This window comes from Leisingera sp. XS_AS12 (genome assembly GCF_041224635.1).
Lineage (GTDB): Bacteria > Pseudomonadota > Alphaproteobacteria > Rhodobacterales > Rhodobacteraceae > Leisingera.
In genome coordinates, this window is record NZ_JBGFGM010000126.1 from 169895 (window position 1) to 225063 (window position 55169).

Consider the following 55169-nt stretch of genomic DNA (forward strand, 5'->3'; position numbering starts at 1 on the left):
GGACCTCGAAATAGCGGCCATAGTTGGTTTCCCGGACGAAACCGAACATCGCGGCACAGTCCAGTAGCGCGCCTTCGCGCGCCGGACCGCCAGTCAGCTTGGCAAAACCCAATCGTGCCACGGCGTCAAGCCAGTCGCGCTTGGCCTTGGCGTCAGTCTGCACTTGCTGCCAGTCGAACGTCGGGGCCGCGCGGGAGCCGTCCCAGGTCTCGCAATTCTGCGGAAGACGTCCGAAGGCCGCCTTGTCGGACCGGTCATAACGATGGTCCTGCAGCCATTGCAGCGGGAAGGTGACAGTCTTCTCCTCGGGGGCAAAGCAGACTTCGAGATGATCCTCCTTCAGCGCGGCGTCGCGAATATGGCTGTTCTGCGGAATGTCGCCGAGGGTGATCAACCGCTGACCGTTGCCGGGGGCGCGTGTCTCTGCATCCAGCGCGTTGTCGCGCAGCCATATGGCATGGAAACGGCTTTGGCTTCCGTCCGCGAAGGTCAGGGTCAGGAATTTGCCTGAAGTGTCAGTGCTCAGGGTGGCGGGCATCGGGGCCTCCGGTTGTCAGGTTCCTGCTTGCTTGACTAGCCCGGTACAGTCATCAAGAGAACGACGTATTTGAGGGTGTAAGGCTAAGGAAATCTTATGTCAGACAAAGCCAAACGACCTGGGCTGCCACCGCTGGACTGGCTGCGGGTGTTCGAGGCGGCGGGGCGCCACGGGAATTTCACTGCTGCGGCGGAGGAGCTGGGCACCAGTCAGGCGGCGGTCAGTCAGCGCATCCGTAATCTGGAGACATGGCTGGGCCGCCCCTTGTTCCTGCGCATGGCGCGGGGGGTTACCCTGACGGTGGAGGGGGAAAGCTATCTGCCGCTGGTGCAGGACACGTTGCTTGCCCTGGCGCAGGGCACCCGAAATCTCTTCGACCACAGCTTCCGTGAGTTGCGCATCGCGGCGCTGCCTGGCCATCTCGAGTTGCTGGTAATGCCCCGGTTGCGGGAGCTCTCGACCGTCGATCCAGGCGTGCGGCTGGTGACCGAAACCGTGCCCAAACGTCTGGAATTCGATGCGGCGGAGGATGCCGTGCACATCCGCTATGGTCGCGGAAAATGGGAACGCCGCGACGCGGCCTTGTTGGGAAATGAAGTCCTGCGCCCGATGGTTGCGCCGCAGGTTCTGGCGGACTGGAAAGACCTCCCCGTGATCGAACTGCGGGGGGAGCGACCGGGCTGGGCGGAATGGGCCCGCGTCACAGGGGAGGATGAGCCTGCGGCTGCGAGTATTTCGGTGGACTCGATGTCCCACGCGCTGGAGCTTGCGCGGCTGGGGCAGGGCGTGGTGTTGGGGTCTTGCGTCCTGGCGTGGAAATTGTTGCAGGCCGAACAGCTGTGTTGCGTGCCAGCGCCGCAGCTTGCAGTGGTGGATGGGTATTGGCTGACCTGGCCGCCGAGCCTTGCGACGTCGCGCAGGCAATCCCGTCTTCTGGAAGCACTAGTCGCTGCCCTGACGCCGTGATCCAATGTCCGGATCCGGACAGCATCCGCGTCTTAGTCCGGGTAACGCCCGATTTGCGCAAAATAGGCATCCAGCAAGGGCCGGACGGTGCGTTTGTTGGTGAAGGAAAATCCGATGGACCCCGCCTTCCGCCAGCGGGCCAGAACCAGGAATTCGCCGATGGCGGGCACCAGGATTCCGGTCAGCGTCTTCAGGTCAAAGGTGTTCTTTTCCGCCTCCAGCCGAACCGCCAAGCCCCTGTAGCTGATGTTGTAAACGTCTGCCGAGAGCGGTCCGCCATCCAGGTGAAGGAGGCAAGGAAGGTCAATGGGGAGCCGGGGTTCCGTTGGTTCGGCCCGCCGAAAGATCGAGTTAGATTTCACCATGCTGCCGCACCACTTGTTATCACTGATCCACCTTCAGCCTATGATGGTAAGGTTAACAAAACCTTTTCGGGGCAACCGCCAACGGCTGGCGTGGACCTCCAACAGGGAAGGCGACCGAAACCGGTTTGGCATGCCCGGATGCGCAGCCTGACCGCCACGGGCCACGGCCTCCGAACTTAGGGGCAGTTGCTGCGCCGACTGTTGCTGAATTACTGCTGTAAAGATTTCATTTCGCAACTCCGGCAGGCGCGAAGGGGTTGCGCCGGGTGCATGGCTGATATGTTTTATCGTTTTAATTCAGTGTGATGAAGATCACATAGGACGCGAAATTCAGGCAAGTATTGGCCGATCGTGTAGAGCTATAGGCGTAAATCCGCCGATGAAATCACCACGGCAGGTTTGAGCGGTTTTCAACCCCTCAAACCTCAAATCCGCGCACATTACCTCTAGCAGCAACCAGCGGCTCCAGGGATGGAGGGGCCAGCTGGCCAATGGAACAGGAGACTCAGATCATGAGCACCAAATTCAAGGCACGGGCGGGCGCGGCGTCCCTGGCTGCAGCAGCCCTCGCAGCGCCGGCATTTGCCGGACCGACTTACACCAACGACACCGGCGGCAGCTTTAGCTGGTACGGTCACTTCAACCCGTCCTTCCAGTCGTTCGACGACGGTGTGGAGGACTACAACCGTCTGGTAGACAACTCCGGCTCCAGCTCGCGCATCGGCTTCTGGCTGAACCAGGAGTTCGGCGAGAACACCCTGCGTTTCCGGTTTGAAACCTCCTTTGGTTTCCGCAGCAGCGATGGCGTGAACCAGGTCACCACCGGCGACAATGTCAGCTGGGACCGCACCAACATCCGCCACGTCGACCTGCAGTTCGACACCGCGAATTACGGCCGCTTCTCGGCTGGTCAGGGTTCGATGGCCAGTGACGGAATCACCGGCGCAGATTTCTCGGGCACCGGTCTGGGCGCAAGCGTCGCGGTTGCCGACCCGGCTGGCGGCTATGCATTCCGTACCGGCACCGGCGCTCTGAGCACGGTTTCGATCGGCGATGTCTTCAATGACTACGACGGCAGCCGTCTTGGCCGCGTGCGCTATGACTCGCCGGAACTGGCCGGTTTCACCCTGTCGACCTCCTACGGTACCGACATCCTGAACGAGGACAACGATCGCGAAACCTATGACGTGGCCGTCCGATACTCCAACGATCAGGTCGGCGCTTTCGCGATTGATGCGGGTATCGGCGCCGCCTGGACCGAGCGGACCGGCGAGGAAGATCGCCGCGACATCTCCGGCTCCTTCGGCGTTCTGCACAAGGACACCGGTCTGTCGCTGAACGTCGCCGCCGGTGAGCGCGACATCGCAGGCAGCTACGCCTACGCCAAGCTGGGCTATGAAGCGAACCTGATCTCGGCCGGCTCCACCGCCTTCTCCGTGGATTACTATGACGGCTCCGATATGGTCACCAACGGTGACAGCGCGGAATCCTGGGGCGTTGCCGCGGTTCAGAAGATCGACGCCTATAACGTCGAGGCTTACCTGGGCTACCGCAACTACTCCTACGCGGATAACAGCGCGACCAGCTACCAGGATGCCGACGTGATCCTGGCGGGTGCCCGCTGGAAATTCTGATCGTCTCCTCCCTCGCGGTCAGAACGGAAACACGCCCCCTCGTGGGGCGTGTTTTTGCGTTTGCGGCAGGGAAAACAGCTGGGCGGGGAGCAAAAACCGCCATTTCGCGTCTCTGGCGGGCAATGCCCCTTGCGCCGCCGCCTCTGGGGAAATAGAAGACCGCAAATTGTCTGGGGGCGCCTGCGCGCACGCGCCCCGAATCTCTATGGGGTATAGGATGCAGGTCACCGAGACGCTGAACGAAGGTCTGAAACGCGGCTACGCCATCACCGTCACAGCTGCCGAGCTGGAGGCGAAAGTCAACGAGAAGCTGGCCGAAGCCCAGCCGGAAGTTGAAATGAAGGGCTTCCGCAAGGGCAAGGTGCCGATGGCACTGCTGAAAAAGCAGTTTGGCCAGCGCCTGATGGGCGAAGCCATGCAGGAAGCCGTCGATGGTGCGATGAACAAGCACTTCGAAGACAGCGGCGACCGCCCGGCGATGCAGCCGGAAGTCAAGATGACCAACGAGGACTGGAAAGAGGGCGACGACATCAACGTCGAGATGTCCTATGAAGCGCTGCCGGAAATCCCGGACGTCGACTTCTCCGGTATCGAGCTGGAAAAGCTGGTGGTCAAGGCGGACGAAGATGCCGTGAACGAGGCGCTGAACAACCTGGCGGAAACCGCCCAGGAATTCGAAGCCCGCGAAGAGGGCGCAGCAGCCGAAGACGGCGACCAGGTGGTCATCGACTTCGTCGGCAAGGTCGACGGCGAAGCCTTTGAAGGCGGCGCAGGCGACGACTATCCGCTGGTTCTGGGCTCCAACTCCTTCATCCCCGGCTTCGAAAAGCAGCTGGTCGGCACCAAGGCCGGTGAAGAAAAAGACGTGACCGTGACCTTCCCCGAGGAATACGGCGCCGAGCACCTGGCCGGCAAGGAAGCCGTCTTCACCTGCAAGGTGAAAGAGGTCAAAGCCCCGAAAGCGGCCGAGATCAACGACGAGCTGGCGAAGAAATTCGGCTCGGAAGACCTGGAAGGTCTGAAGGCACAGATCGCCGAACGCCTGGAAGCCGAATACGCCGGTGCCGCTCGCGCCGTGATGAAGCGCGCCCTGCTGGACAAGCTGGACGGCCTGGTCTCCTTCGACCTGCCGCCGTCGCTGGTCGAAGCCGAAGCCAAGCAGATCGCGCATCAGCTGTGGCACGAGGAAAACCCGGAAGTGCAGGGCCACGACCACGGTGAGATCGAGCCGACCGAGGAGCACACCAAGCTGGCAGAGCGCCGCGTGCGTCTGGGCCTGCTGCTGGCCGAACTGGGCCAGAAAGCCGAGGTCGAAGTGACCGACGCCGAAATGACCCAGGCAATCATGCAGCAAGCCCGTCAGTACCCGGGCCAGGAGCGCCAGTTCTTCGAATTCATCCAGAAGAACGCTCAGATGCAGCAGCAGCTGCGCGCACCGCTGTTCGAAGACAAGGTCGTTGACCACATTGTCGAGCAGGCCAAAGTCGAGGAGAAAGAAATCTCCAAGGACGACCTGCAAAAAGCGGTTGAGGCTCTGGAAGACGAGTAATCGTCCTCTTCTCATAGATTTCGGAAAGGCCGCCCCCAGGGCGGCCTTTTTCGTTGTCAGGCAGGCATGTGGCGCTCAGGCGCGCAAGGTGCAAAGGAAAAGGCCGCGTAGCAACTGCCACGCGGCCTTTGGGGTGCGGGGTGCAGAGAGCCCTTACAGCTCTATGCGGAAGCGCGCGAAACCATCCGGGCCTTCGCCTGCCGGGGTGATGTTGACGCCGGGCACCGCATCTGCGTATTGCGCGGCCTTGGGGCCGGTGTCGAACAGCACGGTGGTGCCGGGCAGGGGGGCAAAGCGCCAGTTGCCGTCCGCCTTGGGGCTGACGGTGCCTTGCTCGACGATGTAGCGCACCAGCACGTCGCGGTTGGTATCCGGGCCTTCAAAGATCACGGTGTCGCCCTTGGCACCGGGAAAATCACCACCTCCTTCAGCACGGTAGTTGTTGGTGGCGATGATGAACTCCTGCTCGGGGTCCAGTGGCTTGCCGTTGTAGGACAGGTTCACGATGCGGTTGGCATCCGGGTTGGCCAGCTCGCCCTTGGGGGTGAACATCGACGGTTGGCTCAGGTCGATTTCATAGGAAACGCCGTCGATCACATCGAAGTTATACGACGGAAACGCCGGGTTCAGCAGAACCTGATCGGGCTGGCCCGGTTCGATCTGGTTGAACATGCCGGCCGACCGTTCCAGCCAGCCTTTGACCTCGGCGCCGGTCACCTTCACCGCGCGCACGGTGTTGGGGTAAAGATACAGATCGGCGACATTCTTGATCGCCACATCGCCGACCGGCACGTCGGTGTAATACTCCGGGCCACCCCGGCCACCGGCCTTGAACGGGGCCGCGGCTGACAGGATGGGCAAGCCTTCAAACGCGCTGCCTTGCAACATCTGTTCTATATACCAGGTCTGCGCCTGCGAGACGATCTGCACCGAGGGGTCATCCGCCACCAGCGCAAAATAGCTGTGCAGCGGCGCGTCGGTTTTGCCCACGGCCCGGCGCACATAGGCGAGCGTGGCGTCATGCTCGGCCTGCACCGCGTCCAGCACCTTTTGCTGGCTGGCGACCAGTGCGGTGACGGACCGGTCCTCGTTGCGCTTGGAGATGGGGCGTGCCTCGGACGCGTGACCGACCACGCGCCAGCCCGCGCCGTCGCGTTCCAGCATCAGGTCGATCAGCCCCATGTGGCTGCCCCAAAAGCCGCCCATCACCGCGGGTTTTCCGTGGATCGTGCCCTTGTCGGCATCGACCGCGGCAAAATCCGCATAGTTGGAGGAGGGGAACACGAGGTGGCTGTGCCCTGTCATGATGGCGTCGATACCCTCCACCTCCGCCAGCGGCACCGAGGCGTTTTCCATATCCTCACCGCCGGTGGCGGCGCCGATGCCGGAATGCGACAGCGCGAGGATGATGTCGGCACCTTTCTCCTTCATCTCAGGCACATAGGCGCGGGCGCATTCGACAATGCCGCGGGCCTGCACGTTGCCTTGCAGATGGCGGCGGTCCCAGTTCATCACCTGCGGCGGAACAAAGCCGATGATGCCGATGCGAATGGGATGCGCGTTTCCGGCCCCATCGGTGACGGTGTGCTCAAGGATCTGGTAGGGCGGCAGCAGGGTCTCGTCGTCGCGCGGGGTGGCGCCCGCCTTCTTCACCACGTTTGCGCAGACCACCGGGAAGTTGGCCCCGGCCAGGGATTTCTCCAGAAAGGACAGGCCATAGTTGAACTCATGGTTGCCCAGGGTCGATGCATCAAAGCCGACAGTGTTCATCGCCGCGATCACCGGGTGCAGATCGCCCTCCTTCATGCCGCGCTCATAGGCGATGTAATCGCCCATCGGGTTCCCTTGCAGGAAATCGCCATTGTCCAGCAGCAGCGCGTTGGTGGCTTCGGCGCGGATGTCCTCGATCAGGCTGGCGGTGCGCGCCAGCCCGACCGTGTCAACCTCGCGGTCGCCGTAATAGTCATAGGGAAACACATGCACATGCAGGTCGGTGGTTTCCATCAGGCGCAGGTGGACCTGCCCTGCGGCGGCCTGAACGGAAAACGGGTGCAGGGCTATCAATCCGGCACTCCCGGCCAGAAATGAGCGGCGGTCTAGGGTGATGGGCATGGACGTCTCCTTGTCAATAATTGGATCCGCAGGGCAAAATCCTAGCCCCTGCGGTAGTCGACAGATGTAACACCTGCGTTGCGCTCGAGGGGGAGACGGCATTCCAATCGCCGTTTTCCCCGCCTCAGCCCAGACCGGTTTCCTCCAGCATTCCGCGCCGTTTGGCTTCGTAATAGTAGCCGCGCGAATAGTGCTTCACCGCTTGCGCCTCGCTGCCGTCCGCCAGCAACCAGGCCCCGCGCAGGTATTTGCCAGCGTATTTGAGGTTGGTGTCCGCATCCAGAAGATCTTTGGGCTGGCCCTTGAAGCCCATCGAGCGGGCGGTCGCGGGCAGGATCTGCAGCAGCCCGTAATAAGGGCGGTTCACGGCCCAGGGGCGATGGGTGCTCTCGCGGACGGCCAGGCGGTGGACGAGGCTGCGCGGCAGCTCGTAGTGATCTGCCCAGCGGTTGATCTTGCGTCGCAGCTCTGGCGTTTCATTGGGATAGAGCGGCGGATCATACACCGCCGGCTCCGGGGTGGCGGCAGTGCTGCCGCAGGCGGAAAGGGTTGCGGTTGCAAAAATGGAAATAAGGCAGGTCCGGCGGTTCATGCGGCCTCCGATGTTGTGGAATATCGGGGCGAGCCTAGCCAGATTGCCCGGCGTCGCAATCCGCGTGATGCAGGGCTCGCAGGCGCGGGCGACGAACCGCCCACGGCCTGCAAAAATCCGCCAAACCCGGTTTATCAAAATTTAACAATTCAACGTTTGTTAAATATGTCCAACCCCTACATATTGAGGTTGCGCATTGAGGCAATACGACCCTCAGGCAGCAAACCCCGAACGCCTGTGGGGTTGGCTGACCAGATCGGGCAGTGGGGGCCGCGGCTGTTTCCCAAATTTCGCGGTCCCCGATTTGCGTTGATCCCGGCCCTAGCTGCGGGCCGAGGGGCGGCTGTTCGGGCGGTCGGCTGAAGCGCCGAACAGGCCGAGGCCGGGCGCGATCATGCCGCTGCGCACGGTCTCCGAAATCGCTTCAGTGCGGAACTTCGGCTGGTCGAACTGATGGCCGCGCAGCAGGCGGAACAGCAGTCTGCGCCGCAGGGCCAGCTCTTCGCGTTCCAGGTTTCTGTTTCTCATGGGCTCCCCCTTCTTTCGTCTCCCGCAGCCATGCTGGCAGAGACAGGCAAAGGGAGGGTTAGGGGGAGCTGCGGAAAATGACGCGCATTTATCCCTTAGTTGCAAGCTATTGGGCCAAAAAGAAAAGGCCGCCCGGTCAGGCGGCCTTTCCAGATGTCACCGATCCGGGAAGGATCAGTTGTTTTCGTCTTCGCCAGCGGCTTCGGCGGCCGGTGCCATGTCGTCATCGTCCGACGCAGCGGAACCGATGTCGTCGAACAGTTCGGAGATCTCGAACTCGGCAGCGGCTTCCTCTTCGGCGGCCAGCTCCTGGATCGATTTGCCCGACGCCTGCAGCTCGGCCTCTTCGGCGGAACGTGCAACGTTCAGTTTGACAACGGCCATGACTTCCGGGTGCAGGTGCACTTCGGCTTCATGCAGGCCCAGGACCTTGATCGGCTCACGGATGATGACCTGCTTGCGGTCAACCGAGAAGCCGGCTTCGGTGGCCACTTCGGCGGTGTCACGCGGGGTGACCGAGCCGTAGAGGTTGCCGCCATCGGAGGCCTGGCGAATCACGACGAACTGCTGTCCGTCCAGTTTCTCTGCCAGAGCCTCGGCTTCTTTCTTGGTCTCCAGGTTGCGCGCTTCCAGCTGCGCTTTCTGGGCTTCGAAGGAAGCGATGTTGGCTTCGGAAGCGGTCTTTGCCTTGCCCTGCGGCAGCAGGAAGTTGCGGGCGAACCCGGGCTTCACGTCAACGACGTCGCCCATTTGGCCCAGCTTCGCAACGCGCTCAAGAAGGATAACTTGCATCTGCTTATCTCCTTACTTCACGGCGTAGGGCAGCAGGGCGAGGAAGCGGGCGCGCTTGATTGCACGGGCCAGCTCACGCTGCTTCTTTGCCGAAACGGCGGTGATGCGCGAAGGCACGATCTTGCCGCGCTCAGAGATGTAGCGCTGCAGCAGACGGGTGTCCTTGTAGTCGATCTTCGGCGCGTTGTCGCCCGAGAACGGGCACACCTTGCGGCGGCGGAAAAACGGTTTGGCTGCCATGATTTAGCGTCCTTTTCTCAAGCTTCGATCAGCGGCGCTCGCGACGGTTGTCGCGTTCGTCACGTTTCTGCATCTGGACCGAGGGGCCCTCGGCGTGCTCGTCGACCTTGATGGTCAGAACGCGCATCACGTCGTCATGCAGGCGCATCAGGCGCTCCATTTCCTGGATCGCCGACGACGGAGCATCGGTGCGCAGGAAGGCGTAGTGGCCCTTGCGGTTCTTGTTGATCTTGTAGGCCATGGTCTTGACGCCCCAGTACTCCTGGTCGACCAGCTTACCGCCGTTGTCGGACAGAACAGCACCGAAGTGTTCGATGAGGCCTTCAGCTTGCGAGTTGGACAGGTCCTGACGCGCAATCATGACATGCTCATAGAGTGGCATGCGAACTCCTGTTTGTGTCTAGGCGCATTTCATAGACCTGGCATCTGCTGCTTCCGCTGCCGGGTCACGAGAGGCTGCGCGGATCGAATAAAGTGCGAAAGCAGGGCCTCCTATACAGGCTGGGGCCGAAAGAGCAAGGCAAAAGGGCCGCGGCTGCCGGAGGTCGCGCGCCACGGCGCGGTCGCGGTCCAGCGCCGCAAGGGCGCTGGGAGGCACGGTCCGGGCAGCCGCAGCAAAACCCCGTCGCGGACACAATCCTGCCCGAATGTGCCGTTCATCTTGGTTAACGAAACATTAACCACCCGTCAGGCCGCCTCGGCCAGGCGGTTGGGTGGCAGAACGGGAGAGGGCAGCGCTATGGCATTGACGGATCAATTTCAGGGCTACGGCGCCGCCATGCCTCGCCGCGTCGGTTTGGGCGGTCGGGGCGGCCTGCCGGAGACGGTCTCGTTGAGCTTGCGCCTCGACGCCAACTGGACCCTCGGGCTGGTGCTCAAGCGGTTCATCGGGGCTGCGATGATGCTCAGCGCGGTTGGGCTGTGGCTCATGCCCGAGGCCGGAGAGCGCTATGACCTGACGCTGGTGCGCCTGGGGATCTCGGTCTCGCTGGTGCTGGTCGGGCTCGCTCTGCTGAGCGTGCGGGAGGCTGCCAGCCGCCCGGAGGCCTGTTTTGACCCGACCCGAAAGGAGCTGCGGCTTCTGCGTTGCGACGCCTACCGCCGCCCGCGCACGATCCTGCGACGCAGCTACGACAGGCTGGGCGGCGCGCGCTTCACCGCGGCCACGGTGCAAATCTACGAAGCCGACGGCAGCCTGCTGATGGAACTGCCGATCTGTTCGACCGCCCTGCGCAGCCAGCTGCGTGATCAGCTCAGCGGGTTGGTTCACATCCTGTCCTGATTTTCATCACGTTTTCGCGAGTTTAGGCCCGGCGCACAACTCGCCGGGTTTCGTGTTCGTGCGCTCACAGATACTGTTGGTTTTTGTGGGCTTCCCTTTGCAGGGGGGCATGCGCCACATCTGGTGGCACAAGAATTCATGAAACGGAGCCTTACGATGAAAAAGACCCTGTTTGCCGCCGCACTGGCCGCAATCGCCGCAACCGGCGCCGCCGCTGCACCGGAGAAATACGTCCTCGATTCCGGCCACAGCCAGGTCATCTTCGACTACAACCACCTCGGCTATTCGACCACTTACGGCATGTTCTCGGGCTTCGAGGGCGAGATCATGTTCGACCAGGAAGATCCGGCGGCCTCCAGCGTGTCTGTGTCCATGCCGCTGAGCAGCATGCTCACGGGCTGGCAAAAGCGCTTTGACCATTTCATGAGCAAGGATTTCTTCGACGCCACCGAGGATGAGACCATCACGTTCACCTCTACCTCGATCGAGGTGACGGGCGAGAACACCGCCAAGATCACCGGTGATCTGACCCTGAACGGCGTGACCAAGTCGGTCGTGCTGGACGCCAAGCTGAACAAGGCGGGCGAACACCCGATGGCGAAAAAGCCGTGGGCCGGCTTTGACGCCACCACCACGCTGGTGCGCTCCGAGTACAACCTCGGCCAGTTCGCGCCCTTCGTCAGCGACGAGGTCAATGTGAAGATCTCGATCGAGGCGATGAAAGCCGAAGAGTAATCGCGGCGCGTCTGATCGCATCAGATCGGTAAACACTGCACCGCCGGTTCCGTCTGGAACCGGCGGTTTCCTTTTGTCAGGATTCTCTTGTCAGGCCCCCCCCGCCGAATTCTGTTCCGCGCCGCTGTCGGCCTCCGCGCGGCCCATCCGTCCGGGGGGCGTGCAGGGCGCAGCGGCGGGGAGCAAAAAAAATCCCCCGGCCGAGGGCCGGGGGCAATCTCTGATGATTGGGATTTCGCTTACGGTTTGCGCGTCGCCTCCAGGTCGACGGATACCTCGACGGCAAAACCGAGCGAGCTTTCGTCCGGCAGGCTTTGACCGATGCCGAAGTCCATCCGGTTCAGGGTCAGCCCGCCCTGCATCCGGGCGGTGTCGCCGTCCAGGTCCAGCGTAAAGGGCAGGGTGACCGGCACCTCCTGGCCTTTCAATGTCAGCGTGCCGCGTGCCTCGTACCCGGTCTCCAGCTTGAAGATCTGCGCCGCGAAGCGGGCGGTGGGATAGCTGGCGCTGTCAAAATAATCCGCGCCCATTGCCTGCTGGGTGACAGAGCCCAGCTCAAGCGACGGAATGGCAATCGTGACCTCTACCTCGCCCGCCGGACCGGGCGTTGCGGGCTCCTCGAACTGGATCTGCGCTGACCATTCGGCAAAGCTGCCGGTGACGGCGCTGCCCATCTGGGTGACCGAGATCGCCAGCGTGCCCGACTGAACCTGCCAGTTGCTCGCCGCGGCGTCCTCCGCGGTCGCAGTCTCGAGCGCGGTGACAGGGGTTGCGATCCCCTGCGCCTGTTCGGGCGCGTGGCGATCCAGCATGCCAAGGGTTGCGCCACCACCAAGCACGCCGAGCCAGACCAGCGCAGCCACCAGCAGAGGCAGCATGCTGTGGCGTTGCGGCGGCACGGACGGCAGGCGATGTTGGCCTGGCAGCATCCGGCGCAGCGTGGCATCGCGGTCGATCACGTGATGCTTCAGCGCACCGGCAATATGCAGCGCCAGCGCTGCCGCCAGCGTCCAGACCAGCAGCCAGTGCAGGCCGCCAAAGACACCTGCCACCACGTCCGATTTCGGCACAAAGGGCAGATCCTGACCAAAGGGCCACCAGATCGGCGCAAAGCCGGTGGTCGCGGCATGGTGGATCCAGCCGGACAGCGGCACCGCCACCAGCGAGCCATACAGCAACCAGTGCACGGTTTCTGCCGCCAGCGCCTCGGCCTTGCGATCGGGGTGCAGCAGGCCCGGCTTGGGCTGGCTCAGCGCCCAGAGGATGCGCAACACGGCGGTGAAAAACACGGCGACGCCAAGAGTCTTGTGCACCGAGAACAGCAATGTGGCGCGTTCGATAACTGCGGCATCGCCGTTAAAATCGGGGCCTTGGATCTGCTGCGCCAAGTCGTTGGCGATGTAGCCCAGGGGAAAGGCCGACAGAATGAGCAGGGCGGTCAGCCAGTGAAAGGTCTTGGCGACGCTGCCATAGCTGTGTGTGGTGTTCTGGCGCGGCATTTTCCGGCAGTCCTTCTGATGTGCGTTGCTGTCTCAAACCTAGCAACCCCGCCCCGGCGCGCAACACGCGGCAGGGCCATATCCCCGCACAGTCTTGGTGCGCAGGCTGCGGCTTTGCTTGTACGCCGCGTCAAGGGCCGCTACATCAGGCAAAACGTTCAATTAGACGAGGTCATCAATGACGATCGCATTTGTGTTCCCCGGACAGGGTGCCCAGACCATCGGCATGGGCAAGGCGCTGGCCGAGGCGTATCCGGCCGCCAAGGCCATCTTCGACGAGGTCGACGAGGCCCTGGGGGAAAGCCTGAGCCAGCTGATCTGGGAGGGCGACATCGAAACCCTGACCCTGACCCAGAATGCGCAGCCCGCGCTGATGGCCACCTCGCTGGCGGCGATGCGCGCGCTGGAGGCCGAAGGTCTGGGGATCGAAAAGGCCGCCTTCGTGGCCGGGCACAGCCTGGGTGAATATTCCGCACTGGCGGCTGCCGGGGCCATCTCGGTTGCGGATACCGCGCGCCTGTTGCGGACCCGTGGGCGTGCAATGCAAAGCGCCGTGCCGGTGGGCGAAGGCGCCATGGCAGCGATCCTGGGCCTCGATCTGGAGGCCGTGCGCGCCGTCGCCGACGAGGCCGCGCAGGGAGAGGTCTGCCAGGCCGCCAATGACAACGACCCGACCCAGGTCGTGGTCTCCGGCGCCAAGGCCGCGGTCGAGCGTGCCGCCGAGATCGCCAAGGAAAAGGGCGCAAAGCGCGCGGTGATGCTGCCGGTCTCCGCCCCGTTCCACTGCGCCCTGATGCAGCCTGCCGCCGATGCCATGGCGGAGGCGCTGGCCGGTGTTGAAATCAAATCCCCCGCGGTGCCGCTGATTGCCAATGTGCGCGCCGATGCGGTGACCGATCCGGACGAGATCCGCAAGCTGCTGGTCGAGCAGGTCACCGGCTCGGTGCGCTGGCGCGAGAGCGTGCAGGCGATGGCGGCCAAGGGCGTCACCGAATTCTGGGAAATCGGCGCAGGCAAGGCGCTGTCGGGCATGATCCGAAAGATCGACCGCTCCCTGACCAGCCGCCAGGCCGGCACCCCCGAGGACGTGCAGGCGCTGGCCGCCGGGTAATCGCCCTTTTGCAAGACTTTCGGCCTGTGTCGCGCGCCGTGCAACGCGGCGTTCCACGGGCCGACCATTAACTGAGGAAATGACATGTTTGATCTGACTGGCAAGAATGCCCTGATTACCGGCGCCTCCGGCGGCATCGGCGGCGATATCGCCCGCGCCCTGCACAAGGCCGGCGCCACCGTGGCGCTGTCCGGCACCCGCGAAGAGCCGCTGAAGGCGCTGGCCGAGGAACTGGGCGAGCGCGCCCACGTGCTGCCCTGCAACCTGTCCGACGCCGAGGCGGTCGAGGCGCTGCCGAAACAGGCCGCCGAGGCGATGGGCTCGGTCGACATTCTGGTGAACAACGCGGGCATCACCCGCGACAACCTGTTCATGCGGATGAAGGACGAGGAATGGCAGAGCGTGCTGGACGTGAACCTCACCTCCACCATGCGGCTGTGCCGCGGCGTGCTGCGCGGCATGATGAAGGCGCGCTGGGGCCGCATCATCAACATCTCTTCCGTCGTCGGTGCCACCGGCAACCCGGGCCAGGGCAACTATGCCGCCTCCAAGGCCGGCATGGTCGGCATGTCCAAGTCGCTGGCCTATGAGGTCGCCAATCGCGGTATCACCGTGAACGCTGTTGCGCCGGGCTTCATCGCCACCGCGATGACCGACAAGCTCAACGACAATCAGAAAGAAGCGATCCTGAACCAGATCCCGGCCGGCCGGATGGGAGATTCGCAGGAAATCGCTTCTGCCGTGCTGTATCTGGCCAGCCCCGAGGCCGGGTATGTCACCGGCACCACGCTGCACGTGAACGGCGGCATGGCGATGATCTGATTGCTCTGAGACCAGCATCTAGCAAGGCTTCGCGGTACCGCCGCGCAGCCTGTCCATAGTGTGATGGCGTCTGGATTGGACCAGAATCCGTGGTCAACCACTTGAAAAGCTGACCATTTGGAAAAAAAGTTACCCTGCACACTTGCAAGGGCTTGATTGCAGCGCCATCTGCACGCTTCATAGCCGCCAGGTGCAGGCTGGCCGGGCAGGCGTCTCTTTGCGAAACCGTTTGCCTTGGCTGCGGTCTATGCTATAGGCGGCGCATATTCGCGGTGGACTTCCCGTTGGGGCACGCCGCACCGTTCCCGCATCGCGGGGATGACACCGCCCGCTCCGGGCAACAACCACGCCGCCCGCAGGGGCAAGGGCAGAACCGGGCAGAGTGCCCTGAAAAACGAGGAAGAGACATGAGCGACGTCGCAGATCGCGTTAAAAAGATCGTTGTTGAGCACCTGGGTGTTGAAGAAGACAAAGTCACCGAAAACGCCTCCTTCATCGACGATCTGGGCGCAGACAGCCTGGACACCGTTGAGCTGGTCATGGCCTTCGAAGAAGAGTTCGGCATCGAAATCCCGGACGACGCAGCCGAGACCATCCAGACCTTTGGCGACGCAGTCAAATTCATCTCCGAAGCGTCCTGATCGACGTTTCCGGGATACCGGTCAGACGGCGTCTTCCCTTTGGGAAGGCGCCGTTTTTCTTTTTGGGGGAAGCAGTCCCGGCGCGGCAGGTCGGCACCGCGAATCTCTGCCAGAGGTTTGACCCGCGACGGGCGTGCCGCGGTGGCCAAATCGTGGAACCTGCGCCGCAATCAGACTGCAAACGGTCAGGAAACGGCGTCAGCCAGCGCCACATCCCGTGCTAAGCTATCTCTGATACGGGCAACATCAGAGGAGACTGGTGCAATGATGATCTACCCCACGATGGAACTTCAGAATGGCCGATGCGTGACGCTGGAAAAGGGCCGCCTGGACGAACCTCAGATCTGGCACGTGGATCCCGTGGAAACCGCCCGCAGCTTTGCGGCCGCTGGCGCCGAATGGATGCACATCACCGACTTCAATGCGATCGAAGGTGATTTCAGCAACGAGGAGCTGATTGCGGAGATCATCCGTGCGGTCGGCATTCCGGTGCAGTTGGGCGGTGGCATGCGCACCCGCGAACATGTGGAGCATTGGATTGACCGCGGCGCCGGGCGCATCGTGATCGGCACCCTCGCTGCCCGCGATCCGCAGCTGGTGCAGGAACTGGCCAAACACCACCCCGATCAGATCGTGCTGGCGGTCGACGTCTACCAGGGGCAGGTGATGACCGATGGCTGGCGCCAGGCCGGGGCGATCTCGCCCGAGGATTTCATCGCCGCCTTTGATTCCGCGCCCTTGGCCGGCATCCTGGTGACCGACATCGACAGCGACATGTCCGACGTCGAAGCGCAGCTGGGCCTGATTTCCGGCCTCGCCGAACAGGCGCGGGCACCGGTTATCGCCAGCGGTGTCGTGCGGGGATCGGATGATATCTCGCGGCTGAAGTATATCTCCAACATCTCCGGTGCGCTGGTCGGGCGGGCGCTGTTCCGCAAGACCTTGACGGTCGAGGAAGCGCTGGCGGTGGCGCGCCCGGAACCCGAGCCGGTGGCGGAGTTCCAGTAAGAATACCCATTGGCGCGGGTCCGGCCCGCGCCAAAACTGTCGTCTGCGGCAGGTCTGCCTGCGGCGGCCAGACTCTCAGAACGTGGGAGCGTCGGGCGCGGCAGGTGGGATCTGGTTCGGTATGGCCTGTGCGTCGCGGTCCGAAGGGCCGCGCTTTGACCATTTGAGCAGCGTCTGCAGCGTCTCGCGGGACATCGGCTTGGTGAAGTTGACCCCGACGTAGTCGGCGCTTTGCCAGATCACCTGCGCCTGGATTTCATCCACGGCGGGAAAGGCGACGGTAACCGCGCTTCGCACTGCGGGAAGTGGGCTGCCGGACAGGTTCCAGATGCGGACCTTGGCTCCCATCCGGCTGATGTCGACCAGCTTGGCGCGCAGCAGCTGCTGGTTGGTCTGCACACTGCAGGGCAGGGAGCAGGGATAGCGTTTGCTTCTGCGCCGGTGTCGGCGGGCCAGGCGCTCTCCGATGACCAGCCCGGCCCCGCCCAGGATCAGCGCGATGAACGAGGTCGCAATGGCCGTCTCGCGCGACATCCATTGTTCGCCCCCGGCACCGTTTCCACCAGATCCCGCCCGGACCTCCCCTGCGGGCAAGTCACAGGCCAGCGGAATGATGCGCCGTGCAAACTGGTTCAGAAGCGCTGCGGTGTTCAACCGTTCGGCACTGCTCATTGCGGCGGCGGTGCCATTACGATCGTAGATCTGCAGCAGGCCTTTATGCTGGGTGATCAACCGAACCGCCAGGGGTTCGAAAGTCTCGAGCCCGGCCCGCCGCATGCTCATGCGCAAATTCACCACCGAATGTTGTTCCAGCCAATGGCGCAGCAACGTGACGTCCCCGGGCGCATTGCCGTGTTTCAGATGCTCGAGAAACCCGCGGGCGCCGTGCTGAAAGGTGACGAGATCCGATTGCAGCATGCAGGTGGCCCTTGATGCCGCGACCCTGTCCGCGCTGGCCAAGGCCACGCTGGTTGCAAGGAGTGCTGTCAGCATCAGGGACCGGAATGTCATGGCGGGGCTCTTTTTGCAGGTTGGGGCAGTCTCTCAGTCGTATTCTAGTCTCCGGAAGTGTCGCACAGGAGGGCGCAAAAGGTGTTAAAGGCTGCGAGAAAGAACCGTCAAATTGTCGTAAAAGCATTGACGGCAGGCGCGCGAGATCCCCGCCCGGTTGGGGCAGGACAGCCATTTTTTCCCGCGCGCGTTTGCCGCAGACGCCGGATGGATGACGGCGCAGGCGCGTCCGGGATGGTGTAAGTGCTGATGGGAGAAGCAGGCAGGCCAGATGGCACTCGCGCTCAGTGGGCCAGTCGGGCGCCAACTTTTACATCGCCCGTGTCGAGGGCGTCCATCGGATAGGCTTCCAGCAACCGGTGCAGCTGCATGAAATTGAAATCCTTGGTGAATTGCACGCCGATATAGTCAGCCGTCTGCCAGCGGACCTGCGCGGTCACCGTGTAGCCACCGAATTGCAGCCCGACCCGGCCCGAGACCACCAGCGGCACATCCGGGCGCAGCTTGGCGCCAGCGCGGCTGAGGTCCACCAGATGTCCCCGCAGGGTGCGGCTGCCGGCCTGAAGCGTGCAGGGCACCGCGCAGGGAAACCGCTTGGTGCGACGGATGCGGCGGATGCCGATGCGATCGAGGAAATAGAGAATGCTGCCGCCCAGAACCAGAAAGGAAACCCAGGCAATGCCCGCATTGATGATCTGCTGGCGCATGCGGGCGTCCTCGGCCGCGACCGCGACCAGCTTGCTGCCAAAGCCCTCTTCCTTGACCTGGTCACAGGGCAGGGCTTCGACCAGCAGGCCGAACTCGGCCACCAGCTCGGCGACTTTGAGATGGCGCGCACTGTCGCGCGCGGCGATACGGCCCTGGCTGGCGTAAATGTGCAGCAAGGCCTGGTGCCGTTTCAGCAGTTCCATCGCCGGGGGCGCGGCTGCGGTGATTCCGACCGCGCGCATCCGCTGCAGCAGCGGTTGCGGCGGGTGCACGCTCATCCAGCTGCGCAATCCCTGCAGGTGATAAGCCCCTTCGCCGGTCTCAAGATAGGAGAGCACGCCCCGGGAGGCGCGGTGCAAGTTGGACAGGTCCTGATGTACGGCACAGCTGGCCTCGGCGCGCAGTGGCAGCAGGCCGGTCAGCAACAGTGCGAGTATCAAAAGCCATCGTTGCATGGCGAGGGTGGTCCCTTGTTACGTGCAGCTGCAACAATGGGGCAAATTTCCGAATTTGCGGTTAACGCCGCCAGTGCGGCTGCAGCGATTTGCTTGGCTAAGGCACGGGAGAACGGCCTTTCCCTGCACAGGAAAAAAGCGGGTTGGAGACACTATTGGCCCGATGCTCCAACCCGCTGTGGCAAGCCGTCTGACCGGATGCCGAGTATTTCCTTGAAGGTGATTTCAACCTACAGGTGAAGTGTTAACGAAAACTTCCTCTTTCGCAACTTTTGCGCAAAAAACGGCCAGTTGCGCTCGAAATACGTGTCCCAGCCCGCTCTTGCGCCCATGTGCCATTCCAAGCTATCTGAACGGACGGATTGCCGAGGCATAGGAGAGCAAGGAATGCGCCGAGTAGTAGTCACCGGACTGGGCCTGGTCACCCCGCTGGCCAGCGGAGTCGAAGAAACCTGGTCCCGGTTGCTGGATGGACAGTCGGGCGCCGGCCCCATCACCCTGTTTGACGCCGAAGCCAGCGGCGTCGCCACCACTTATGCCTGCGAGGTTCCGCGCGGCGACGGGTCTGAGGGCACGTTCAACCCGGATGACTGGGTCATCAAGAAAGAACAGAAAAAGATCGACGACTTCATCCTCTATGGCATCGCCGCTGCGGACATGGCTGTCCGGGACGCAGGCTGGACGCCCGAGGACGAGGAAAGCCGCCTGCGCACCGGCGTGATGATCGGCTCCGGCATCGGCGGCCTGTCCTCGATCGCCGACACTGCCGTGATGATCAAGGAGAAAGGCCCCCGCCGGGTGTCGCCCTTCTTCATCCCCGGCGCGCTGATCAACCTGATCTCCGGTCAGGTCTCGATCCGCTTCGGCTTCAAGGGCCCGAACCACTCTGTCGTGACCGCCTGTTCGACCGGCGCCCATGCCATCGGCGACGCGGCCCGGCTGATCAAATCCGGCGACGCCGACGTGATGATCGCAGGCGGCGCCGAGGCGGCGATCTGCGAGATCGGCATTGCCGGCTTCAACGCCTGCAAGGCGCTGTCCACCAAGCGCGCCGATGACCCCAAGGCCGCCTCGCGCCCCTATGACGCCGACCGTGATGGTTTCGTCATGGGCGAAGGCGCCGGCATCGTGGTGCTGGAGGATTACGAGCACGCCAAGGCCCGCGGCGCCAAGATCTATGCCGAGGTTCTGGGCTACGGCCTCTCGGGCGACGCCTACCACATCACCGCCCCCTCCGAGGACGGCGAAGGCGGCGAGCGCTCCATGCGTGCGGCGCTGAAAAACGCCGGTCTGGAGCCGTCCGCGATCGACTACATCAATGCCCACGGCACCTCGACCATGGCCGACACGATCGAACTCGGCGCGGTGGAACGTCTGCTGGGCGATCACGCGGCCAATGTCACCATGTCCTCGACCAAATCCGCCACCGGCCACCTGTTGGGTGCGGCGGGCGCGATCGAGGCGATCTTCTCGATCCTGGCGATCCGCGACCAGGTGGCACCGCCGACCATCAACCTGGACAACCCGGCGGTGGAAACCCCGGTTGACCTCGCCCCCAACGCCAAGCGTGAGCGGGAAATCAACGTGGCGCTGTCCAACTCCTTCGGCTTTGGCGGCACCAACGCGTCGGTGATCTTCGGGAAATCCAGCTGATGTGGCGCAGCCTCGCTTCCAACATGCTGTCGATCCTCATCGTGGCGCTGTTCCTTCTGGGCGGCGTCATCCTGTGGGGCAAATCGCAGTACACCGCCGAAGGCCCGCTGGACACGGCGATCTGCCTGCGGGTGGAGCGGGGATCGAACATGACACGGGTGAGCCGCGATCTGGAAGAACAGAACGCGGTCTCCTCGGCGACCCTGTTCCGTCTCGGCGCCAAGTACAGCGAAAAGACCGGCCAGCTGAAGGCCGGCAGCTTCCTGGTGGAGCCGGGCGCCTCGATGGAGGAGATCACCAACCAGATCACCACCTCCGCGGCATCGACTTGCGGCACCGAGGTCGTCTATCGCATCGGCGTGACCCGCACCCAGGCCGAGGTACGCGAACTCGATCCGGCCACCAACAAGTTCGTCGAGAAGGCGGAGTTCATCCTTGGTGAGGGCGAAGTCCCCGAAGCCTATACCGAGACCCGTCAGGACAGTGACACCCGTTACCGCATCGCGGTGGCCGAAGGTGTGACGAGCTGGCAGGTGGTCGAGGCGCTGAAGGCGATGGATGTGCTGACTGGTGATCCTGGCGAACGTCCGGCCGAAGGGCTGCTTGCCCCGGACAGCTACGAGGTCACACCGGGCACTGAACGGGCTGCGGTGCTGGCGGAAATGCAGGAACGCCAGTTGCTGCGGATCAATGCCGCCTGGGAAGGCCGCTCGGACAAGGCCGCGGTGAAAACACCCGAGGAAATGCTGATCCTTGCCTCGATCATCGAGAAGGAAACCGGCGTTGCCGAGGAACGCGGTCTGGTCGCTTCGGTCTTCACCAACCGCCTGAACCGCGGCATGCGGCTGCAGACGGACCCGACCGTGATCTACGGCGTCACCAAGGGTGAGGGCGTTCTGGGCCGTGGTCTGCGCCAGAGCGAGCTGCGCGGGGCAACCCCGTGGAACACCTATGTGATCGAAGGCCTGCCGCCGACGCCGATTGCCAACCCCGGCATGGCCAGCCTCGAGGCGGCGGTGAACCCGGAAGAAACCGACTACGTGTTCTTCGTGGCGGACGGCACCGGCGGCCATGCCTTTGCCGAAACGCTGGAAGAGCACAACCGCAACGTCGCCAAATGGCGCCAGATCGAGGCCGAGCGGCAGCAGAACAACTGACCGCCGCAACCTCAGAGAATATGGAAAAGGGCGCCGACTGGCGCCCTTTTTTGTTGCGCATCAGAACCGTAGGGCGTTCTGTACCCGTTGCGCGTCGTTCCTGCCGAGCTTGACTTTTGCGCTATTTTCACGTAAGGGTTGTATTGCAGCTGGAAGAAACACAAGGCCGCGTCGGGTTCTGCGGCGGCCTGTCTTTCTCTCTTGTGCGGATCAAGAAACGCATAAGGCAGCCAGATTTTCATGACAGATCAGACACCGGACCAGGATGGCGGCAGCCACCTGAAGCGGCAGGTATTGTATACCTCCGATCTCTTGCGCTCGCTGCAAGAGAGCATTCACCGCCTGCGCAACGAGGCAGAGGCGCTGCGCGAACAGTTGGAGACCAACGGAATTGACGAGGTGACCGGCACCAAGGGGCAGGTCAGCAAGCTGGAGCAGCTGATCCGGGAATGCCAGAAAGTGGAGAGAGTCCTTGCAGAACAAAGCAGTGAATTCGCCGACCTGTTCAAATCCGAAAACGAGCTCGATCTCGTCGCGGCGCGCGCGGCTGTCGAACGCGGACTTTCTGGCCTGCGTGCCGCCCTCGATCCTGAGCTGGTTCTTGGATGAGCTGGACCTCCGCACGCTTTGTGCGCTGCCGCATCTGTTCGACATCTGGGCGCTGGATCACCAGCGCCCGCCGCCGGGCGATTGGCGCGCCTGGGTGATCCTGGGCGGGCGCGGCGCGGGCAAGACGCGGGCAGGGGCGGAATGGGTGCGTTCCTTGGCCGAAGGGCCGCGGCCGCGCGATCCGGGCCGGGCGCGGCGCATCGCGCTGGTGGCGGAAACCTATGACCAGGTGCGCGACGTGATGATCCACGGCGACAGCGGCATCCTCGCCTGTTCGCCGCCCGACCGGCGGCCGCAGTGGAAGGCGTCGGAGCGCAGGCTGATCTGGCCCAATGGCGCCGAGGCACAGGCTTTTTCCGCCCACGACCCGGAGGCGCTGCGCGGCCCCCAGTTCGACGCCGCCTGGGCGGATGAGCTGGCCAAGTGGAAAAAGGGGCAGGAGACATGGGACATGCTGCAATTCGCGCTGCGGCTGGGGCGGGATCCGCGCGTCTGCGTCACCACCACGCCACGCAATGCGCCCGCGCTCAAACGGCTGCTGGCCGCCCCCAGCACGGTGCAGACCCATGCCGCCACCGAGGCCAACCGCGCCAATCTCGCCCCCTCCTTCCTCGAGGAGGTGCGCGCCCGCTACGCGGGCACCCGCCTTGGTCGGCAGGAACTGGACGGCGTGATGCTGGCCGATGTGGAAGGCGCGCTGTGGACCAGCGCCACGCTGGCGGGCCAGCAGCAGGCGAACCCACCGCCCTTGGACCGGGTGGTGGTGGCGGTGGACCCTGCGGTGAGCGCAGGCAAGGCCTCAGACGCCTGCGGCATCGTGGTGGCGGGCGCCGTCACCCGCGGCCGCCCGCAGGACTGGCGCGCCTATGTGCTGGCCGACCGCACCGTGCAGGGGGTGGGGCCGCTGGCCTGGGCCAGGGCGGTGATCGCCGCCCGCGACGAATTCGGCGCCGAGCGCGTGGTGGCAGAGGTCAACCAGGGCGGCGCGCTGGTGGAAACCCTGCTGCGCCAGGCCGACCCGCTGGTGCCATTCCGCGCCTTGCACGCGGGCAAGTCCAAATCCGCCCGGGCAGAACCCGTGGCCGCGCTTTATGAACAGGGCCGGGTGCGGCATCTGCCGGGCCTGGGAGAGCTGGAGGACCAGATGTGCCAGATGACGCCGCAGGGCTATCTGGGGCAGGGCTCGCCCGACCGGCTGGACGCGCTGGTCTGGGCGCTGCACGAGCTGATCCTCGCCCCCGCCGCCTATCTGCGCCTGCCGCAAGTGCGCGTGCTGTAAGCGCCCGCTCTGGCCCTTTGGGGCCGCTGAAACCACGGAACCGCCCGTTCGTGCAACGGGCGGTTTCTGTTTTTTTTCAATGTCTTGCCATTGGGTGTTGCCCCCCCTGCGTACGCACCGCTTCGCAAATCTTCAGGGCTTTCTGGCATCAATCATCCCCAGCAAAGACGCACCGCCCGCCACCGGGCCGCCGCGTCATCCTGAACAACAAGGAGCGGATCATGGTCTTTGACCTCTTGCGGCGCAAATCACCGGAACCTCCCGAGCGGAAGGTCAGCCAGACCGCCCGCGTCGTCTCCTGGCAGGGCACCGGCCGCACCGCCTGGAGCCCGCGCGACAGTGTTTCCCTGACCCGCTCCGGCTTTGCGGGCAATCCGGTCGGCCACCGGGTGATCCGCCTGATCGCCGAGGCCGCCGCGGCGGTGCCGCTGGTGCTGCAGGACAATCACCAGCGCTATGAAAGCCACCCCTGGCTGTCGCTGCTGGCGCGCCCCAACCCGGCCCAAACCGGCGCCGAGTTCCTCGAGGCGCTTTATGGTCACCTGCTGCTGTCCGGCAATGCCTATGTCGAAATGGCCGCGGCGGAGGACGGCACCCCGGCAGAGCTGCATGTGCTGCGCTCGGACCGGATGCAAGTGGTGCCCGGCCCCGATGGCTGGCCCGCGGGCTTTGACTACGTGGTCGGCGGCCGCAAGCATCGCTTTGCGGCGGATCCGGCGCAGTCGCCGGTCTGCCACATCAAGAGCTTCCACCCGCAGGACGACCACTACGGCCTGTCGGCGCTGCAATCGGCGGCGATGGCGATCGACGTGCACAACGCCGCCTCCCGCTGGTCCAAGGCGCTGCTGGACAACGCCGCGCGCCCCTCTGGCGCGCTGGTCTGGAGCGGCTCGGACGGCCATGGCCGCATGTCCGAGGAACAGTTCCGTATCTTGAGCGACGAGATCCAGTCCAACTTCCAGGGCGCCAGGAACGCAGGCCGCCCGATGGTGCTGGAGGGCGGATTGGACTGGAAGCCGATGGGCTTTTCCCCCTCCGACATGGAATTCCAGAAAACCAAGGACGCCGCCGCGCGCGAGATCGCGCTGGCCTTCGGGGTGCCGCCGATGCTGCTGGGCATTCCGGGCGATGCGACCTACGCCAACTACCAGGAGGCCAACCGCGCCTTCTACCGGCTGACGGTGCTGCCGCTGGTCTCCAAGGTCGCGGGCGCGCTGGCGGACTGGCTGACCGGATGGAGCGGCGATGCGCTGACCTTGAAGCCCGATCTCGACCAGCTGCCCGCCCTTGCGGCCGAGCGCGAGGCGCAGTGGCGACGGGTGGCCGCGGCGGACTTCCTGACCACCGCGGAAAAACGCCAGCTGCTCGGCCTGCCGGCCGAGGCCGCCGCGCCGGTCCAGACGGAGGGCCAGCCGGATGACTGAACACCCGATGCACGCTTTTGACTGCTCGCCGGGGCTGCGCCTGTCGGCGCACGAGCGGGTCGCGCAGATCCAGCACGAGGCCGTGAACCGCCGGCTCGACCGGATCGAGCAGATGATGGAGCGGCTGGAAAAGCGCCTGTGGCTCACCGTCTACGGTGTCGCCGCGGTGATCCTGGCGCAGGCCTTCCAATCCTTCCTGGCGGTGCAGCTGCCGTGAAATCAAACCTTTATGAGGCACATGTCATGCAGGATATTCCCCCGCTCGAACATAAATTCGCCAGCTTCGGAAAGGATCTGGCGCTGACCGGCGCCGCCGCGATCAGCGGCTACGCCAGCCTGTTCGGTCGGCCCGACCGGGGCGGCGACGTGGTGCAGCCCGGCGCCTATGCGGCCTCGCTGGCGGCGCTGGCGGCCGAGGGGCGCAGCGTCAAGATGCTGTGGCAGCACGACCCGGCGCAGCCGATCGGCGTCTGGGACGAGGTGCGCGAGGACAGCCGCGGGCTGTTCGTCAAGGGCCGCATTCTGACTGCCACCGCCAAGGGGGCCGAGGTCGCCGCGCTGATCCAGGCGGGCGCCATCGATGGGCTGTCGATTGGCTACCGCACCCAGAAGGCTGCCCGCGGCGCCGACGGCTGCCGCCAGCTGTGCCAGGTGGAATTGTGGGAGGTCTCGCTGGTCACCTTCCCGATGCTGCCCGCCGCCCGCGTGAGCGGCAAATCCCGCACTGACACCCCCGGAGGCGAAGCGGCCGAGCCCGGCAGCGATGCCCTGCGCGCCCTGGCCGACGGCCTGCGCCAGATCACCCGTGACCTCAAGACAGGACAAGACACATGAGCACAGACACCCAGCCGGACCAGTCCGGCGACACCCTTCCCCTGGTCCATGAAGTCAAGCAGGCCATGTCCGGCTTTCTTCAGGAATTCAAGGGGTTCCAAACCGACGTGCAATCAAGGCTGAAACAGGCAGAAAAGCGAGTGACCATGCTGGACCGTAAGACAATCTCTCAGAACCGCCCCCCTCTGGCCGCCGCCCGCGACAGTGCGGCGCCGCATCAGAAAGCCTTCAACGCTTACCTGCGCAGCGGCGATGACGACGGCCTGCGCGGGCTGGAGCTGGAGGGCAAGGCGATGTCCACTGCCGTGGGCAGCGACGGCGGCTACCTGGTCGACCCGCAAACCGCCGAGACGGTGAAGACCGTGCTGCAATCCTCCGCCTCGATCCGCGCGGTGGCCTCGGTGGTGCATGTGGAAGCGACCTCCTACGACGTGCTGATCGACCACAGCGAGTTGGGCGCCGGCTGGGCCACCGAGACCGATCCCACGGCAGAGACCGGCACCGGCACCATCGACCGCATCACCATCCCGCTGCACGAGCTGAGCGCGCTGCCCAAGGCCTCGCAGCGGCTGCTGGATGACAGCGCCTTTGACATCGAGGGCTGGCTGGCCGGCCGCATCGCCGGCAAGTTCGCCCGGTCCGAGGCGGCGGCCTTCATCAACGGCGACGGTATCGACAAGCCCAAGGGCTTCCTGTTCCACCCCAAGGTGGACGACACCAGCTGGAGCTGGGGCAGCATCGGCTATGTGGCTTCGGGCGTGGACGGCGACGTCGGCAGCGGCGATGCGGTGATTGACCTGGTCTATGCGCTGGCGGCGGAATACCGCGCCAATGCGACCTTCATCATGAACTCCAAGACCGCGGGAATGCTGCGAAAACTGAAGGACGCCGACGGCCGATTCCTGTGGTCCGACGGTCTCGCCGCGGGGGAGCCTGCGCGGCTGATGGGCTATTCCGTGCTGGTGGCCGAGGACATGCCCGATCCGGCCAGCAACAGCTACTCCATTGCCTTTGGCGACTTTGGCGCGGGCTACACCATCGCCGAGCGCCCCGACCTGCGGGTGCTGCGTGACCCGTTCAGCGCCAAGCCGCATGTGCTGTTCTATGCCACCAAGCGGGTCGGCGGCGACGTCAGCGATTTTGCCGCGATCAAGCTGATGAAATTCGGCCTGACCTGATCGTCAGGACCGATGGCGGGGCGGCAGCCCGCTCCGCCGGCAGGCACGCCCGACTTTTCCCTTGTCGTCCAGCTGCTCCCCCTCCGACCGAGCGGCAAGGGATGGCGCGTGCCTGCCGCATCTTTCACCGCCCGCAGACCGGGACCACGACGGGGGAGGCCACAGGAGTAAGATGATGATGCTGAGCGAAGTGACTCCGGTGCCGGATACCGCGCTGCCCCTGGCCGAGTTCAAGGCGCATCTGCGCCTCGGCACCGGCTTTGGCGAGGCGGGGCTGCAGGATCCGGTGCTGTCCGGTTTCCTGCGCGCGGCCCTGGCTGCGATCGAAGGAAGGACCGGCAAGGCACTGATAAAACGTGAATTCCTGCTGGAGGTCCGGCACTGGCGCGATCGCGCGCGGATGCTGCTGCCGATTGCTCCGGTGGCGACGATCGACGCCGTACACTTGCGCGACGCCGCCGGGACGGAGACCCTGCTGGACCCGGCGTCCTATCATCTGGAGGCCGACAGCCACCGCCCGCGGCTGTGCCCGGCGGGTGCGCTGCTGCCTGCCATTCCCGCGGGCGGCAGCGCGCGGATTTCCTTGCAGGCCGGGATGGCGGCGGACTGGGGCAGCCTGTCGGCCGATCTGGGCCAGGCGGTGATGCTGCTGGCGGCGCATTACTACGAACACCGCTCCGACACCGGACTGCACGGCGGCTGCATGCCCTTTGGCGTCACCAGCCTGATCGAACGCTACCGCAGCCTGCGGCTGGTTGCAGGAGGGCTGGCATGAAACGGCTCCCCGATCTCAGCCGCGCCCTGGTGCTGGAGGACCCCCAGCGCAGCCCCGACGGCGCCGGCGGGTTTAGCGAAACCTGGGTCGCCCTCGGCACCCTTTGGGCAGAGGTGAAACCGCTGTCCGGGCGTCTCGCGGGCGATGGGCTGTCTTTGCAGAAATACCGTATCACACTGCGCGCAGCACCGGATGGCTTTGCATCCCGCCCGCGTCCGGACCAGCGGTTCCGTGACAACAACCGGATCTACCGCATTGATGCGGTTACAGAAACCGATGCCGCGGGCCGTTACCTCACCTGTTTCGCGGTCGAGGAGGTGGCAGCATGACCTATGCCCTGGCAGGCGGGCTGCAATCCGCCATCTACACCCATCTCAGCGGCGATGCGGCGCTGACAGCACTGGTCGGTAGCGCCATCTATGACGCGCTGCCCGCAGGCACGCTGCCGCAGACCTATGTGGCGCTCGGCGGCGAGGAGGTTCTGGACCGCTCCGACGTCACCGGCAGCGGCGCGGAGCACCGCTTTTTCGTGACCGTCACCAGCGATGCGGCCGGGTTTGCCGCCGCGAAATCCGCTGCCGCCGCCGTCTGCGATGCGCTGGTCGGCGCGGCAGTGCCGCTGCCGCGCGGACGGCTGGCGGGGCTGTGGTTCGACCGCGCCCGCGCCGAACGGCTGACCGGCGGCGGCAGGCAGATCACCCTGCGCTTCCGCGCCCGCCTGGAGGACGTGTGACCTCCGCGGCGATCAGCGCCCCATGACACTTCATTCGGAGAAAACCCATGACTGTACAAAACGGCAAGGACCTTCTGGTCAAGGTCGACATGAACGGCGCCGGCCTGTTCGAAACCATCGCGGGGCTGCGCGCCACGCGGATCAGCTTCAACGCCGAAAGCGTCGATGTGACCAGCCTCGAAAGCCAGGGCGGCTGGCGTGAACTGCTGGCCGGGGCCGGGGTGCGCTCGGCCAATATCTCCGGTTCCGGCATCTTCCGTGACGAGGCCACGGATGAACGCGCCCGCCAGCTGTTCTTTGACGGGGTGACGCCCGAGTTCCAGGTGATCATCCCCGATTTCGGCATCGTGCAGGGGCCGTTCCAGGTGACCGCGCTGGAATACGCGGGCAGCCACAACGGCGAGGCCACCTATGAGCTGTCGCTGGCCAGCGCCGGTGCGCTCAGCTTTGTCGCGATGTGATCCGATGGTGAACCCACAGGCAGGCGAGGCGGAATTGGTTGTGAATGGAACGCCTTACGCGCTGAAGCTGACGCTGGGCGCGCTGGCGGAGCTGGAGCAGCTACTGGGCGAGGACACTCTGATTGCGCTGGTGCAGCGGTTTGAACAAGGCCGGTTTTCCGCCCGCGACGTGCTTGCGCTCCTGGCCGCGGGCTTGCGCGGCGGCGGCCATGATCTCAGCCGTGAGACGCTGGCCGCAGCCACCATAGACGGCGGGCCGATGCAGGCGGCACGGGTCGCGGCAGAGCTGCTGACGCGCAGCTTCACCCCGCCGCAAACCCCATGACCGGGCTGGACTGGCCGGGACTGATGCGCGCCGGGATCGGCGGGCTGCGGCTGTTGCCACGCGACTTCTGGCAGCTAACCCCGGCCGAGCTCCAGCTGATGCTGGGCGCGGGCGCACAGGCGCAGCCGATGCAGCGTGCGCGGCTGGCGGATCTGATGCGCGCCTATCCCGACACGCCTGCGAAGAAGGAGGCAACAGATGACTGACACATCTTCAATGGCGGAACTGGAACTCCAGGGCGAAGCCCTGGGCGAGGCGCTGGACGGCGCCTCGGGCATGGCGGCGGGATTCGCCGAGGTGCTGGGCCGCGTCAAGCAGGGGTTTTCCGAAACCGGCCGCGACGCGCAGGTGCTGGATCGCAGTCTTTCCAAGGGTTTGCGGCGTGCTTTTGACGGGCTGGTGTTCGACGGCAACAGCCTGTCGCAGGCGATGGACACGCTGGCCCGCAGCCTGGTGCGCACCACCTACAACGCGGCGATGAAGCCGGTGACCAATCATGCCGCGGGGCTGCTCAGCGACGGGTTCGGCGCGCTCATCGGCGGGCTGCTGCCCTTTGCCGAGGGCGGCGCCTTCAGCCAGGGCCGGGTGATGCCCTTTGCCAAGGGCGGCGTGGTCAGCGGGCCGGTGGCCTTTCCGATGCGCGGCGCCACCGGGCTGATGGGCGAGGCCGGGCCAGAGGCGATCCTGCCGCTCACCCGCGGTGCCGACGGCGCGCTGGGGGTGCGTGCCCAGGGCGGCGGCGCGGTGCACGTGGTGATGAATGTCTCCACCCCGGACGTGCAGGGCTTTGAACGCAGCCGCAGCCAGATCGCCGCACAGCTGTCCCGGGCGCTGTCCCGCGGCGGGCGCAATCGTTAAGACCGGAGGGTAAGTATATGAATTTTCACGAAGTCCGATTTCCCGCCTCGCTCAGCTTCGGCTCGGTCGGCGGCCCGGAGCGGCGCACCGATGTGGTGACGCTCGCCAATGGGTTCGAGGAGCGCAACACCCCCTGGGCGCATTCGCGCCGTCGCTATGACGCCGGCTTGGGGCTTCGCGCGTTGGAGGATATCGAGACGCTGATCGCCTTCTTCGAGGCGCGTCAGGGGCAGCTCTTTGGCTTTCGCTGGAAGGATTGGAGCGACTACAAATCCGCCCGCCCCAGCGCCGAAGTGCGTTTCGACGATCAGGACATCGCCACCGGCGACGGCAGTACGGTGACCTTTCAGCTGGCCAAGACCTACCGCTCCGGCGGCCACAGTTATCAGCGCCCGATCACCAAGCCTGTGGCGGGCACCGTACAGGTGGGCATCGGCCAGGACGCGCTGCAGGAGGGCGTCGATTACATGCTCGACACCGCCACCGGCCTGATCACCCTGTCGCATCCGCCGGAGAAAGGCCTGGTGCTGCGCGCGGGGTTTGAGTTCGACGTGCCGGTGCGGTTCGACACCGCCAGCATCCAGACCAGCGTCGCCTCCTTCCAGGCGGGCGAAGCACCGGCGGTGCCGGTGGTGGAGCTGCGGGTATGAGCCGTCTTTCCGATGACTTCCGCGCTCACCTTCAGACCGGTGTAACGACCGTTTGCCGGGCCTGGGCGCTGCGGCGGCGCGATGGTTTGGAGCTGGGGTTCACCGACCATGACTGCGCTCTCAGTTTCGACGGCATCACTTTCCGTCCCGGCAGCGGGCTGACGGCGCGGGCGTTGAGCCAGGCAACCGGCCTGTCGGTCGACAATAGCGAAGCACTGGGCGTGCTGTCCGATGCCGCCGTGACCGAGGCTGACATCGAGGCGGGCCGCTATGACGGGGCCGAGCTGCGCTGCTGGCTGGTCAACTGGCGCGATGTGACGATGCGCTGGCTGCAGTTTCGCGGCACGGTGGGAGAGATCCGCCGTGCAGGCGGCGCATTCGAGGCAGAGCTGCGCGGGTTGACCGAAGCGTTGAACCAGCCGCAGGGCCGGGTCTACCAGAAGCCCTGCACCGCGGTGCTGGGCGATGCCGCCTGCGGCTTTGACCTGACCACCCCCGGCTACGCGACCGACCTGCCTGCGGCAGAGGTGCCGCGCCTCGACCGGTTCCGCTGGCAGGATCTGCCGGGGTTCCAGCCGGGCTGGTTTACCCATGGCCGCCTGACGGTCCTCAGCGGCGCGGCGGCGGGGCTGTGGGGGGCGGTCAAGGCCGACCGGCGCGAGGCCAGGGGCCGCGAGATCAGCCTGTGGGAGCCGATACGCGCCGCGGTGGCGCCGGGCGATATGATCCGCCTGCAGGCGGGCTGCGACAAGCGGCTGGAGACCTGTCGGCTGAAGTTCAACAACCTGCTGAACTTCCAGGGCTTTCCCGACATCCCCGGCGAGGATTGGGTGATGGCGGTGCCGCGCCGCTCTGGCGTTAACGGCGGCGGGAGCCGGAGATGAGCGCGGCGGCGGGCAGGGTGGTCGCGGCGGCGCGGCGCTGGATCGGCACGCCCTATGTGCATCAGGCCAGCTGCCGCGGCGCGGGCTGCGATTGCCTGGGGCTGATCCGCGGTCTGTGGCGCGAACTGCTGGGCGCCGAGCCGGAGCTGCCGCCCGCCTATACGATGGACTGGTCCGAACCCCAGGGCGCCGAGGCGCTGTGGCAGGCGGCGGCGCGGCATCTGACGGCCAAGCCGTTGCAGCAGGCTGCGCCGGGCGACGTGATCCTGTTCCGAATGCGCGCGGGATCGGTGGCCAAGCATCTGGGGGTACAGTCCATAGTGGCGAGTTCTGGCGGAAAGGGCAGCCTCCGGCCCCGGGTGGGCGTGATGCGCCCGCCCCGGGGGGCGGACGGGCGCTGCCCGGCCTTCATCCACGCCTACGCAGGCCACGGGGTGGTCGAAAGCCCGCTGACCCCGCCCTGGCAGCGCCGCATCGTGGCGCGGTTTCACTTCCCCAAGGAGCAGATCTGATGGCAACCATACTTCTATCCGCCGCCGGTGCGGCGATCGGCGGCACAATCGGCGGCACGGTTGCGGGGCTGTCCTCGGCCGTCATTGGCCGCGCGGTGGGGGCCACCTTCGGGCGGATGATCGACGAGCGGCTGCTGGGGGCGGGCTCGGACCCGGTGGAGACCGGCAAGGTCGACCGCTTCCGGCTGACCCAGGCCAGCGACGGCGCCCCGGTGGCGCAGGTCTTTGGCCGGATGCGGCTGGGCGGGCAGGTGATCTGGGCCTCCGAGTTCCTGGAAACCGCCACCACCAGCGGCGGGGGTGGCGGCAAGGGCCGCCCGGCACAGCCGCAGGTGACCAGCTACAGCTATTCGGTGTCGCTGGCCATTGCGCTGTGCGAGGGCGAGATCGCCCATGTCGCCCGCGTCTGGGCCGATGGCGAGGAAGTGTCGCCAAAGGATCTGAACATGACCGTCTACACCGGCAGTCCCGATCAGCTGCCCGACCCGGTGATGGAGGCGGTGGAGGGTGCAGGCCAGGTGCCCGCCTACCGCGGCACCGCCTATGTGGTTATGGAGAACCTGGACCTCTCCCGTTTTGGCAACCGGGTGCCGCAATTCTCCTTTGACGTGCTGCGTGCCGAACAGCCCGGCAGCAGCACGCACGCGCAGGATCTGGGCCAACTGGTGCAGGGGGTGGCGCTGATGCCCGGCACCGGTGAATACACGCTGGCGGTGGATGTGGTGCAGTATTCGGGCGGTCCGGGCGATGCCAAGCCTGCCAACCAGCACACGCCATCAGAGCTGTCGGACCTCAAGACCTCGCTGAACGCGCTGGAGGCGGAGCTGCCGGCCTGCGGCGCCGCCTCGCTGATCGTGTCCTGGTTCGGCGGCGACCTGCGCTGCGGGACGTGCAGCCTGAAGCCGAAGGTGGAACATAAGAGCGCCGAGGGCAGCATCCCCTGGCGGGTCAGCGGGCTGGACCGGGCGGCAGCCGAGGCGGTGCTGACGCAGGACGGCACGCCGCTCTATGGCGGCACACCCGCCGACGCCGCGGTGATCCAGTCGATCCGGGAAATGCAGGCGCGCGGGCTGCGGGTGATGTTCTACCCGTTCATCCTGATGGACCAGGCCGAGGGCAATGCGCTGCCCGACCCCTGGACTGGTGCCGCCAGCCAGCCGCATTTGCCGTGGCGGGGGCGGATCACCCTGTCGGCAGCGCCCGGCCAGCCCGGCTCCCCCAATGGCACGGCGGCGGCGGATGCGGAGGTGGCGACGTTCTTCGGCACCGTGACGGCGGCGGATTTCACCGTGGCCGAGGGCAGCGTGACCTATACCGGGCCACAGGAATGGAGCTTGAGCCGGTTCATCCTGCACTACGCCGCCCTGTGTGCGGCGGCGGGCGGGGTCGAGGCCTTCTGCATCAGCTCGGAAATGCGGGCGCTGACCCAGATCCGCGGCGCTGCGGGCTTTCCGGCGGTTGCCGCGCTGCAGGCGCTGGCCGCCGAGGCGCGCGCGCTGCTGGGGCCGGACACACGGATCGGCTATGCCGCCGACTGGTCCGAGTACTGGGGCTATCAGTCGCCCGAGGGCGATCGGTACTTCCACCTCGACCCGCTGTGGGCGGATGAAAACATCGATTTCATCGGCATCGACAATTACATGCCGCTCAGCGACTGGCGCGAGGGCGACGATCATCTGGACGCACAGGCGGGCGTGCCCGCGATCTACGATCCCGCCTACCTGCGCAGCAATATCGAGGGCGGCGAGGGCTATGACTGGTATTACCACTCGCCCGAGGCCGAGGCGGCACAGATCCGCACCCCGATCACCGATGGCGCGCATGACGAGCCCTGGGTGTGGCGCTACAAGGATATCCGCAACTGGTGGGCGCAGGAGCATCACGAGCGGATCGGCGGTGTGCGGCAGGTGCAGCCGACCCCTTGGGTGCCGCAATCCAAGCCCATCTGGTTCACCGAACTCGGCTGCGCCGCGATCGACAAGGGCACCAACCAGCCCAACAAGTTCCTTGACCCCAAAAGCTCGGAATCAAAGCTGCCGAAATACTCCAACGGCCAGCGCGACGACCTGATCCAGATCCACTACCTGCGGGCGGTGCTGGGCTATTGGGGCGCGGCCGCGAACAACCCGGTGTCCGAGGTATATGGCGCGCCGATGCTGGACATGGCCAACGCCTATGTCTGGGCCTGGGATGCGCGGCCCTTTCCCGCCTTCCCGAGTCGTCTGGAGATCTGGAACGACGGCGAGAATTACCTGCGCGGCCATTGGCTGAACGGGCGGGCGGGCCAGCGCACCCTGGCCTCGGTAGTAGAGGAGATCTGCCATCGCGCGGGACTGGTGGAGATCGATGTCTCGCAGCTTTATGGCGTGGTGCACGGGCAGGTGATCGCCGATCTCGGCGATGCCCGGGCCGCGCTGCAACCCCTGATGCTGCGGCACGGATTTGACGCGGTGGAACGCGACGGGGTTCTGCGCTTCGTCATGCGCAAGGGCACGGCGGCGCAGGCGCTGCCGCTGGACCAGCTGGCCGAACACGCCGAGATCGGCAGTCGGCTGGAGGCCGCCCGCGCCAGCGAGGCGGAGCTGGCAGGCCGGGTGCGACTGCGGTTTACCGAATGGGGCGGCGACCATGCCGCGGGCGCGGTTGAGGCGGTGCTGCCGGACGAGGCCACCCATGCGGTCAGCCAGAACGCGCTGCCGCTGGCGCTGACACGGGCCGAGGCGCGGCAGGTGGTGGCGCGCTGGTTGACCGAGGCGCGGATCTCGCGTGACACGCTGCGGTTCTCATTGCCGCCGTCGCTCTTGCATCTGGGTGCGGGAGACGTGGTCTCGCTGCCGCTGGAGGGCGGGGCGCAGAGCTACCGTATCGACCGGGTGGAACAGGCCGAGTCGCAGCTGGTCGAGGCGGTGCGGATCGAGCCCGGCGTCTATGACACTGCCGATGCGGCCGAAGAGCTGCCCCACGTCAGCGCCTTTGCCGCGCCGGGCCCGGTGCTGCCCTTGTTCCTGGACCTGCCGCTGATGCGCGGCGACGAGGTGCCAGAGGCGCCGCATCTGGCGCTGACCGCCGCCAGATGGCCGGGCAGCGTTGCGGTCTATGGCTCTGCCACGGATGAGAATTACGCGCTGGAGCAGGTGATCGCCGCCCGTCAGGTGATCGGCATTACTGAGACGCCGCTGGCGGCGGCGCGGGCCGGGATCTGGGATCGTGGCGAAGATCTGCAGCTGCGGCTGATCTGGGGCAGCCTGGAAAGTCGCAGCCTGGAGGCGGTGCTGAACGGGGCCAATGCCGCCGCGATCGGCGACGGCACCCCCGGCAACTGGGAGCTGTTCCAGTTTCGCGAGGCGGAGCTGATCGCGCCGCAGACCTATCTGTTGCGCGGGCGGCTGCGCGGTCAGCTCGGCACGGATGCGCTGATGCCGGATGTCTGGCCCGCGGGATCTTATGTGGTGGTGCTGGACGGCAGTGCGGTGCAGTTGGCGCTGGCGCCGGACCAGCGCCGCCGCGCCCGGCACTACCGCATCGGCCCGGCGCAGCGGGCGCCGGACGATCCCTCCTATGTGCATGAGCAGCACAGCTTCGACGGCAACGGGCTGCGCCCCTATGCGCCGGTGCATCTGCGGCTGCAGGGCGCGCTGGGCGGGGACATGGTTGCGGGCTGGATCCGCCGTACCCGGATCGAGGGCGACAGTTGGGACCTGCCGGACGTGCCGCTGGGCGAAGAGCTGGAGGCCTACCGCATCCGCGTGCTGCGCGGGGAGACGTTGCTGCGCGAGGCCACGGTTGCGGCGCCGCAGTGGGCCTATGATGCCGCGGCGCAGGTCGCCGACGGCGTGCAGCCCGGCGATGTGCTGGAGGTGGCGCAGCTGTCGGCGCGCTACGGCGCGGGGCCTGCGGCGCGGCGGGTGCTGGCATGAGGCGGCCGGTGCTGCCGGGCGATGTCTCGGCCGTGGCGCGGGCCTTGCTGCTGGTGCCTGCAGAGCGCAGGGAGGCGCTGTGCCGCCGCATTTTCGGCATGGCGGCAGAGGCGCGGGCCCATACCGATCTTCTGCACCGCCTGCATCCGTGCTGGGGCGACGGCACGCTGAGTGCGGCGGCGCGGCGGTTTGCGCTGGCGGAGGAGCCGTTCCTGGATGATCCCGCCTATCTTGCCTGCACCCGGCTGGTGCTGCGTGAACTGGACGCGGCGCTGGCGGGATCTTCCGGGGCCAAGGGGGCAGCTCCCGCCCGCTGATCCCTGCAGGAGACCTGCACGGCCTGCGGTTGGGCCGGGCGCCGCCAGCCCGGTGGGCTGGCGGCGCGGATCGCTTCGGGCCCGGCCCGAAGCGACACCGCCGAAGGCGGCGCAACCGGCTTCACCTTTGCGCGAGACGACGTATTCAGATCGGAAATATGCCCGATCACGGGTTTGCGTTTGCGCCATTCCGGCTTAGATGGCTATTCTGGGCCGAGTGAATAAAGGATGCTGAGCCATGATCGAGACGCGCCAGGCGATTACCCCGGTCGACCCCGTATGGGATCGGATCACCCGCGAAGCCGAGGAGGCCGTGGCCACCCAGCCGCTGATGGGCGGGCTGATCCATGCCTGTATCCTGCACCACAAATCGCTGGAGAAGGCGCTTTCCTACCGGATCTCGGCCAAGCTGTGCTCGAACGAGATGTCGATGATGGTGCTGCGCGAGATCGTCGATGACGCCTATGCCGCCCGCCCGGACCTGGTGGAGGCCGCGCGCGCCGATCTGGTGGCGATCAACGAGCGTGATCCGGCCAGCCACCGGTTGCTGCAGCCGATCCTCTATTTCAAGGGGTTCCAGGCGGTGCAGGCCTATCGGGTCAGCCATTGGCTGTGGAACCAGGGGCAACTGGATCTGGCCTATTTCTTCCAGATGCGGACATCGGAGATCTTCGGCATCGACATTCACCCCGGCGCGCGCATCGGCAAGGGGATCATGATCGACCACGCCCATTCCATCGTCATCGGCGAGACCGCGGTGGTGGGCGACAACGTCTCGATGCTGCATTCGGTGACGCTGGGTGGCACCGGCAAGGAAGAAGAGGACCGCCATCCCAAGATCGGCGACGGCGTTCTGATCGGGGCCGGTGCGAAGGTGCTGGGCAACATCAAGGTGGGCCATTGCAGCCGCATTGCCGCTGGCTCGGTCGTGCTGGAGGAAGTGCCGCCCTGCACCACGGTGGCGGGCGTGCCGGCCAAGATCGTGGGCGAGGCGGGCTGCGCGCAGCCGTCGATCAGCATGAACCAGGTGCTGGGCAAAGACCACGGCGGCTGATCCGCGGGCCGTTGCGCAGAGGGGCCGCGGCGGATTTTGAGTATTTGAAGAAAGGTGAGGGGGCGGGTGTGCCCCCTTTGTGCTACCGGGCTACCTGGCCGTGCGGGGATGCCAAAGGCTTGGCGCGGCGCGATGTCTTGGCTAAGGTCGGGGCACGGTCGGCAGACACCGAGGCGCCGCTGCCCCGCAACGGGGTGCTAAACCTGCCCAGCATTCGGCCCTTTCCATTTCGAAACAGGCGCCGGTTTCCGTCAAGACAGCGGCCAGCGGTTTGGCAGGCGCCAGAAATGGATATGTGATGAGCAGACTTCCCCAGAGCCTGGCGGTGGAGGATCTTTCCGCCTTTTGCCGCGCGCTTGGCCGCCAGCTGGGCGAAAGCAGCCCCGGGCATCTGAAACTGATGAACATGCTGGCGCGGGCGGGCGGCTATCAGAACCTGCAGCATCTGCGCGCGGTGCAGGCGGCGGCGGCGCGAAGCCGCCGCAGGGAGCAAGTGGCCTCCGGTGCGCAGGCGGTGCAGGCGCAGGCCGACCACCGGCTGCTGGAACGCTGTCTGAACCAGTTCGATGGCCAGGGCCAACTGCTGCGCTGGCCCTCGCGGCGCGCGGTGCAGACGCTGGCGCTGTTTGCGCTGTGGGCCGAACTGCCGGCGGGGCAGGAAATGGCGGAGCGGCAGGTCAACGCGCAGCTGAACCGGCTGCACCTGTTTGACGATCCGGCAACGCTGCGGCGCACGATGATCTCCTGCGGGCTGCTGACCCGGCGGCGCGACGGCAGCGGCTACCGCCGGGTGGAACAGGCACCGCCCGCCGAGGCGCAATTGCTGATCCGCGCGTTGCGCCGCCGCCGTGCGTCCGCGCCGCCGCCGGGACAGGCGGAAGCGCAAGGCGCCGGGCAGCCCGCCAGCTAGCCGGTGGCGCGCCAGCCCGCAGTGCGGGCCTTGGGCTGCGCGCCGTCCTGGTCCGCCTGCGCGGCGGGCAGGCGGAAGGTTGCGGCCAGCTGGCTGAGCCCTTCGGCATCGCGGCACAGGCCGGACATCGCGGTCACCGTCTGGTTCACCACATCGGTGTTGCCGCGGGTGGTGCCCTCCAGCGCGGTCAGTCGGGCGGTGAGCGCGCGCAGCGCCGCCGCCTCGTGGCTGAGCCCGCGGGCCGAGCCGCTGACGCAGCCGGAGATTTCGCCCAGATCCGCGATGATGCGGGTCAGCACCGCACCGGTCTTGCCGACTTCCTCGGCGCCCTGGCTGATGTGCTGGCTGGTGCTGGAAATCAGCGCCCGGATCTCGGTTGCGGCCTCGGAGCTGCGCTGTGCGAGTGCCTGCACTTCGCTGGCGACCACTGCGAACCCGCGCCCGGCCTCGCCCGCCCGTGCGGCCTCGACCCCGGCGTTCAGCGCCAGCAGCGTGGTCTGGAAGGCGATGTCGTCGATCACCCCGGTGATCGAGCCGATGCGGGCGGCGCTGTGCTGGATGCCCTCCATCGCGGCGGCGGCGCTGGTCATCACGGCATTGCTGGCCTCGGCCTGCTCGACCGCGCTGGCAGCGAGACCATTGGCTGCGCGGACCTCGTCCTCGGCGGCGCCAAGCGCGGTGCTGAGGTCGTTCAGCGCCTGTGACAGCTCGCCCAGGTCGGCGGCCTGGCTGGTAATGCGCCCGGCCAGGGTGGCGGAGTCGCCGCGGATGCGGCTGCTGTGGGACAGGATCATGTGGCCGGTGCCCAGCACTTGCGTCATCATCCGTGCGAGGCTGTCGAGGGCGTCGTTGAAATCGCGGCGCAACGGCTCGTAGGCGGGGGCGAGCGGCTGGCGGAGCCGGTGGCTGAGGTCGCGCCGGGCGAGTGCATCCAGCCCGCCGCGCAGCTGCTCGACGGCGTCGGCCTGGGCCTGCTGGTCGCGCGCGCGGCTGCGGGCCGCGGCGGCGGCCTCGGCCAGGGTGGTTTGCAGCATGTCGATGCGGCGGGCGATGCGGCCCAGCTCGTCCCGGCGCGTGGCAAGCGGCAGGCGCGAGCCGTAGTCGCCGGAGGTGATCCGCTCCAGCGCCCGGGTGAGCTGCTGCAGTGGCCGCCCCAGCAGGCGGCGCAGGATCACCAGGCAGCCGAGCAGCGAGACCAGCAGGATCGCCGCGCCGAGTGCCGCGTCGCGCAGCAACCCGGCCCGCAGGGCCGAGAGCGTGGCGGCGGGGTCCCAGACCATAACGAGCACGCCGCGTATCGCCCCCTTGCGCGATGTCACCGGCAGCACCAGCGTGTGGCCATCGGCGGATTGCCAGGGCTGTTCGTCGGCCATCACCCTGTCGCTGATGGCCGCCAGATCGGGCCGCGCGGACGTGGCCGCGGGGGGCTGGCCGGCCTCGGCCATGACCACCCCATCGGCGCGGACCGCGCGGGCATAGGCAAAGCTGCTGCCCGCCCGTTCGATGACATCGGCAATCTGCTGTTCGACCGAGCCGGAGAAGCCCAGCTTCATCGGCTGGGCAATTTCGCGGGCGGTGGCGGTGGTCAGCTCGCGTTGCAAGAGGCGCAGGCTGTCGAGGGCCTGGGTCTGCAGCTGCTGGGCGGCGAGGTAGGCCATCGGCAGTGCGGTCAGCAGTGCAAAGACGGTCACCAGAAGGGCGATGCGCAGGTTGAGCGACCGCCAGGCAAAGCCGCCGGACGTGTCGGCGCGGGCAGCGCCTGGGCGGCGCGACAGGCGGAACTGCGGGAGAGCGAAGGACATGACAGAATTCCTGCAAATGACAGATGTCCTTGCAGTAGGAAGCCAGAGCTGAACGCGACGTAAACACCGCCGCGGCGAGGGCCGATTGTCATGAAAGCTTCATCCAGGGCGGTATGCGGGCAGCAAAATCGACGGTTTTCCAGTCCGTTGCTGACCGCGTGTCCGGCTGCGGCGGAGGCGAGGCCCGCAACGAAGACAGGCCGGGGAAGTCCCCGGCCTGCGTCAAGGTCTTGGCCCCAAGGGGGCTGCCGGTCAGGCCAGCATCACCATCGGGTTTTCAAGGTTGTCCTTGATGACGTTCAGCAGCTCGGCGCCAAGCGCGCCGTCGATGACGCGGTGGTCGACCGACATGGTCACCGACATCACCGTGGCGACGGTCAGTTCGCCGTCCTTGCCGACCACCGGCTTCTTGACGCCGGCGCCGACGGCCAGGATGCCCGCATGCGGCGGGTTCACGATGGCGTCGAAGTCGTCGATGCCGAACATGCCGAGGTTGGAGATCGCGAAGCTGCCGCCCTGGTATTCATGCGGGGCCAGCTTGCGGTCGCGGGCGCGGGCGGCCAGATCCTTCATCTCGGTCGAGAGCGCCGAGAGGGATTTGGTGTCGCTGTCCTGCAGAACCGGGGTGAACAGGCCGCCCTCGATCGCGACGGCAACCGCCACGTCGGAGGCTTTCATCTTGAGCACCCGGTCACCGGCCCAGACCGCATTGGCGTCCGGCACCGCCTGCAGCGCCAGGGCGCAGGCCTTGATGATGAAGTCGTTGACCGACAGCTTAACGCCGCGCGGCTCGAGCTGCTTGTTCAGCTCGGCACGGAACTTCAGCAGCGCATCCAGCTGGATGTCGCGGCGCAGGTAGAAATGCGGCACCTGCTGCTTGGCCTCGGTGAGGCGGGCAGCGATGGTCTTGCGCATTCCGTCGAGCTTGACCTCTTCGAAGTCACGGCCCTCGTACATGCGGGCAACCTGATCGGCGGATGGGCCAGCGGCGGGCGCGGCAGCAGCTGCGGGGGCCGCGGCAGCAGCCGGGGCAGAAGCCTTGGCGGCCTGCGGCTGGGCGTTTTCCACGTCCACCTTGATGATGCGGCCACGCGGGCCGGAGCCCTTGATCTGCGCGAGATCCAGACCCTTGTCGGCGGCGATGCGGCGCGCCAGGGGCGAGGCAAAGATGCGGCTGCCGTCTGCGGCGGCAGGCGCTGCCGGTGCGGGCTTGGCGTCAGCCTTGGGGGCGTCGGCCTTGGCCGGAGCTGCGGCTTCGGCGGGCGCTTCGGTCTTGGCCGCGGCCGGGGCGGCACCGGCGCTGTCGATGTCATCGGCGCTTTCGCCGTCTTCCAGCAGCACGGCGATCGGCGTGTTGACCTTGACCCCTTCGGAGCCCTCGGCCACCAGGATCTTGCCGACGACACCTTCGTCCACGGCTTCGAACTCCATGGTGGCCTTGTCGGTTTCGATCTCGGCGATCAGGTCGCCGGAGGAGACGGTATCGCCCTCCTTGACCAGCCATTTCGCCAGGGTGCCTTCCTCCATCGTGGGAGACAGCGCGGGCATCAGGATTTCTGTTGGCATCTTTGCGCTCCCTTACCGGTAGGTCACTTGTTTCACCGCTTGGATCACCTCGTCGGTGGTGATCAGCGCGTGGCGTTCGAGGTTGGCGGCATAGGGCATCGGCACGTCCTTGCCGGTGCAGACCATGACCGGGGCATCGAGATAGTCGAACACCTCGCGCTGCACTTCGGACGCGATGTAGCTGCCGACGGAGCCCTGCGGCCAGCCTTCCTCAACGGTGACCAGGCGGTTGGTCTTCTTGACCGATTCCATCACCGTGGGCAGATCCATCGGGCGCAGGGTGCGCAGGTCGATGACCTCGGCGCTGACGCCGTCTTCGGCCAGCTTGTCCGCGGCTTCGAGCGCATACTGCATGCCGATGCCGAAGGAGACGATGGTGACGTCGGAGCCTTCGCGCCAGATGCGGGCCTTGCCGAAGGGTACGGTGTAGTCATCCAGCTTCGGCACGTCGAAGGCGCGACCGTAGAGGATCTCGTTCTCGAGGAAGATCACCGGGTTGTTGTCGCGGATCGCGGTCTTCATCAGACCCTTGGCATCGGCGGCGGAGTAGGGCATCGCCACTTTCAGGCCCGGGATCTGCATGTACCAGGCGGCATAGTCCTGGGAGTGCTGGGCACCCACGCGCGCGGCGGCGCCGTTGGGGCCGCGGAACACCATCGGTGCGCCCATCTGGCCGCCGGACATATACAGCGTCTTGGCCGCGGAGTTGATGATCTGGTCAATCGCCTGCATGGCGAAGTTGAAGGTCATGAACTCGACGATGGGACGCAGGCCGCCAAAGGCCGCACCGGTGGCGATGCCGGCAAAGCCGTGCTCGGTGATCGGGGTGTCGATCACGCGCTTGGAGCCGAATTCGTCCAGCAGGCCTTGCGAGACCTTGTAGGCGCCCTGGTATTCGGCGACTTCCTCGCCCATCAGGAAGACGTTTTCGTCGCGGCGCATTTCCTCGGCCATGGCGTCGCGGATCGCTTCGCGCACGGTGGTCTGCACCATCTCGGTGCCCTCGGGGTAGTCGGGTTCCAGCACCTTGGCGGGCTGGGCCGGGGCCTTTTCGGGCGCGGCGGCGGCGGGCGCGTCGCTGGCCGGAGCCTCTGCGGGGGCGCTGTCATCGCTGCTGGTGCCGCCACTGGCCTGGTAGTCGTCGGCGCTTTCGCCTTCCTCGACCAGCACGGCGATCGGGGTGTTGACCTTCACGCCCTCGGTGCCTTCCGCGATCAGGATCTTGCCGACGATGCCTTCGTCGACAGCTTCGAATTCCATCGTCGCCTTGTCGGTTTCGATCTCGGCCATGATGTCGCCGGAGTTCACGGTATCGCCTTCCTTGACCAGCCATTTGGCCAGGGTGCCTTCCTCCATGGTCGGCGACAGGGCGGGCATCAGAATTTCAGTTGCCATGTCTTGTTCTTCCCTTTCAGGTCAGCAGCTTACGCGTAGATGTCGGTCCAGAGTTCGTCGAGGGCCGGTTCCGGGCTCTCCTTGGCGAATTCTGCGGATTTGTTGACGATCTCCTTGATCTCCTTGTCGATCGCCTTGAGATCGTCTTCGCTGGCGTGGCCGCCGGTCAGCAGCATCTCGCGGACCTGCTCGATCGGGTCGCGCTCTTCGCGCATCTTCTGCACTTCCTCGCGGGTCCGGTACTTGGCCGGGTCCGACATCGAGTGGCCGCGGTAGCGGTAGGTCTTCACCTCGAGGATGTAGGGGCCTTTGCCCGCGCGGCAGTGGGCCACGGCGCGTTCACCGGCTTCCTTGACCGACAGCACGTTCATGCCGTCGACCTCTTCCCCCGCGATCCCGTAAGCCTCGCCGCGCTTCCACAGCGCCGGGGATTTGGTGGAGCGCTGGACGGAGGTGCCCATGGCGTACTGGTTGTTCTCGATCACGAACACCACCGGCAGATCCCAGAGCTGGGCCATGTTGTAGGTCTCGTAAACCTGGCCCTGGTTGGCTGCGCCATCGCCGAAATAGGTGAAGGTGACGCGGTCGTTGCCCTTGTACTTGTCGGAGAAGGCAAGGCCCGCACCCAGCGGCACCTGCGCGCCGACGATGCCGTGGCCGCCATAGAAATGCTTCTCTTTCGAGAACATGTGCATGGAGCCGCCCTTGCCCTTGGAGTAGCCACCCTCGCGCCCGGTCAGCTCGGCCATGACGCCATCGGGGTCCATGCCGCAGGCCAGCATGTGGCCGTGGTCGCGATAGGAGGTGATCCGCTTGTCACCTTCTTCCGCCACGGCCTCAAGACCGACAACAACGGCTTCCTGGCCGATATAGAGATGGCAGAAACCGCCGATCAGACCCATGCCGTACAGCTGGCCCGATTTCTCTTCGAATCGGCGGATCAGCAGCATGTCCCGATAGTACTTGGTCAGTTCCTCGGCAGAAACGTTTGGTTTCTTTGCGCTTTTTCTAGCGGCCATGGTGGTCAGCTCCTCCTGTGGGCTAGATAGTTTAGTGTTAAACAAACTGATACACGGTTTGGCTCCGGCTGAATAGTGTTATTGTGACGCGGGGTTTGCAACCGGAGAAGACAGGCAAATGCGAACGCAGTTCGCCGACCGGGTCCGTGACCCGCGCGGCGCGCAGCGGGCTTGCGGTTGCACGAGCGTGCGACCGGTCCTTGAATGTCGGGAAATACTCGGAGTGGAGCAGGGCGGTCAGCCGCGCCTGGGCCTGCGCTGGTTCAGTGCGGGGGCTTGCAGGGGATCAGTGGCAGGAGGTCAGTGAATGACGATCTCATCCGCGCGCACCAGTCCCAGCACGCTGCGGGCCTGTTCGTCGAGCAGGTCGAGATCCAGGTAGTCATCGGACAGGCGATGGGTGAGGTTTTCCATTTCTGCGGTCTGCGCCTGCAGGCGGCCGAGTTCCAGGCGCAGCTCTTCGGCTTCGGCCTGAATCTCGACCCTGCGGAACAATCCGTAATCGCCCTGCACAGCGGCAAAGGTGAAGTAGGCGCTGAGCGCGAAGGCAATCGCAAAGAATGCAATCGCCCCGATGGAAGGGCGGGCGTTACGGGTCACGTGGGAGCTGCCTGTATGCTACTGCTCAAGTCTTCTGGAGGTGCGCCGTTTGCCGACGTCTGCAACCACTATGCCACAGGCGAATCGGCTTGTGAATTCCAAAACTGTCCACAAGGCGAAATACTGGGCTGGAAATACCGGGTTGGAAATACCGGGGAAGGGTGGCCCGGCAGGCTGCCGGGCCCGAAGGGCAGAGGGTTACTGCTCCAGCGCGGCGACACCGGGCAGGGTCTTGCCTTCCATCCATTCCAGGAACGCCCCACCGGCGGTGGAAATATAGCTGAAGTCAGCCGCCGCACCGGAGGCGTTGAGCGCCGCCACGGTATCGCCGCCGCCCGCCACCGAGATCAGCGTGCCCGCGCGGGTCAGCTCAGCCGCTTTCAGCGCCGCCGCATTGGTGGCAGCGTCAAAGGGTTCCATCTCGAAGGCGCCGAGGGGGCCGTTCCAGATCAGCGTCTTGCTGTTGGCAAAGACCTCGGCAATGCGGGTGACGCTGGCGGGGCCTGCATCCAGGATCATCGCGTCATCGGGGCAGGCGTCGGCCGGCAGGACCTCATGCGGGGCGTTGGCCTCGAACTTGCGCGCAACCACGAGGTCGCTCGGCAGGATGATCTCGCAGCCCGCCGCCTTGGCCTTGGTCAGGATCTCGGAGGCGGTGTCGGTCAGGCTGGCCTCGGCCAGCGAGGAGCCGATCGCGTGGCCCTGTGCCAGCAGGAAGGTATTGGCCATGCCGCCGCCGATCACCAGGTGGTCGACCTTTTCGATCAGGTTGGAGAGCAGGTCCAGCTTGGTCGACACCTTGGCCCCGCCGACCACCGCGGTGACCGGGCGCTCGGGCTTGGCGAGCGCGGCTTCCAGCGCTTGCAACTCGGCCTGCATCAGGCGACCGGCGCAGGCGGGCAGCAGCCGGGCCAGCGCCTCGGTCGAGGCATGGGCGCGGTGCGCGGCCGAGAAGGCATCGTTGCAGTAGATGTCGCCGAGGGCGGCCATGCCAGCGGCCAGATCGGCGTCGTTCTTGGTCTCGGCGGCGTGGAAACGGGTGTTCTCCAGCAGCAGCACTTCGCCCTCTTTCAGCGCCTCGGCAGCCGCCGCGGCGCCTGCGCCCACGCAGTCGGCGGCAAACATCACCGGGCAGTCAAAGGCGGCTTCCAGCGCCGGAACCAGCTGTTGCAGCGACAGCTCGGCCTTGCGTTCGCCGCCCGGGCGGCCGAAGTGGGCCAGCAGGATCGGGCGACCGCCAGCCGCCAGGATGTCGCGCACCGTGGGGGTGATGCGCTGAATGCGGGTGTCGTCGGTGACCTTGCCATCCGCAACCGGCACGTTGATGTCCACGCGCACCAGCACGCGTTTGCCGTTCAGGTCCATGTCGTCGAGCGTCTTCCAGCCCATCTCGAGCCCCCTTATGGTGAAATAGCGGTTGAATTCGGGCGTTGTTTCGGGGGTTTTTGCTCATCAGTCAATGCTCCCTTGGCATTTGCCGACGCTGGCCTTAACAATCGGGGCAAATTTCGACGACAGGAGGGCCACATGGCCGAGATCAAGGATCCCGAAAACACCGTCATCATCGAACTGAAGGACGGCAATGTTGTTATCGAACTGCTGCCCGACGTGGCGCCGAAACATTGCGAACGAATGAAGGAACTGGCGCGCGCCGGCGAGTATGACAACGTCTGCTTTCACCGCGTGATCGACGGCTTCATGGCGCAGACCGGCGACGTGGCCAACGGCGACATGGAAGATGGGTTCAACCTTCGCATGGCGGGCACCGGTGGCTCCAGCCTGCCGAACCTGCCGGCCGAGTTCTCCAAGCTGCCGCATGATCGCGGCACCCTGGGCGCCGCGCGGTCCGCCAACCCGGATTCGGCCAACTCGCAGTTCTTCATCAACTTCAAGGACAACCACTTCCTGAACGGCCAGTACACCGTCTATGGCCGCGTCATCGAGGGCATGGAGCATGTCGACGCGATCACCCGCGGCGAGCCGCCTGCGAACCCGGACCGGATGATCTCGGTCAAGGTGGCTGCGGATGCGTAAGACGCTGGCAGCGCTGGCCCTGCTGGCGGCGGGGCCTGCCTTTGGCTTGCTGAATGGCGCGCCTGCGGGCGCGACGGGCCTGGAAGTCCAGGTCGAGGGCGAGGCCAATGGCACCATCAAGATCGACCTGTTCGAGGATGTGGCTCCCAAGCATGTCGAGCAGATCACCGCGCTGGCCGAGGAAGGCCAGTACGACGGGGTGGTGTTCCACCGCGTGATCGACGGCTTCATGGCGCAGACCGGCGATGTCGAGTTCGGCAAGCTGGGCGGCGACATGAGCATGGCGGGTCGTGGCGGCTCCGCGCGCCCGGACCTGCCGGCCGAGTTCTCCGACCTGCCGTTCGATCGCGGCGTGGTGGGGATGGCGCGGGCGCAGAACCCCAACAGCGCCAACTCGCAGTTCTTCATCATGTTCGACGCCGGTCATTTCCTGAACGGTCAGTACACGGTGGTCGGCAAGGTGACCGAAGGCATGGACGTGGTTGACGCGATCAAGCGCGGCACCGGCGGCAATGGCGCCGTGGTTGGCCAGCCCGACGTGATGACCAAGGTCAGCGTGACCGAGTAAACCATCCCGCTCGGGATGTTGAAGGGCGGCCCGTTCCTGCTTGGCAGGGGCGGGCCGTCTTACGTTTCGGTGCCTGAAGAAGGCTGCCGCGCGGCGCGGCTGAAGCTGCGTCACAAGCGCGTGTGTGCCTCTGGCGCGGGGCGGCGGGGCGCAGGTAAACTGCTGGCAAGGGGGAGGTCAGCCATGCTGAAACACCTGATAAGCCTTGCCGCGGTGGTCCTGATGCCCGTTCTCGCCGCGCCTGCCAGTGCCGAGCCGACACGGTGGGGGCAGGCCTGGCCGCAGACGGATTTCAGCCGCACCACGGTGCCCGACTGGCGGCAGATCCGCTCGGGCGGGGTGCCCAAGGATGGCATTCCGGCGCTGGATGCGCCGCGGTTCCGATCCGCTGGTGGCGTGCGGGACGTGACCCCGCGAGAGCCGGTTGTCACCCTGGAGCTGGCCGGGGCAAAGCCGCGGGCCTACCCGTTGCGCTACCTGACCTGGCACGAAATCGTCAACGACACCGTGGCGGGGGTGCCGGTGGCGGTGACCTATTGCCCGCTGTGCAATTCCGCGGTGACCTTTGATCGGCGCGTGCGCGCCGGGGGCGCAAGGCGGGTGCTGAGCTTTGGCGTCACCGGCAAGCTGCGCCATTCGGACATGGTGATGTATGATCGCGAAACCCAGAGCTGGTGGCAGCAGGCCAGCGGCGAGGGGATCGTTGGCGCGATGAGCGGCGTGCAGCTGACCGTATTGCCCAGCTGGGTCGAGAGCTGGGCGGAGTTCACCGCCCGCAACCCAGAGGGGTTGGTGATGGCGCAGCCGGGCTACAACCGCCAGTACGGGCGCAACCCCTATCGCGGCTATGACACCTCGGATTGGCCGTTTCTCTATGATGGCACGCCACCGCCGCACGGGATTGCGCCGCTGGCGCGGGTGGTCCGGGTGGGCAACCGCGCCTGGCCGCTGAGCCGACTGGCGAAGGCGGGAGAGATCCGCGAGGCGGGCGTCGTGCTGAGCTGGCGTGCCGGACAAGCCTCGGCGCTGGACACCGGGGCGTTGGCGCAGGGGCGTGACATCGGCTCGGTCCGGGTGCGCGACAGGGCCGGGCGCGACGTGGTGCATGACGTGATGTTTGCCTTTGCCTTTCACGCCTTCTGGCCGGACGGCAAGTGGATGTTGCGCTGATCCCGCTGGTCAGACTGAAAAAGGCGCGCCGCTGAGAGGCGCGCCCGTGTGGTGTTTCGCCGTGGGGGCGGGTGCTCAGAACAGGAAGTTGTCCGCATCCTGCAGTTGGGCCAGGGTGGTGTCCTCGACCAAAATCGTGACGTCGGCAAAGGCCACCAGGACGTCCTCGCCCTGCTGGGTGAAGTCCAGCTGGCCAAACCGTGAGGCACCGCGTCCGATTTCGATGTGATCCCTGCCGATCTCAAAATCGGTGATCGTGTCATTGCCGTGCCCCCGGTGGAAGACAAAGACATCGGCATGTTTGCCGCCGGTGAGCAGGTCGTCGCCCTTGTGGCCGATCAGCACGTCCTTGCCGCCGTCCCCAGCCAGCCGGTCGTTGCCATTGCCGCCGTTGAGGCTGTCGTCGCCGGACTGACCGCTGAGGGTGTCGCGGCCATTGCCGCCGCGCAGGTCATCATCGCCGCCGCCGCCCAGCAGCGCGTCCTCGTGGTTGCCGCCTGACAGGTCATCGGCGCCGCGTCCGCCCACGAGCCGGTCGCGGCCATCTTCGCCGATCAGCGTGTCGTCGCCGCTGCCGCCCTTCAGCTTGTCCCAGCCGGAACCGCCGTTGAGGTGATCGCGGCCGCTGTCGCCCAACAGCACGTCGTGGCCGTGTTCGCCCAGCAGGCGGTCATCACCGCTTCCGCCCACCAACCTGTCGGCCTCGGTTCCGCCCTTCAGGGTATCATCGTAATCGCCGCCCAGCAGCGTATCGTTGTCGGCGCCGCCAAAGAGCTGGTCATCGCCGCTGCCGCCGATCAGGACATCACTGCCAAGGTTGCCGGACAAACGGTCGGAGCCGCTGCCACCGTCAAGGGTATCGTTGCCATTGCCTCCGGTGAGGGTGTCGTTGCCGGCCGAGCCGAAGAGCAGGGCAGGGCCAGTGTGACCGGCAAAGGAGCGGTTTTCGGAACTGTAGCTTCCGACATGAAGATCGATGCTGCCGTCCAGGAACTCGATCCGCTCGATATTGCGCAGCTGGTCCTGTTCGGCGCCGGGGCCGGACAGCACAAGAGTGCCGTAATTCAGCGTGATGTCGTAAGCCGACCGGGCGCCATTGGCGACGAAAACGTCGAAGCCGCTGCCGCCGTCCACGTAATCGCTGCCGGTTCCGGTTTTGATGCGGTCATTGCCGCCAAAGGTCTCGATATAGTCATCACCGTTGTAAGCGGAAGTAAACACGTCGTCGCCTGCCATGATGCCGGACATGACGGTGTCAAAATCGCCGTAGTAAATATCGTGGAATGTGACATTGAAGCCCGAGCCGGACGCCACCAGTGAGCCTTGATAGGAGAGGTTCACGCTGTGTACCTGACTGTCGAGCGATAGGCTGCGTGCATCGGTGTAAAAAAAGCTTCCCTGCAGCGACAGGGTCAGGCCGTTGACGCTGGCGGTGAGGTGGGTGGACGTCGGAGGCGATACGTGAACGTCGTCAAGGTCTACGTTGCTGAGATCGATTGAGCCAAGCCTGTTGGCGTGGTCGAAAACTGTGATGATTGCCATGAAATATACCTAACTTTTGACCGCGATGCGCTGCTTCGGGTTGTGACCGCAGCATCGGTACCCGTTGAGGGAGTAGAGGTAAAGGGATGGCGTGCTGTTGAATTTCCAGTTTTGCCAAAACGAAGAACCGCCGCAGTAGAGCACTGCGGCGGTTTCATACTTCGTGTCCGGTGGCGTTCGCTGCGCCAATCGCGCGGCCTCGGCAGTCGATTTTACCGTCGACTGCGGGCGTCTTAGCCTTCGGCCTTGTGCGCGGCGGTTGCGGCCTGAACGGCGGCGGAGGGGGCCTGCGCGGGGGCGGCTGCCGGTGCGGCCGACGCCGGGGCGGATTTGCGGCCGCCGGGGTTCAGCGGGTCGTCCTGACGCTGCACCGAGCCTTCGAAATGGGCGCCGGATTCGATTGCGATGGTCTTGTGGATGATGTCGCCTTCGACCCGTGCGGTGGAGGTCAGGCGCACCTTCAGACCGCGCACGCGGCCGACGATGCGACCGTTGATGACCACGTCATCGGCGGTCACTTCGCCCTTGATGGTGGCGGTCTCACCCACGGTCAGCAGATGCGCGCGGATGTCGCCTTCGACGGTGCCCTCGACCTGGATGTCGCCGGTGGTCTTGACGTTGCCGGTGACGTGCAGATCCGAGCTCAGCAGCGATGCGGCCGGCTTGGGCTTGGGAGCGCTGCTCTTGTAGTCGCTGACAGGCGCCGCAGGCGCGGCAGAGGGAGCCGGGTTGGTTTCGGCCTGTTTCGGTCCGGGCTCGTTGATTTTGCTCTTAGAAAACATTTCTCGCAGCCTTGATATAGATCATGGGGTTTACGGGTTGCCCGTTGACCCTGACCTCGTAATGGAGGTGGGTCCCGGTGGACCGTCCGGTGTTACCCATATCAGCAATGTGATCGCCGCGCGAGACCCTTTGGCCGACCTTCACGCGGAGTTTCGAGTTATGGGCGTATCTGGTTTCAATGCCGAAGGCATGGCGGATGGTGACCATCTTGCCGTAGCCGGACTGCCAGCCGGCATGTGTCACGACGCCATCGGCGGTGGCAAGAATGTCGGTGCCGGTGCGGCCGGCAAAATCGGCGCCCTTGTGCAGCCGCCGACCGCCGGTCTTGGGGTCGCGCCGATAGCCGAAGCCCGAGGATTGGCGCACCTGGCTCAGATTGACGGGCGTTGCAAAGGGGGCCTGCTCCGCGGCGAGGCGGTAGAGGTTCAGCTGGTCCAGCTTGGCAAGGATGCTGTTGGCGCGGCGCTCCTCGGGGGTGGGCTGTTCGCCGCGGGTGGACATCGCCAGCGGCTCCAGCGGGCCGCCCTGGCCATTGTAGCCGCGCCGCACCTGCTCGAGGATCCGGTCAGTGGGCATGCCGGCGCTGCGGAACATCTTGTCCAGCGGTGTGACGGAGACCGCGACCGCTTCCTCCAGCTGGCGGAAGATCTGGTCGTTGCGCTCGTCCATCAGCTGCAGTTCGAGTTCCAGGGCGTCGCGTTCATCCAGCGCGGTTTCCGCATCGGCGCGGATCTGGTCGCGCTCGGCGGCGGTATCGTCCAGCGCGGCCGCCATCAGCTCCATCTGCGTTGCGGCGCTGGCAATCACGGCGGGGGCGGTGTTTTCGCTGCTGGTTTCCTGTTTCAGCGCGGCCAATTCGCGGCGCGCCTGATCGCGTTCGGTCATGGTGTCGCGCAGGGTCGACTGGATGACCTCGATGCCGGTCTCCAGCTCGCGACGGCGGGTTTCCGAGGCCAGCAGTTCGGACTGCATGATGGAAATCTGGGTCAGGGCGGCGTTGAAACGTTCCTGTGCCGCCAGCGCCTCTTCGGCGCGGGCGTCGCGCTCGGCGGAAATGGCGTTCAGCCGCTCGCGGTAGGTTTGCTGGTCGCGTTTGGCCAGTTCCCGGAAGTTGCCCGAGCCGATGCTGTCCATCAGCACAATGGCGGTGGCGACGATGCTCCAGGCGGTGAACAGCGTGATGCCGGCAACCGCCACCAGCTGGGTTTCAGATCGGAGCCGAATGAAGCGCGTGTCGGTGTCGGACTTCAGAAAGACCCGCCGTTCCGGGAAACGACGTTCGAGAAAGCTGTGAATTCTGACCGCGAGCAATGTGCGCAAAAGACGGTTCCCTCATTCCGTTCCCTGTCGGCAGCGCGCGGGCCTGCCGAATACTGGCGACGTGAATAGACAGGGTGACGCTATTGGGCAAGTGTGTTGACCCGATGCGCCGCCCGGCGGGCCGGAAGCGGCGTGGATAGGCGGGTTTCTGCCGAAAACGGCTGTCTTCAGCTGCCCGGCAACGGGCGCTCCTGGTCGGACAGCGGCCAGTAGAAGTCCGGCGGCAGGCCTGCATCGGCGCGTTTTTCCTCGTTGAACGGGGGCTTCAAGGCGCCGTGGAAGTATTTGCGGACGAGGCCGTGGAAGACTTCCTTGGGGTCGAGGTTGTCGCGGCCGCACAGGAAGTTGAACCATTTCGAGCCATAGGCGACGTGGCTGACTTCCTCGGCATAGATGATCTCCAGGGCGTCCACGGCCTGGGGCAGGTCCGCCTTGCGGAAGATCTCGATCATGCCGGGGGTCACGTCGAGGCCGCGCGCCTCCAGCACCATCGGCACCACGGCCAGCCGCCCCATCAGGTCATTGGCGGTGTCCTCGGCGGCGCGCCACATGCCCGCATGTGCAGGCAGCGCGCCGTAATGGCTGCCGAGCGCCTCAAGACAGTCGCACATCAGGTTGAAATGCTTGGATTCCTCGTCCGCGGCCTGCACCCAGTCGTCAAAGAACCCCATGGGCATCGGCACATGCGAGAACCGCGCGATGATGTCCCAGTGCAGGTCGACGGCGTTGAGCTCGATATGGGCGACGGCGTGCAGAAGCGCGATGCGCCCCTGCGGCGAGCCGGGTTTGCGTTTGGGCACGTCGCGCGGGTCGCGCAGTTCCGGTTCGGCCGGGCGGGCGGGGTGCAGCGGCGGGCTGGCGGTGCCGATGGCGATCTCGGGAGCCTCACCACGCCGATAGGCCTTCCATTCGGCGGCGTGCCGACGCGACAGGGCAGTCTTGGCGCGTCCGTCTGCGGTGGTCAGCACCTCGGCGGCGCGTTGGGCAAGCGTCAGGGGCGGGTTGGACATGCGGACTCCTTGTGGCGGCGAGGCGGCGGGTTTGCAGCGTGTTTTTGGGCGGGTTCACCCGATTTGGCAGCGAATGTCCAGACGGTGCGCCGTCAAGGCGGGCGGTGCGCTCCCGCCTGCGCGGCGGATCAGCGGGCTGATCCCCCTGGCGCAGTTGGGCATGGCAGCGCGCCTGCGGCGCGCTGCGCGCCGGGCCGCTGGCCCGGCGCCCGGCCCAACGGCTGGGGCTGCCCCTGACCAGGGGCGGCGGCAGCGGGCGGGAGCCTCCAGCTGCGCTGCGCTGCCGGACGGACAGGCTGTCGGGGCGGGCGGTCACAGCGCTTTGACCGCCTCCAGCACCTCCTCGACATGGCCGGGCACCTTGACCTTGCGCCAGATGCGGGCGATGTGGCCCTCTGCATCGATCAGGAAGGTGGAGCGTTCGATGCCCCAGTGCTTCTTGCCGTAGAGGTTCTTTTCCTTCCACACGCCATAATCTTCGCAGACGGTGCTGTCGGCATCGGACAGCAGTGGCGTCGTCAGCCCATGTTTCGCGGTGAATTTCTCGTGCTTGGCCATGGTGTCGCGGGAGATCCCGTAGACCTTGGCCCCGGCATCGGCAAAGGCTTGCAGCGCCTCGGAAAAGCCGATGGATTCTTTGGTGCAGCCGGGAGTATCATCGCGGGGATAGAAAAACAGGACCACGGCGGAACCGCGCAGGCTGTCGAGGCTGACCTCGCCGCCTTCGGTGCTGGGCAGAGTAAAGGAAGGGGCAGGGTCTGATACGTCTAACATCTGTCTGTCTCCGGCAAACTTTGCGTGCTACTGGCGGCCAACATAACCCATGAGCAGCAAAGGGAAAGCCGAGATCGACCCCTTGGGTGACACCGACCGGAACGCCGCCGCCGCGGTGCCAGTGCCGGGGCCAGAGGCCGAGCGGTCCGCAGAGGCCGTGCCGGTCGCGCCGCCACAGCGCCGCCGCCGTCGCCGCTGGCGCGTGCTGCGTGCGGTGGTCTGGCTGTTGGCGGTGCTGTGCTTCCTGGCCGCCGGTGCGATCTATTTCGGCATTGGCACCCGGCTTGATGCGCCGGAGTGGGTGCGCCAGCGGGTGGAAACCCGGATCGAGCGACATCTGAACGGGTTGCAGATTGAGTTCGGGGCCATCCACCTGGTGGTCAACCGGGGCTGGCGGCCCCGGATCAGCCTTCGCGACGTGGTGTTGCGCCATGCGGATGGTGCTCCGTTTGCGCAGCTGGCGGATGCCCAGGCCAGCCTTGCGATGAAGCCGTTGCTGCGGGGGCAGATCCAGCCGAAACAGATCACGCTCAATGGGTTGTTCGCGACCCTTCGGCGCAACAAGGATGGCTCGCTTGCCTTGAGCCTAGCCAGTGACGCGGCTCCGACACGTCGGGCCGAAACCCTGGTGGAGCTGATCCAGCAGTGGGACAGCCAGTTGCAGAAGCCGGTGCTGGCCGCCCTGACGGAGCTGGAGACCACGGCGCTGACGCTGTCCTATACCGATGATCGGCTGGGCCGCGGCTGGACGCTGGACGGTGGCCAGATCCGCCTGAACCGGCAGGGCAACGCGCTGTCCGTGGCGGCCGGTTTTTCGGTGCTCAGCGGGCGCGGCGAAGTGGGTCAGCTGGAAGCAAACTATACCTCGGTTCTGGGCAGCCCAGCGGCCGAATTCGGCATTCTGATTTCCGGTATCCCGAGCCAGGACATCGCCTTGCAAAGCCCGGCTCTTGGCTGGCTGGGGGTTCTGCGCGCCCCGATTTCCGGCGCCTTGCGGGGGGCGGTGGCCGCTGATGGCGCGCTGGAGCCGATCCAGGCGAGCCTGCGCATCGGCGAGGGCGTGATCCAGCCAGCGGTGCAGACGCGCCCGGTGCCGATCAGCGGGGCCCGCAGCTACTTCACCTACGATCCCAAGGGGCAGAGGATCACCTTCAGCGAGTTGAGCGTGCAAAGCGGCTGGGGCTCGGGCGTGATGCGGGGGCAGGCCAGCCTGTCGGGGATCGAGAACGGTCAGTTGACGGGGCTGGTGGGGCAGTTGCGGTTTTCGGATCTGGATCTGAACCCGCGACGGATGTTCGAGGCGCCGGTGCGCCTGCCGGGCGTGGATGCGGATTTTGACCTGCAGCTGCAGCCGTTCCGGCTGAGGCTGGGGGAAATGCTGGTGCGCGACGGCGACAGCCGCATTCACCTGGACGGTGAAATTGCGGTGGGGGCTGAGGGATGGGACTACGATCTGAACGGTCGGGTC

General features: G+C 65.8%; 58 protein-coding genes (2 of these 58 running past the window's edge). 35 read left to right on the forward strand and 23 right to left on the reverse strand.

The window, feature by feature from the left end; translation table 11 throughout:
• Positions 1-538 carry the beginning of a gamma-butyrobetaine dioxygenase gene (locus AB9K35_RS21110; RefSeq protein WP_369929185.1) on the reverse strand. 596 nt of this gene lie to the left of the window's left edge, so the window shows 538 of its 1134 coding nt (coding positions 1-538); the start codon lies at positions 536-538; the stop codon falls past the left edge of the window.
• Between the two features lie 96 nt (positions 539-634).
• Here AB9K35_RS21110 and AB9K35_RS21115 point away from each other — a divergent pair, with 96 nt between their 5' ends.
• On the forward strand, positions 635-1504 hold the full coding sequence (locus AB9K35_RS21115) for a LysR family transcriptional regulator (protein ID WP_369929187.1): 870 nt from the start codon (positions 635-637) through the stop codon (positions 1502-1504).
• 32 nt (positions 1505-1536) lie between these two features.
• On the opposite strand, the gene AB9K35_RS21120 is transcribed toward AB9K35_RS21115, so the two are convergent.
• Complete coding sequence (locus AB9K35_RS21120) at positions 1537-1869, reverse strand: PilZ domain-containing protein (protein WP_369929189.1); 333 nt, start codon at positions 1867-1869, stop codon at positions 1537-1539.
• A gap of 512 nt (positions 1870-2381) precedes the next feature.
• Here AB9K35_RS21120 and AB9K35_RS21125 point away from each other — a divergent pair.
• On the forward strand, positions 2382-3503 hold the full coding sequence (locus AB9K35_RS21125) for a porin (protein WP_222453207.1): 1122 nt from the start codon (positions 2382-2384) through the stop codon (positions 3501-3503).
• A gap of 217 nt (positions 3504-3720) precedes the next feature.
• On the forward strand, positions 3721-5052 hold the full coding sequence (gene tig / locus AB9K35_RS21130) for a trigger factor (protein ID WP_369929192.1): 1332 nt from the start codon (positions 3721-3723) through the stop codon (positions 5050-5052).
• Between the two features lie 153 nt (positions 5053-5205).
• On the opposite strand, the gene AB9K35_RS21135 is transcribed toward tig, so the two are convergent.
• The 6 genes from AB9K35_RS21135 to rpsF all read right to left on the reverse strand — a co-directional run bounded on the left by AB9K35_RS21135 (position 5206) and on the right by rpsF (position 9698).
• Positions 5206-7164: a bifunctional 2',3'-cyclic-nucleotide 2'-phosphodiesterase/3'-nucleotidase gene (locus AB9K35_RS21135; RefSeq protein ID WP_369929194.1), complete on the reverse strand. Its 1959-nt coding sequence runs from the start codon at positions 7162-7164 to the stop codon at positions 5206-5208.
• Between the two features lie 124 nt (positions 7165-7288).
• A complete protein-coding gene (locus AB9K35_RS21140; protein ID WP_369929196.1) occupies positions 7289-7756 on the reverse strand; it encodes a transglycosylase SLT domain-containing protein in 468 nt (155 codons plus the stop codon).
• A 321-nt stretch (positions 7757-8077) separates the two neighbouring features.
• Positions 8078-8284, reverse strand: a complete 207-nt coding sequence (locus AB9K35_RS21145) for a hypothetical protein (RefSeq protein ID WP_369929198.1) — start codon at positions 8282-8284, stop codon at positions 8078-8080.
• A gap of 174 nt (positions 8285-8458) precedes the next feature.
• Entirely contained in the window at positions 8459-9076 is a 618-nt protein-coding gene (gene rplI, locus AB9K35_RS21150) for a 50S ribosomal protein L9 (RefSeq protein ID WP_369929200.1), read from the reverse strand.
• Between the two features lie 12 nt (positions 9077-9088).
• On the reverse strand, positions 9089-9316 hold the full coding sequence (gene rpsR, locus AB9K35_RS21155) for a 30S ribosomal protein S18 (RefSeq protein WP_005982441.1): 228 nt from the start codon (positions 9314-9316) through the stop codon (positions 9089-9091).
• 28 nt (positions 9317-9344) lie between these two features.
• On the reverse strand, positions 9345-9698 hold the full coding sequence (gene rpsF, locus AB9K35_RS21160) for a 30S ribosomal protein S6 (RefSeq protein WP_222453201.1): 354 nt from the start codon (positions 9696-9698) through the stop codon (positions 9345-9347).
• 357 nt (positions 9699-10055) lie between these two features.
• Here rpsF and AB9K35_RS21165 point away from each other — a divergent pair, with 357 nt between their 5' ends.
• Complete coding sequence (locus AB9K35_RS21165; protein ID WP_369929205.1) at positions 10056-10598, forward strand: hypothetical protein; 543 nt, start codon at positions 10056-10058, stop codon at positions 10596-10598.
• A gap of 156 nt (positions 10599-10754) precedes the next feature.
• Positions 10755-11333, forward strand: coding sequence for a YceI family protein (locus tag AB9K35_RS21170; RefSeq protein WP_369929207.1), 579 nt, complete (start codon positions 10755-10757; stop codon positions 11331-11333).
• 239 nt (positions 11334-11572) lie between these two features.
• Here AB9K35_RS21170 and AB9K35_RS21175 read toward each other — a convergent pair whose 3' ends face one another.
• Positions 11573-12832 (reverse strand): cytochrome b/b6 domain-containing protein, encoded by a 1260-nt coding sequence (locus tag AB9K35_RS21175; protein WP_369929209.1) that lies wholly within the window; start codon positions 12830-12832, stop codon positions 11573-11575.
• 178 nt (positions 12833-13010) lie between these two features.
• Here AB9K35_RS21175 and fabD point away from each other — a divergent pair, with 178 nt between their 5' ends.
• From fabD to AB9K35_RS21195, 4 genes are all read left to right on the forward strand, one after another.
• Positions 13011-13943: an ACP S-malonyltransferase gene (gene fabD, locus AB9K35_RS21180; protein WP_222453197.1), complete on the forward strand. Its 933-nt coding sequence runs from the start codon at positions 13011-13013 to the stop codon at positions 13941-13943.
• 84 nt (positions 13944-14027) lie between these two features.
• Positions 14028-14765, forward strand: coding sequence for a 3-oxoacyl-ACP reductase FabG (fabG, locus tag AB9K35_RS21185; protein WP_222453196.1), 738 nt, complete (start codon positions 14028-14030; stop codon positions 14763-14765).
• A gap of 407 nt (positions 14766-15172) precedes the next feature.
• Entirely contained in the window at positions 15173-15406 is a 234-nt protein-coding gene (locus AB9K35_RS21190) for an acyl carrier protein (RefSeq protein WP_005982462.1), read from the forward strand.
• Between the two features lie 264 nt (positions 15407-15670).
• Positions 15671-16414, forward strand: a complete 744-nt coding sequence (locus AB9K35_RS21195; protein WP_369929213.1) for a HisA/HisF-related TIM barrel protein — start codon at positions 15671-15673, stop codon at positions 16412-16414.
• 75 nt (positions 16415-16489) lie between these two features.
• On the opposite strand, the gene AB9K35_RS21200 is transcribed toward AB9K35_RS21195, so the two are convergent.
• Positions 16490-17425 carry a PilZ domain-containing protein gene (locus AB9K35_RS21200; protein ID WP_369929215.1) on the reverse strand — a complete coding sequence of 312 codons (936 nt, stop codon included), beginning with the start codon at positions 17423-17425 and terminating at the stop codon, positions 16490-16492.
• A gap of 284 nt (positions 17426-17709) precedes the next feature.
• On the reverse strand, positions 17710-18588 hold the full coding sequence (locus tag AB9K35_RS21205; protein ID WP_369929217.1) for a PilZ domain-containing protein: 879 nt from the start codon (positions 18586-18588) through the stop codon (positions 17710-17712).
• A gap of 387 nt (positions 18589-18975) precedes the next feature.
• Here AB9K35_RS21205 and fabF point away from each other — a divergent pair, with 387 nt between their 5' ends.
• Positions 18976-20241 carry a beta-ketoacyl-ACP synthase II gene (gene fabF, locus AB9K35_RS21210; protein WP_369929219.1) on the forward strand — a complete coding sequence of 422 codons (1266 nt, stop codon included), beginning with the start codon at positions 18976-18978 and terminating at the stop codon, positions 20239-20241.
• Positions 20241-21398: an endolytic transglycosylase MltG gene (gene mltG, locus AB9K35_RS21215; RefSeq protein ID WP_222453191.1), complete on the forward strand. Its 1158-nt coding sequence runs from the start codon at positions 20241-20243 to the stop codon at positions 21396-21398. The genes fabF and mltG overlap by 1 nt, the downstream gene beginning before the upstream one ends.
• A gap of 11 nt (positions 21399-21409) precedes the next feature.
• Here mltG and AB9K35_RS21220 read toward each other — a convergent pair whose 3' ends face one another.
• Positions 21410-21640, reverse strand: a complete 231-nt coding sequence (locus AB9K35_RS21220; RefSeq protein ID WP_369929221.1) for a hypothetical protein — start codon at positions 21638-21640, stop codon at positions 21410-21412.
• Here AB9K35_RS21220 and AB9K35_RS21225 point away from each other — a divergent pair.
• From AB9K35_RS21225 to AB9K35_RS21320, 20 genes are all read left to right on the forward strand, one after another.
• Positions 21639-22007 (forward strand): hypothetical protein, encoded by a 369-nt coding sequence (locus tag AB9K35_RS21225; RefSeq protein ID WP_369929223.1) that lies wholly within the window; start codon positions 21639-21641, stop codon positions 22005-22007. The two genes, AB9K35_RS21220 and AB9K35_RS21225, sit on opposite strands and share 2 nt — an antisense overlap.
• Positions 22000-23286 (forward strand): DNA-packaging protein, encoded by a 1287-nt coding sequence (locus tag AB9K35_RS21230; protein ID WP_369929225.1) that lies wholly within the window; start codon positions 22000-22002, stop codon positions 23284-23286. Before AB9K35_RS21225 ends, AB9K35_RS21230 begins: the two co-directional genes overlap by 8 nt.
• Positions 23287-23507: 221 nt before the next feature.
• Entirely contained in the window at positions 23508-24710 is a 1203-nt protein-coding gene (locus AB9K35_RS21235) for a phage portal protein (RefSeq protein WP_369929227.1), read from the forward strand.
• The gene (locus AB9K35_RS21240; RefSeq protein WP_222453187.1) at positions 24703-24927 is read left to right on the forward strand and encodes a hypothetical protein; all 225 of its coding nucleotides are present in this window, start codon (positions 24703-24705) and stop codon (positions 24925-24927) included. The genes AB9K35_RS21235 and AB9K35_RS21240 overlap by 8 nt, the downstream gene beginning before the upstream one ends.
• A 26-nt stretch (positions 24928-24953) precedes the next feature.
• The gene (locus AB9K35_RS21245) at positions 24954-25544 is read left to right on the forward strand and encodes an HK97 family phage prohead protease (protein ID WP_369929229.1); all 591 of its coding nucleotides are present in this window, start codon (positions 24954-24956) and stop codon (positions 25542-25544) included.
• A complete protein-coding gene (locus tag AB9K35_RS21250) occupies positions 25541-26722 on the forward strand; it encodes a phage major capsid protein (RefSeq protein WP_369929231.1) in 1182 nt (393 codons plus the stop codon). The genes AB9K35_RS21245 and AB9K35_RS21250 overlap by 4 nt, the downstream gene beginning before the upstream one ends.
• 175 nt (positions 26723-26897) lie before the next feature.
• The gene (locus AB9K35_RS21255) at positions 26898-27497 is read left to right on the forward strand and encodes a head-tail connector protein (RefSeq protein ID WP_369929233.1); all 600 of its coding nucleotides are present in this window, start codon (positions 26898-26900) and stop codon (positions 27495-27497) included.
• Positions 27494-27826 (forward strand): head-tail adaptor protein, encoded by a 333-nt coding sequence (locus AB9K35_RS21260; RefSeq protein ID WP_222453183.1) that lies wholly within the window; start codon positions 27494-27496, stop codon positions 27824-27826. Before AB9K35_RS21255 ends, AB9K35_RS21260 begins: the two co-directional genes overlap by 4 nt.
• Positions 27823-28230 carry a DUF3168 domain-containing protein gene (locus AB9K35_RS21265; RefSeq protein WP_369929236.1) on the forward strand — a complete coding sequence of 136 codons (408 nt, stop codon included), beginning with the start codon at positions 27823-27825 and terminating at the stop codon, positions 28228-28230. The genes AB9K35_RS21260 and AB9K35_RS21265 overlap by 4 nt, the downstream gene beginning before the upstream one ends.
• A gap of 47 nt (positions 28231-28277) precedes the next feature.
• Positions 28278-28691, forward strand: coding sequence for a phage major tail protein, TP901-1 family (locus tag AB9K35_RS21270; RefSeq protein WP_369929238.1), 414 nt, complete (start codon positions 28278-28280; stop codon positions 28689-28691).
• Between the two features lie 4 nt (positions 28692-28695).
• Positions 28696-29016, forward strand: a complete 321-nt coding sequence (locus AB9K35_RS21275) for a gene transfer agent family protein (protein WP_369929240.1) — start codon at positions 28696-28698, stop codon at positions 29014-29016.
• Positions 29013-29222: a rcc01693 family protein gene (locus AB9K35_RS21280; protein WP_369929242.1), complete on the forward strand. Its 210-nt coding sequence runs from the start codon at positions 29013-29015 to the stop codon at positions 29220-29222. The genes AB9K35_RS21275 and AB9K35_RS21280 overlap by 4 nt, the downstream gene beginning before the upstream one ends.
• Entirely contained in the window at positions 29215-29874 is a 660-nt protein-coding gene (locus AB9K35_RS21285; protein ID WP_369929244.1) for a phage tail tape measure protein, read from the forward strand. Before AB9K35_RS21280 ends, AB9K35_RS21285 begins: the two co-directional genes overlap by 8 nt.
• A gap of 17 nt (positions 29875-29891) precedes the next feature.
• A complete protein-coding gene (locus AB9K35_RS21290; RefSeq protein ID WP_369929246.1) occupies positions 29892-30524 on the forward strand; it encodes a TIGR02217 family protein in 633 nt (210 codons plus the stop codon).
• Positions 30521-31408: a DUF2163 domain-containing protein gene (locus tag AB9K35_RS21295; protein ID WP_369929248.1), complete on the forward strand. Its 888-nt coding sequence runs from the start codon at positions 30521-30523 to the stop codon at positions 31406-31408. The genes AB9K35_RS21290 and AB9K35_RS21295 overlap by 4 nt, the downstream gene beginning before the upstream one ends.
• Positions 31405-31920, forward strand: coding sequence for an NlpC/P60 family protein (locus AB9K35_RS21300; protein ID WP_369929250.1), 516 nt, complete (start codon positions 31405-31407; stop codon positions 31918-31920). The genes AB9K35_RS21295 and AB9K35_RS21300 overlap by 4 nt, the downstream gene beginning before the upstream one ends.
• Complete coding sequence (locus AB9K35_RS21305; RefSeq protein ID WP_369929252.1) at positions 31920-35837, forward strand: glycoside hydrolase/phage tail family protein; 3918 nt, start codon at positions 31920-31922, stop codon at positions 35835-35837. Before AB9K35_RS21300 ends, AB9K35_RS21305 begins: the two co-directional genes overlap by 1 nt.
• Positions 35834-36154: a hypothetical protein gene (locus AB9K35_RS21310; protein ID WP_369929254.1), complete on the forward strand. Its 321-nt coding sequence runs from the start codon at positions 35834-35836 to the stop codon at positions 36152-36154. Before AB9K35_RS21305 ends, AB9K35_RS21310 begins: the two co-directional genes overlap by 4 nt.
• Before the next feature lie 238 nt (positions 36155-36392).
• The gene (gene cysE, locus AB9K35_RS21315; RefSeq protein ID WP_222453172.1) at positions 36393-37208 is read left to right on the forward strand and encodes a serine O-acetyltransferase; all 816 of its coding nucleotides are present in this window, start codon (positions 36393-36395) and stop codon (positions 37206-37208) included.
• Positions 37209-37506: 298 nt separating this feature from the next.
• The gene (locus AB9K35_RS21320) at positions 37507-38118 is read left to right on the forward strand and encodes a DUF2087 domain-containing protein (protein ID WP_369929256.1); all 612 of its coding nucleotides are present in this window, start codon (positions 37507-37509) and stop codon (positions 38116-38118) included.
• On the opposite strand, the gene AB9K35_RS21325 is transcribed toward AB9K35_RS21320, so the two are convergent.
• The 6 genes from AB9K35_RS21325 to pgk form a co-directional block, all read right to left on the reverse strand.
• Positions 38115-39920 (reverse strand): methyl-accepting chemotaxis protein, encoded by a 1806-nt coding sequence (locus AB9K35_RS21325; protein ID WP_369929258.1) that lies wholly within the window; start codon positions 39918-39920, stop codon positions 38115-38117. The two genes, AB9K35_RS21320 and AB9K35_RS21325, sit on opposite strands and share 4 nt — an antisense overlap.
• A 252-nt stretch (positions 39921-40172) precedes the next feature.
• On the reverse strand, positions 40173-41486 hold the full coding sequence (locus AB9K35_RS21330) for a pyruvate dehydrogenase complex dihydrolipoamide acetyltransferase (RefSeq protein ID WP_369929260.1): 1314 nt from the start codon (positions 41484-41486) through the stop codon (positions 40173-40175).
• 12 nt (positions 41487-41498) lie between these two features.
• Positions 41499-42881 (reverse strand): pyruvate dehydrogenase complex E1 component subunit beta, encoded by a 1383-nt coding sequence (locus AB9K35_RS21335; RefSeq protein WP_369929262.1) that lies wholly within the window; start codon positions 42879-42881, stop codon positions 41499-41501.
• Between the two features lie 29 nt (positions 42882-42910).
• Positions 42911-43900: a pyruvate dehydrogenase (acetyl-transferring) E1 component subunit alpha gene (gene pdhA, locus AB9K35_RS21340; RefSeq protein ID WP_222453167.1), complete on the reverse strand. Its 990-nt coding sequence runs from the start codon at positions 43898-43900 to the stop codon at positions 42911-42913.
• Between the two features lie 300 nt (positions 43901-44200).
• Positions 44201-44500: a septum formation initiator family protein gene (locus AB9K35_RS21345; protein ID WP_222453166.1), complete on the reverse strand. Its 300-nt coding sequence runs from the start codon at positions 44498-44500 to the stop codon at positions 44201-44203.
• 198 nt (positions 44501-44698) lie between these two features.
• Positions 44699-45889: a phosphoglycerate kinase gene (gene pgk, locus AB9K35_RS21350; protein ID WP_369929265.1), complete on the reverse strand. Its 1191-nt coding sequence runs from the start codon at positions 45887-45889 to the stop codon at positions 44699-44701.
• A 138-nt stretch (positions 45890-46027) separates the two neighbouring features.
• Here pgk and AB9K35_RS21355 point away from each other — a divergent pair, with 138 nt between their 5' ends.
• The 3 genes from AB9K35_RS21355 (at position 46028) to AB9K35_RS21365 (ending at position 48272) form a co-directional block, all read left to right on the forward strand.
• Positions 46028-46534, forward strand: coding sequence for a peptidylprolyl isomerase (locus AB9K35_RS21355; RefSeq protein ID WP_369929267.1), 507 nt, complete (start codon positions 46028-46030; stop codon positions 46532-46534).
• Positions 46527-47102, forward strand: coding sequence for a peptidylprolyl isomerase (locus tag AB9K35_RS21360; protein ID WP_369929269.1), 576 nt, complete (start codon positions 46527-46529; stop codon positions 47100-47102). Before AB9K35_RS21355 ends, AB9K35_RS21360 begins: the two co-directional genes overlap by 8 nt.
• Before the next feature lie 183 nt (positions 47103-47285).
• Complete coding sequence (locus AB9K35_RS21365; protein WP_369929271.1) at positions 47286-48272, forward strand: DUF3179 domain-containing protein; 987 nt, start codon at positions 47286-47288, stop codon at positions 48270-48272.
• Positions 48273-48347: 75 nt separating this feature from the next.
• On the opposite strand, the gene AB9K35_RS21370 is transcribed toward AB9K35_RS21365, so the two are convergent.
• The 5 genes from AB9K35_RS21370 to AB9K35_RS21390 all read right to left on the reverse strand — a co-directional run bounded on the left by AB9K35_RS21370 (position 48348) and on the right by AB9K35_RS21390 (position 53701).
• Positions 48348-49814 carry a calcium-binding protein gene (locus AB9K35_RS21370; RefSeq protein WP_369929273.1) on the reverse strand — a complete coding sequence of 489 codons (1467 nt, stop codon included), beginning with the start codon at positions 49812-49814 and terminating at the stop codon, positions 48348-48350.
• 233 nt (positions 49815-50047) lie between these two features.
• The gene (locus AB9K35_RS21375; RefSeq protein ID WP_369929275.1) at positions 50048-50596 is read right to left on the reverse strand and encodes a polymer-forming cytoskeletal protein; all 549 of its coding nucleotides are present in this window, start codon (positions 50594-50596) and stop codon (positions 50048-50050) included.
• A complete protein-coding gene (locus AB9K35_RS21380; protein WP_222453159.1) occupies positions 50586-51917 on the reverse strand; it encodes a M23 family metallopeptidase in 1332 nt (443 codons plus the stop codon). The genes AB9K35_RS21375 and AB9K35_RS21380 overlap by 11 nt, the downstream gene beginning before the upstream one ends.
• A 167-nt stretch (positions 51918-52084) precedes the next feature.
• The gene (locus tag AB9K35_RS21385; protein WP_369929277.1) at positions 52085-52927 is read right to left on the reverse strand and encodes a ferritin-like domain-containing protein; all 843 of its coding nucleotides are present in this window, start codon (positions 52925-52927) and stop codon (positions 52085-52087) included.
• Positions 52928-53239: 312 nt separating this feature from the next.
• Positions 53240-53701, reverse strand: coding sequence for a peroxiredoxin (locus AB9K35_RS21390; RefSeq protein WP_369929279.1), 462 nt, complete (start codon positions 53699-53701; stop codon positions 53240-53242).
• A 49-nt stretch (positions 53702-53750) separates the two neighbouring features.
• Here AB9K35_RS21390 and AB9K35_RS21395 point away from each other — a divergent pair, with 49 nt between their 5' ends.
• Positions 53751-55169, forward strand: the beginning of a protein-coding gene (locus tag AB9K35_RS21395) for a DUF3971 domain-containing protein (protein ID WP_369929281.1). Its footprint extends 2058 nt past the window's final position; only the first 1419 of its 3477 coding nucleotides appear in the window; its start codon is at positions 53751-53753; the stop codon falls past the right edge of the window.

Bases quoted from the DNA above. Each gene is read 5' to 3' on its own strand.
- AB9K35_RS21115 (WP_369929187.1), top strand. From the start codon at position 635: ATGTCAGACAAAGCCAAACGACCTGGGCTGCCACCGCTGGACTGGCTG.
- AB9K35_RS21120 (WP_369929189.1), bottom strand. From the start codon at position 1,869: ATGGTGAAATCTAACTCGATCTTTCGGCGGGCCGAACCAACGGAACCC.
- AB9K35_RS21125 (WP_222453207.1), top strand. From the start codon at position 2,382: ATGAGCACCAAATTCAAGGCACGGGCGGGCGCGGCGTCCCTGGCTGCA.
- tig (WP_369929192.1), top strand. From the start codon at position 3,721: ATGCAGGTCACCGAGACGCTGAACGAAGGTCTGAAACGCGGCTACGCC.
- AB9K35_RS21135 (WP_369929194.1), bottom strand. From the start codon at position 7,164: ATGCCCATCACCCTAGACCGCCGCTCATTTCTGGCCGGGAGTGCCGGA.
- AB9K35_RS21140 (WP_369929196.1), bottom strand. From the start codon at position 7,756: ATGAACCGCCGGACCTGCCTTATTTCCATTTTTGCAACCGCAACCCTT.
- AB9K35_RS21145 (WP_369929198.1), bottom strand. From the start codon at position 8,284: ATGAGAAACAGAAACCTGGAACGCGAAGAGCTGGCCCTGCGGCGCAGA.
- rplI (WP_369929200.1), bottom strand. From the start codon at position 9,076: ATGCAAGTTATCCTTCTTGAGCGCGTTGCGAAGCTGGGCCAAATGGGC.
- rpsR (WP_005982441.1), bottom strand. From the start codon at position 9,316: ATGGCAGCCAAACCGTTTTTCCGCCGCCGCAAGGTGTGCCCGTTCTCG.
- rpsF (WP_222453201.1), bottom strand. From the start codon at position 9,698: ATGCCACTCTATGAGCATGTCATGATTGCGCGTCAGGACCTGTCCAAC.
- AB9K35_RS21165 (WP_369929205.1), top strand. From the start codon at position 10,056: ATGGCATTGACGGATCAATTTCAGGGCTACGGCGCCGCCATGCCTCGC.
- AB9K35_RS21170 (WP_369929207.1), top strand. From the start codon at position 10,755: ATGAAAAAGACCCTGTTTGCCGCCGCACTGGCCGCAATCGCCGCAACC.
- AB9K35_RS21175 (WP_369929209.1), bottom strand. From the start codon at position 12,832: ATGCCGCGCCAGAACACCACACACAGCTATGGCAGCGTCGCCAAGACC.
- fabD (WP_222453197.1), top strand. From the start codon at position 13,011: ATGACGATCGCATTTGTGTTCCCCGGACAGGGTGCCCAGACCATCGGC.
- fabG (WP_222453196.1), top strand. From the start codon at position 14,028: ATGTTTGATCTGACTGGCAAGAATGCCCTGATTACCGGCGCCTCCGGC.
- AB9K35_RS21190 (WP_005982462.1), top strand. From the start codon at position 15,173: ATGAGCGACGTCGCAGATCGCGTTAAAAAGATCGTTGTTGAGCACCTG.
- AB9K35_RS21195 (WP_369929213.1), top strand. From the start codon at position 15,671: ATGATGATCTACCCCACGATGGAACTTCAGAATGGCCGATGCGTGACG.
- AB9K35_RS21200 (WP_369929215.1), bottom strand. From the start codon at position 17,425: ATGACATTCCGGTCCCTGATGCTGACAGCACTCCTTGCAACCAGCGTG.
- AB9K35_RS21205 (WP_369929217.1), bottom strand. From the start codon at position 18,588: ATGCAACGATGGCTTTTGATACTCGCACTGTTGCTGACCGGCCTGCTG.
- fabF (WP_369929219.1), top strand. From the start codon at position 18,976: ATGCGCCGAGTAGTAGTCACCGGACTGGGCCTGGTCACCCCGCTGGCC.
- mltG (WP_222453191.1), top strand. From the start codon at position 20,241: ATGTGGCGCAGCCTCGCTTCCAACATGCTGTCGATCCTCATCGTGGCG.
- AB9K35_RS21225 (WP_369929223.1), top strand. From the start codon at position 21,639: ATGACAGATCAGACACCGGACCAGGATGGCGGCAGCCACCTGAAGCGG.
- AB9K35_RS21220 (WP_369929221.1), bottom strand. From the start codon at position 21,640: ATGAAAATCTGGCTGCCTTATGCGTTTCTTGATCCGCACAAGAGAGAA.
- AB9K35_RS21235 (WP_369929227.1), top strand. From the start codon at position 23,508: ATGGTCTTTGACCTCTTGCGGCGCAAATCACCGGAACCTCCCGAGCGG.
- AB9K35_RS21240 (WP_222453187.1), top strand. From the start codon at position 24,703: ATGACTGAACACCCGATGCACGCTTTTGACTGCTCGCCGGGGCTGCGC.
- AB9K35_RS21245 (WP_369929229.1), top strand. From the start codon at position 24,954: ATGCAGGATATTCCCCCGCTCGAACATAAATTCGCCAGCTTCGGAAAG.
- AB9K35_RS21250 (WP_369929231.1), top strand. From the start codon at position 25,541: ATGAGCACAGACACCCAGCCGGACCAGTCCGGCGACACCCTTCCCCTG.
- AB9K35_RS21255 (WP_369929233.1), top strand. From the start codon at position 26,898: ATGATGCTGAGCGAAGTGACTCCGGTGCCGGATACCGCGCTGCCCCTG.
- AB9K35_RS21260 (WP_222453183.1), top strand. From the start codon at position 27,494: ATGAAACGGCTCCCCGATCTCAGCCGCGCCCTGGTGCTGGAGGACCCC.
- AB9K35_RS21265 (WP_369929236.1), top strand. From the start codon at position 27,823: ATGACCTATGCCCTGGCAGGCGGGCTGCAATCCGCCATCTACACCCAT.
- AB9K35_RS21270 (WP_369929238.1), top strand. From the start codon at position 28,278: ATGACTGTACAAAACGGCAAGGACCTTCTGGTCAAGGTCGACATGAAC.
- AB9K35_RS21275 (WP_369929240.1), top strand. From the start codon at position 28,696: ATGGTGAACCCACAGGCAGGCGAGGCGGAATTGGTTGTGAATGGAACG.
- AB9K35_RS21280 (WP_369929242.1), top strand. From the start codon at position 29,013: ATGACCGGGCTGGACTGGCCGGGACTGATGCGCGCCGGGATCGGCGGG.
- AB9K35_RS21285 (WP_369929244.1), top strand. From the start codon at position 29,215: ATGACTGACACATCTTCAATGGCGGAACTGGAACTCCAGGGCGAAGCC.
- AB9K35_RS21290 (WP_369929246.1), top strand. From the start codon at position 29,892: ATGAATTTTCACGAAGTCCGATTTCCCGCCTCGCTCAGCTTCGGCTCG.
- AB9K35_RS21295 (WP_369929248.1), top strand. From the start codon at position 30,521: ATGAGCCGTCTTTCCGATGACTTCCGCGCTCACCTTCAGACCGGTGTA.
- AB9K35_RS21300 (WP_369929250.1), top strand. From the start codon at position 31,405: ATGAGCGCGGCGGCGGGCAGGGTGGTCGCGGCGGCGCGGCGCTGGATC.
- AB9K35_RS21305 (WP_369929252.1), top strand. From the start codon at position 31,920: ATGGCAACCATACTTCTATCCGCCGCCGGTGCGGCGATCGGCGGCACA.
- AB9K35_RS21310 (WP_369929254.1), top strand. From the start codon at position 35,834: ATGAGGCGGCCGGTGCTGCCGGGCGATGTCTCGGCCGTGGCGCGGGCC.
- cysE (WP_222453172.1), top strand. From the start codon at position 36,393: ATGATCGAGACGCGCCAGGCGATTACCCCGGTCGACCCCGTATGGGAT.
- AB9K35_RS21320 (WP_369929256.1), top strand. From the start codon at position 37,507: ATGAGCAGACTTCCCCAGAGCCTGGCGGTGGAGGATCTTTCCGCCTTT.
- AB9K35_RS21325 (WP_369929258.1), bottom strand. From the start codon at position 39,920: ATGTCCTTCGCTCTCCCGCAGTTCCGCCTGTCGCGCCGCCCAGGCGCT.
- AB9K35_RS21330 (WP_369929260.1), bottom strand. From the start codon at position 41,486: ATGCCAACAGAAATCCTGATGCCCGCGCTGTCTCCCACGATGGAGGAA.
- AB9K35_RS21335 (WP_369929262.1), bottom strand. From the start codon at position 42,881: ATGGCAACTGAAATTCTGATGCCCGCCCTGTCGCCGACCATGGAGGAA.
- pdhA (WP_222453167.1), bottom strand. From the start codon at position 43,900: ATGGCCGCTAGAAAAAGCGCAAAGAAACCAAACGTTTCTGCCGAGGAA.
- pgk (WP_369929265.1), bottom strand. From the start codon at position 45,889: ATGGGCTGGAAGACGCTCGACGACATGGACCTGAACGGCAAACGCGTG.
- AB9K35_RS21355 (WP_369929267.1), top strand. From the start codon at position 46,028: ATGGCCGAGATCAAGGATCCCGAAAACACCGTCATCATCGAACTGAAG.
- AB9K35_RS21360 (WP_369929269.1), top strand. From the start codon at position 46,527: ATGCGTAAGACGCTGGCAGCGCTGGCCCTGCTGGCGGCGGGGCCTGCC.
- AB9K35_RS21365 (WP_369929271.1), top strand. From the start codon at position 47,286: ATGCTGAAACACCTGATAAGCCTTGCCGCGGTGGTCCTGATGCCCGTT.
- AB9K35_RS21370 (WP_369929273.1), bottom strand. From the start codon at position 49,814: ATGGCAATCATCACAGTTTTCGACCACGCCAACAGGCTTGGCTCAATC.
- AB9K35_RS21375 (WP_369929275.1), bottom strand. From the start codon at position 50,596: ATGTTTTCTAAGAGCAAAATCAACGAGCCCGGACCGAAACAGGCCGAA.
- AB9K35_RS21385 (WP_369929277.1), bottom strand. From the start codon at position 52,927: ATGTCCAACCCGCCCCTGACGCTTGCCCAACGCGCCGCCGAGGTGCTG.
- AB9K35_RS21390 (WP_369929279.1), bottom strand. From the start codon at position 53,701: ATGTTAGACGTATCAGACCCTGCCCCTTCCTTTACTCTGCCCAGCACC.